The sequence below is a fragment of the Sphingomonas jeddahensis genome (assembly GCF_001981525.1).
Lineage (GTDB): Bacteria > Pseudomonadota > Alphaproteobacteria > Sphingomonadales > Sphingomonadaceae > Sphingomonas > Sphingomonas jeddahensis.
Window position 1 is genome coordinate 111,238 of sequence record NZ_MPSB01000007.1, and the last position, 41,126, is coordinate 152,363.

General features: G+C 63.7%; 40 protein-coding genes and 2 tRNA genes (1 of these 42 running past the window's edge). 26 read left to right on the plus strand and 16 right to left on the minus strand.

Annotation, left to right across the window (positions count from 1 at the left end):
- A protein-coding gene (locus SPHI_RS09410) for a tyrosine-type recombinase/integrase (RefSeq protein ID WP_076744667.1) crosses the window boundary here: on the plus strand, positions 1–1,578 show its 3' portion. It extends 210 nt beyond the left edge of the window; 1,578 of the gene's 1,788 nt are visible here — the last part of the coding sequence; the start codon falls outside the window, past its left edge; it ends in the stop codon at positions 1,576–1,578.
- An 856-nt stretch (positions 1,579–2,434) separates the two neighbouring features.
- Here SPHI_RS09410 and SPHI_RS15120 read toward each other — a convergent pair.
- Positions 2,435–2,629: a hypothetical protein gene (locus tag SPHI_RS15120; protein WP_233130835.1), complete on the minus strand. Its 195-nt coding sequence runs from the start codon at positions 2,627–2,629 to the stop codon at positions 2,435–2,437.
- Positions 2,630–2,648: 19 nt separating this feature from the next.
- On the opposite strand from SPHI_RS15120, the gene SPHI_RS09415 reads away from it, so the two are divergent.
- The 10 genes from SPHI_RS09415 (at position 2,649) to SPHI_RS09460 (ending at position 10,276) form a co-directional block, all read left to right on the plus strand.
- Complete coding sequence (locus tag SPHI_RS09415) at positions 2,649–4,142, plus strand: terminase large subunit domain-containing protein (protein WP_233130837.1); 1,494 nt, start codon at positions 2,649–2,651, stop codon at positions 4,140–4,142.
- Between the two features lie 75 nt (positions 4,143–4,217).
- Positions 4,218–5,507 (plus strand): hypothetical protein, encoded by a 1,290-nt coding sequence (locus SPHI_RS09420; protein ID WP_198927847.1) that lies wholly within the window; start codon positions 4,218–4,220, stop codon positions 5,505–5,507.
- An 8-nt stretch (positions 5,508–5,515) separates the two neighbouring features.
- A complete protein-coding gene (locus SPHI_RS09425) occupies positions 5,516–5,821 on the plus strand; it encodes a hypothetical protein (protein ID WP_076744669.1) in 306 nt (101 codons plus the stop codon).
- Between the two features lie 23 nt (positions 5,822–5,844).
- Positions 5,845–6,744 (plus strand): major capsid protein, encoded by a 900-nt coding sequence (locus tag SPHI_RS09430; protein ID WP_076744670.1) that lies wholly within the window; start codon positions 5,845–5,847, stop codon positions 6,742–6,744.
- A 208-nt stretch (positions 6,745–6,952) separates the two neighbouring features.
- Positions 6,953–7,273: a hypothetical protein gene (locus tag SPHI_RS09435; protein WP_076744671.1), complete on the plus strand. Its 321-nt coding sequence runs from the start codon at positions 6,953–6,955 to the stop codon at positions 7,271–7,273.
- On the plus strand, positions 7,270–7,752 hold the full coding sequence (locus SPHI_RS09440) for a DnaT-like ssDNA-binding protein (protein ID WP_076744672.1): 483 nt from the start codon (positions 7,270–7,272) through the stop codon (positions 7,750–7,752). Before SPHI_RS09435 ends, SPHI_RS09440 begins: the two co-directional genes overlap by 4 nt.
- Complete coding sequence (locus SPHI_RS09445; protein WP_076744673.1) at positions 7,749–8,732, plus strand: phage minor head protein; 984 nt, start codon at positions 7,749–7,751, stop codon at positions 8,730–8,732. Before SPHI_RS09440 ends, SPHI_RS09445 begins: the two co-directional genes overlap by 4 nt.
- Positions 8,729–9,172, plus strand: coding sequence for a LacI family DNA-binding transcriptional regulator (locus tag SPHI_RS15310; RefSeq protein WP_076744674.1), 444 nt, complete (start codon positions 8,729–8,731; stop codon positions 9,170–9,172). The genes SPHI_RS09445 and SPHI_RS15310 overlap by 4 nt, the downstream gene beginning before the upstream one ends.
- Before the next feature lie 16 nt (positions 9,173–9,188).
- Complete coding sequence (locus SPHI_RS09455; protein WP_198927848.1) at positions 9,189–9,542, plus strand: hypothetical protein; 354 nt, start codon at positions 9,189–9,191, stop codon at positions 9,540–9,542.
- Positions 9,539–10,276, plus strand: a complete 738-nt coding sequence (locus tag SPHI_RS09460; RefSeq protein ID WP_076744676.1) for a hypothetical protein — start codon at positions 9,539–9,541, stop codon at positions 10,274–10,276. The genes SPHI_RS09455 and SPHI_RS09460 overlap by 4 nt, the downstream gene beginning before the upstream one ends.
- A 28-nt stretch (positions 10,277–10,304) precedes the next feature.
- Here SPHI_RS09460 and SPHI_RS09465 read toward each other — a convergent pair whose 3' ends face one another.
- On the minus strand, positions 10,305–11,336 hold the full coding sequence (locus SPHI_RS09465; protein ID WP_144036177.1) for a DUF4062 domain-containing protein: 1,032 nt from the start codon (positions 11,334–11,336) through the stop codon (positions 10,305–10,307).
- A 256-nt stretch (positions 11,337–11,592) separates the two neighbouring features.
- On the opposite strand from SPHI_RS09465, the gene SPHI_RS09470 reads away from it, so the two are divergent.
- A complete protein-coding gene (locus tag SPHI_RS09470; RefSeq protein ID WP_076744678.1) occupies positions 11,593–12,288 on the plus strand; it encodes a recombinase family protein in 696 nt (231 codons plus the stop codon).
- 291 nt (positions 12,289–12,579) lie between these two features.
- Here the strand turns inward: SPHI_RS09470 and SPHI_RS14870 are convergent, their stop codons facing one another.
- From SPHI_RS14870 to SPHI_RS09495, 6 genes are all read right to left on the minus strand, one after another.
- Positions 12,580–13,146: a hypothetical protein gene (locus tag SPHI_RS14870; RefSeq protein WP_144036178.1), complete on the minus strand. Its 567-nt coding sequence runs from the start codon at positions 13,144–13,146 to the stop codon at positions 12,580–12,582.
- 19 nt (positions 13,147–13,165) lie between these two features.
- The gene (locus SPHI_RS09475) at positions 13,166–15,022 is read right to left on the minus strand and encodes an HsdM family class I SAM-dependent methyltransferase (RefSeq protein WP_076744679.1); all 1,857 of its coding nucleotides are present in this window, start codon (positions 15,020–15,022) and stop codon (positions 13,166–13,168) included.
- A gap of 239 nt (positions 15,023–15,261) precedes the next feature.
- Positions 15,262–15,338, minus strand: a tRNA-Pro gene (locus tag SPHI_RS09480).
- A gap of 53 nt (positions 15,339–15,391) precedes the next feature.
- Positions 15,392–15,465: transfer RNA gene (locus SPHI_RS09485), tRNA-Ile, on the minus strand.
- Positions 15,466–15,608: 143 nt separating this feature from the next.
- Positions 15,609–15,875, minus strand: coding sequence for a hypothetical protein (locus tag SPHI_RS09490; protein ID WP_076744680.1), 267 nt, complete (start codon positions 15,873–15,875; stop codon positions 15,609–15,611).
- Between the two features lie 129 nt (positions 15,876–16,004).
- Positions 16,005–17,393 (minus strand): M20/M25/M40 family metallo-hydrolase, encoded by a 1,389-nt coding sequence (locus SPHI_RS09495; RefSeq protein WP_076744719.1) that lies wholly within the window; start codon positions 17,391–17,393, stop codon positions 16,005–16,007.
- Positions 17,394–17,501: 108 nt separating this feature from the next.
- Between SPHI_RS09495 and ettA the strand changes: the two genes are divergently transcribed.
- Positions 17,502–19,181 carry an energy-dependent translational throttle protein EttA gene (gene ettA / locus SPHI_RS09500; RefSeq protein ID WP_076744681.1) on the plus strand — a complete coding sequence of 560 codons (1,680 nt, stop codon included), beginning with the start codon at positions 17,502–17,504 and terminating at the stop codon, positions 19,179–19,181.
- Positions 19,182–19,303: 122 nt separating this feature from the next.
- Here ettA and SPHI_RS09505 read toward each other — a convergent pair whose 3' ends face one another.
- The 6 genes from SPHI_RS09505 to SPHI_RS09530 form a co-directional block, all read right to left on the minus strand.
- The gene (locus tag SPHI_RS09505) at positions 19,304–19,873 is read right to left on the minus strand and encodes a Uma2 family endonuclease (protein WP_076744682.1); all 570 of its coding nucleotides are present in this window, start codon (positions 19,871–19,873) and stop codon (positions 19,304–19,306) included.
- 48 nt (positions 19,874–19,921) lie between these two features.
- Positions 19,922–21,544 carry a M28 family metallopeptidase gene (locus SPHI_RS09510; RefSeq protein WP_076744683.1) on the minus strand — a complete coding sequence of 541 codons (1,623 nt, stop codon included), beginning with the start codon at positions 21,542–21,544 and terminating at the stop codon, positions 19,922–19,924.
- On the minus strand, positions 21,544–22,341 hold the full coding sequence (locus tag SPHI_RS09515) for an NYN domain-containing protein (RefSeq protein ID WP_076744684.1): 798 nt from the start codon (positions 22,339–22,341) through the stop codon (positions 21,544–21,546). Before SPHI_RS09515 ends, SPHI_RS09510 begins: the two co-directional genes overlap by 1 nt.
- Positions 22,342–22,388: 47 nt before the next feature.
- Positions 22,389–22,628, minus strand: a complete 240-nt coding sequence (locus SPHI_RS09520) for a hypothetical protein (RefSeq protein ID WP_076744685.1) — start codon at positions 22,626–22,628, stop codon at positions 22,389–22,391.
- Between the two features lie 52 nt (positions 22,629–22,680).
- The gene (gene greB, locus SPHI_RS09525; protein WP_076744720.1) at positions 22,681–23,163 is read right to left on the minus strand and encodes a transcription elongation factor GreB; all 483 of its coding nucleotides are present in this window, start codon (positions 23,161–23,163) and stop codon (positions 22,681–22,683) included.
- Between the two features lie 110 nt (positions 23,164–23,273).
- Positions 23,274–25,289 (minus strand): lytic transglycosylase domain-containing protein, encoded by a 2,016-nt coding sequence (locus tag SPHI_RS09530; RefSeq protein ID WP_076744686.1) that lies wholly within the window; start codon positions 25,287–25,289, stop codon positions 23,274–23,276.
- Between the two features lie 76 nt (positions 25,290–25,365).
- On the opposite strand from SPHI_RS09530, the gene dapA reads away from it, so the two are divergent.
- The 13 genes from dapA (at position 25,366) to SPHI_RS09595 (ending at position 39,038) form a co-directional block, all read left to right on the plus strand.
- Entirely contained in the window at positions 25,366–26,241 is an 876-nt protein-coding gene (gene dapA, locus SPHI_RS09535) for a 4-hydroxy-tetrahydrodipicolinate synthase (protein ID WP_076744687.1), read from the plus strand.
- Between the two features lie 171 nt (positions 26,242–26,412).
- On the plus strand, positions 26,413–26,619 hold the full coding sequence (locus SPHI_RS09540) for a hypothetical protein (RefSeq protein WP_076744688.1): 207 nt from the start codon (positions 26,413–26,415) through the stop codon (positions 26,617–26,619).
- A gap of 47 nt (positions 26,620–26,666) precedes the next feature.
- Positions 26,667–27,149 (plus strand): SsrA-binding protein SmpB, encoded by a 483-nt coding sequence (smpB, locus tag SPHI_RS09545; protein ID WP_076744689.1) that lies wholly within the window; start codon positions 26,667–26,669, stop codon positions 27,147–27,149.
- Complete coding sequence (locus SPHI_RS09550; protein ID WP_076744690.1) at positions 27,149–27,733, plus strand: DUF2062 domain-containing protein; 585 nt, start codon at positions 27,149–27,151, stop codon at positions 27,731–27,733. Before smpB ends, SPHI_RS09550 begins: the two co-directional genes overlap by 1 nt.
- Before the next feature lie 45 nt (positions 27,734–27,778).
- Positions 27,779–29,860: a M13 family metallopeptidase gene (locus tag SPHI_RS09555; protein WP_076744691.1), complete on the plus strand. Its 2,082-nt coding sequence runs from the start codon at positions 27,779–27,781 to the stop codon at positions 29,858–29,860.
- Positions 29,861–29,932: 72 nt separating this feature from the next.
- Positions 29,933–32,326, plus strand: a complete 2,394-nt coding sequence (locus SPHI_RS09560; RefSeq protein WP_076744692.1) for a response regulator — start codon at positions 29,933–29,935, stop codon at positions 32,324–32,326.
- 108 nt (positions 32,327–32,434) lie between these two features.
- Positions 32,435–32,779 (plus strand): response regulator, encoded by a 345-nt coding sequence (locus SPHI_RS09565; protein WP_076744693.1) that lies wholly within the window; start codon positions 32,435–32,437, stop codon positions 32,777–32,779.
- Between the two features lie 87 nt (positions 32,780–32,866).
- Complete coding sequence (ilvD, locus tag SPHI_RS09570; RefSeq protein WP_076744694.1) at positions 32,867–34,588, plus strand: dihydroxy-acid dehydratase; 1,722 nt, start codon at positions 32,867–32,869, stop codon at positions 34,586–34,588.
- A gap of 7 nt (positions 34,589–34,595) precedes the next feature.
- A complete protein-coding gene (locus SPHI_RS09575) occupies positions 34,596–34,961 on the plus strand; it encodes a hypothetical protein (protein ID WP_233130839.1) in 366 nt (121 codons plus the stop codon).
- The gene (locus SPHI_RS09580) at positions 34,958–36,331 is read left to right on the plus strand and encodes a bifunctional ADP-dependent NAD(P)H-hydrate dehydratase/NAD(P)H-hydrate epimerase (RefSeq protein WP_076744696.1); all 1,374 of its coding nucleotides are present in this window, start codon (positions 34,958–34,960) and stop codon (positions 36,329–36,331) included. The genes SPHI_RS09575 and SPHI_RS09580 overlap by 4 nt, the downstream gene beginning before the upstream one ends.
- Positions 36,328–37,518: a class I SAM-dependent RNA methyltransferase gene (locus tag SPHI_RS09585; RefSeq protein WP_076744697.1), complete on the plus strand. Its 1,191-nt coding sequence runs from the start codon at positions 36,328–36,330 to the stop codon at positions 37,516–37,518. The genes SPHI_RS09580 and SPHI_RS09585 overlap by 4 nt, the downstream gene beginning before the upstream one ends.
- Before the next feature lie 307 nt (positions 37,519–37,825).
- The gene (gene cas5, locus SPHI_RS09590; protein ID WP_076744698.1) at positions 37,826–38,380 is read left to right on the plus strand and encodes a CRISPR-associated protein Cas5; all 555 of its coding nucleotides are present in this window, start codon (positions 37,826–37,828) and stop codon (positions 38,378–38,380) included.
- Between the two features lie 142 nt (positions 38,381–38,522).
- Entirely contained in the window at positions 38,523–39,038 is a 516-nt protein-coding gene (locus SPHI_RS09595) for a YciE/YciF ferroxidase family protein (protein WP_076744699.1), read from the plus strand.
- A gap of 40 nt (positions 39,039–39,078) precedes the next feature.
- Here the strand turns inward: SPHI_RS09595 and aguB are convergent, their stop codons facing one another.
- Both aguB and SPHI_RS09605 read right to left on the minus strand, forming a co-directional pair.
- A complete protein-coding gene (gene aguB, locus SPHI_RS09600) occupies positions 39,079–39,924 on the minus strand; it encodes an N-carbamoylputrescine amidase (protein WP_076744700.1) in 846 nt (281 codons plus the stop codon).
- A 183-nt stretch (positions 39,925–40,107) separates the two neighbouring features.
- On the minus strand, positions 40,108–40,893 hold the full coding sequence (locus SPHI_RS09605) for an SDR family NAD(P)-dependent oxidoreductase (RefSeq protein WP_076744701.1): 786 nt from the start codon (positions 40,891–40,893) through the stop codon (positions 40,108–40,110).
- Positions 40,894–41,126: the final 233 nt, after the last annotated feature.

Here is a 41,126-nt window from a genome sequence, read left to right on the forward strand (position 1 = left end):
CCGGCGGCTTCGGCGCTTCCAGTCGCACGAACCGTCACACCGGCGGACCACGAGCTAGACGAAGCCGCCGTTGTGCTTGGGTATGAGCTGCCCCTTTCTGCCGCCGACACAGGGCGGCGAACGCTGGCCGGCAAGGGTGGCAACATGTATCGCGCGCACGTCGCCTTCGTCCGTGCCGAGCTTGAGGAACAGGTGCGGGCTGCTGCCACTGGTGACGACGCGCTTGTGCGGGAACTTGCCGAAGAGGCAATGGAAGCGCTTGGCGTTGAGTTGGACCGCGACGGTGAGGCTTACCGGAAGCTGGTCGATCGCCTGAACGCTTCTCGGCTTGCGAACCTACAGGCGCAGCATCGGCGCAATGTGGGCGACCTAGAGGCAGTCGGTGAAAGCCCGGTGATCGCGCGCGTGCGCCAGCGTGAGCGCGAGACAGCGGCGGACGGTGAAACAATATTAGACCTGTATGACGCTTTCGCGGCGTGGCGCTGCCAGCCGGGGCGCAAGCGCCGTCGCCGCATCGAACTGTTTCAGAAAGACCGCGTTGCGGTCGAGCTGTTTTCGGAGTTCGTTGGCGCGAAGCGAGCGGTGGGATCAATCACGAAAGACGATGCGCGGGCGTTCCGCGACATGCTTGCGCAGTTCCCGGCGTCGAGGGGCAAGTTGGCGTCGATTGCGAGTGCATCAATTGCCGATTGCATCGCTATCGCTAAGCGGGACGGATTGAAGATAATGAGCCTGACAACGCAAGCGAAGTATCTGTCAATTATCGCGCCCCTGTTTGATTGGCTTATCAGCGATGGGCCGCGACACTTGGCGCTCGATAGCAACGTGTTTGATGGATTGCATCCCGCGCTCGATAAGGGTGAGAATCGCCGTCCATCATTCACGACAGCGCAGCTCAACGCCATCGTCGGCTCGCCGTTGTTCGCGAGGTGCGGCGGGGCTGGTAAAGAGCACGAAGTTGGTGAGGTCGCGGTGAGGGATCACCGCTACTGGATACCATTGCTATGCCTTTTTACCGGGTCGCGCGTTACAGAAATCGCGCAGCTGCACGTCGATGATGTTGCTATTAAAGATGCCGTGCCACTAATAATGCTGAAACACGATGAGGCGAGCGGGCGAAGAATCAAGAATAAACAGAGCCGTATTGCAGCGCTCCATGATCATCTAATCGCCGCAGGATTTCTAGATTATTGGCGCGAGCAGCTCGCGCGCAGCAAACATGATGGCAATCAGCAGCTATTCCCCGAGTTGAAGGTGCGCGCCCACGATCCGTTGGGGGCCGCGCCGGGGCGGTGGCTTGGTCGGTATCTAACACGTATTGGTGTGAAGGACGGGGCTGATGGCTTCGGGATGCACTCCTTCCGACATACGATGTCGGATGCCATGCGCGCTGCGGGGTTCATTGATGTTGAGTTCGGGCAGCTTGTGCTCGGGCATTCAAACAACACGATTACAAGCGTCTATGGCAACTTGCCGCAGGGTACTCCAGCGCGCTTGAAGGCGATGGTCGATGCGGCATTTAGGGCTGAACCGTTCAAGGGCGTTAACTTCGCGCACTTGATGCTGCCAAACGCTTGAAACTGGCGGTGTGGCTATTTTGCCCGGAAACGGCCATTGCAGCGTGACTAAGCTGTTCAGGCTGTCTGGCAGCGGAAGGCCCTGGAATCGCGCTGTAGCATGCGTTTGCGGCCAAAATAGAAGGCATGCACGCCAGAGGTTCTGGATTTCGGCTCGCCGGTGGGTTCCTGAACGGCCCCACAACCCCATTCCAGCGCAAGAGGGGCACACCGAGGTGCTTGAACACCGCTGGCTTCGCTGAATACCGCAGTCCCGGTTCTGTCTGAACCCGAATAGGTCAGCTATACTGTCTTTTGACAAAAAAGAGCGACGCGAAGGCGTCGCTCGGTATCCCGAACGAAGTGAGGGATACTATTTCATGAATCGAATCTGATTCTGAATCATGAATCTAATATATATTTAGTTATTTAGATTCTTATGGATGCGCCCCCGCGCGCTACCCGTGTAGTATTATACATACACACGCGCGCGCTAGGGGGTTCAAGGTTGAAACGAAACCACACCGGCGGGTAGCTTGCTGGGCCTCACGAGATCGCGCCCTGCATCGGTCGCGGCGAGCAATGGCTATCAACAAACCCTGTTCCAATCTCGTGCTAGTTCTGTTACAATCGTCGGCGTTCGTCATGGTGACGCTAAACCCCTCATCGGAGTGAGGATAACTCTCCCAGCTACCCGGCGAGCTATACCCCACGGCGTTTGAGGCGAACACGTTAGCGCGCTCACGATGAACACAGCGAGCCACTAGCCGCGAAGCGGCACTAGGCACCGAAACATTCAGGACCGCGTGCGGTCCATGCCCGGACAAGGGCCGCTCAAGCCGAGCGTCGTTTGGCTGATCCCGCGAACCACGCGGCGTTCAAATCAGCTCCGAGTTCGTCAGCTTGTCCACCACGTCTGCCACGTCCAGCCTCGCCGCGTCGATCGCCTCATGGCGTTCCGGCAGCGCGGGCTTTTTCAAGTTCTTGGATGACGTGCAGCCCCGCGTCCGGTCGAGCACCGGCGGTTTCACCCCGTTCGTTCCCGGTCCCCGTGAAAGCGCGGAAATCGCCAAGGCGCTGGACGGCGAAGAGGTGTCTGTCGCGGCGTTCTGCTGGCCGCGGCGACACGGCAAGTCTGTCACGTCAGCTATGATCATCGTCTGGCGGTTCCTCACTCGCCAGACCGAAACCGTCGCCGTTGTCGCGAACAGCGAGAAGCAGGTTGTGGATACGGCGTTTCGGTCGATCCGTGAGGCTTTCGAGCAAACCCCTTTGCTCAAGCGTCTGGTCGCGGCGGGCACCATCAACGTGCTTGGCGACCGTATCGAGTTCCCGACCGCCGGCTCTACCATTCAGGCCTTCAGCGCCAACCCTGCCGCGCTATGGGGCAAGAAGCTGTCGTGCGCCCAAGTATCGGAGCTTCACGCCGCACCGCGCGGCGATGAGGTGTTCGCGGCGCTCGCCGGCTCGCTGCTGGACACCGCCGGCTCGCTCATGCTGATCGACAGCACCGTCTCTCCCAAGTCGAACAAGCTATACGAGCTGTATCAGGCCGCGAACCATCCGACCGACCCTGACACGTCGATCGCGTTCAGCCATATCTCCTACGCCGACCTTGGCGACGCATGCCGTAACGCGCCGCCTTGGATTAGCGAAACCAAGCTCCGGTCGCTGTCGCGCCAGATGCTGCCGCATGAGTTCGCGCTGTATCACCTGAACCGCTGGGGCGATGCGACCAGCGCCTTGTTCCCCTCCGATGTGCTGGCAGCATGCACGCACGAATATCCACTAGACGTGAAGGCGCTCGCCGCTGGGTCCGCCTACATCGTCGGCGGTGGCTTGGACCGTGCGTTCGGCGGATCGCGGCACGGCGACCGCACCGTGACCGCCTGTGTCGCCAAGATCGTGCTGGACGATGAGGAGCACCTATTTGTGCTCGACGCCGACAGCGTGTTCCTTGGCCGGCTTGGCGGCATCAAGAGCCGGCTAGACGGTTACCATCGGGGTTACGGCATGAGCCGCGCCACGTTGGAGTCCTACGGGGCGCAGGACGTGGCGGATTGGGCCGCGACACAGCCGTTCAGCTCCGGCGTTGAGGTGGTCCACCCGTCGCGCAAGTCGAAGTATCAGGCGTTCATGAGGCTGTATCAGGCTGCGGCTGAACAGCGCCTCCACATCCATCCTGCTTTCAAAGACCTACTCGCCGAACTCGCCGTGTTCGAGGTGCATGCAGACGGCAAGGCGACCGATGGCGAAGCCGCCGTTCCCAAGTTCACGCATCCGCGCGGCGCTCACGACGACTTTGTGCATGCGCTGGCATGGGCTGCGCACTCTCTCCGGCACGTCTCTCTCAACCCGTATGAGCTTGAGGGCATCGCCTGTAACGGGCGCGGCGCTGCCATCGCGGCGTGCGTGCTGAACGGGGGAGGGCACGTTCCGCTGTGCGCGCGCGAGTGTCGCTCGATGCGCGAAGCTTCCCGCCTGTTCGATGCTTATCGCGCTCGCAAGCCTATTCAGCCGGTTGAGTTTGAAGTCTTCGCAACGACGAAGCTAAAAAATGTTGGCGCACATACGGTGCCACGATGAACAAACATCGTGACTCGCAAGCAGTATTAAGCTATACTGCTATCACTTTCGTCTGTTTGGAGCTTAGTACGTCAAGTGTTGTTCGCAACTGACACTGTTCGGATAGCATCTGCGTCGCGCGATCGCAAGGACGATTGTGCGCGTCGTCTTCGCTATTATTGCGACGAGCAGTCGCAAGAGACGCTCAAGCTCATCGCCCGTCGCTGGTCGCGACCTGAACAGTTCCGGCTTTTCAGCATCAATGTCGTGCGCGCGATCACCAATCGCCGCGCCAACACCTATCGCATCCAGCCCCGGCGCGTGTTCAGCGGCGTCGATCAAGCAACGATGGACGCGCTCTATCGTGCGATGAACGCCGACGCCGTGCTCAAGAAGGCTTCACGCTATGTGAAGCTATGCAAGACGGGGCTGCTGCAAGTCGGCTTCAACGATGCGACCGGCACGCCGACGCTGGCAGTCATCACGCCGAACGTGCTGGACGTGCTCTACACCGACCCGGAGAACCCGGAACGTGTCATCATCACGCACGGTGCGACCCGCGCCGAAGACGTGACGTATTCCGATTGGACTGCCACCGGCTTTCGGCACCTGAACTATCGCGGCGTGCCCCGCCGGATCGAAGGCAATCACGGCAACGTCAATCCCTACGGCGTGCTGCCGTTCGTGCCGTTGTTCGACCGCTTGCCCGACGTCCAGTTCTTTCTTCCCGGCGGTAACGACCTGATTGAAGCACAAGACGCCGTGAACGTCGCACTGGCGAACCTGTGGCGAAGTGTAGAATCGCAGGCGCACGGACAGGCATGGGCCACCGGCATCAGCGCCAACGAGGTTCTGCAATTCGGCCCCGATCGCGCAATCGCGCTTCCGCAGGGCGGGCAGTTCGGCTTCGCCAGCCCCAACTCCCCGATTGCGTCGATCCTGTCGGCAATCGAGTTCGTGTTGCGCCAGACCGCCGCCACGCACGGCGTTGGCAGCGACGTGTTCGACCTGTCCAAGGTCGCAGAGTCTGGCAGCGCCAAGCACGCGGGCCGCATCGAGCTTCGCGAGGAACGGCTAGACGACATTGCGCAATGGCGCATCGCCGAAGCTCGCCTGTTCGCGGTGCTCAAGGCTGTCGTGAACACGCATCGCCCCGGCACCATCCCCGACGACGCGACGATCGCCGTGGACTTCGCGGAGCTGCAAGACAGCCTCACCGAAGCCGAACAGCTCGCGAACACCCGCGACAAGATCGACTTGGGGCTTTGGAGCCCTGCCGACGCCCTCATGGCGCTGAACCCCGATGGCTTCCCCGACCGCGCTGCCGCGATGCGCGAACTCCAATCCCGCCGCGACGAGTCCGCCGCGCTGGCGCTGCCCCTGTAGGAACCGACATGGAAAACGAGAACTCGACGCCCGAGCCCGCCGTCGCGGAGCTTGCTGCCCTCAAGGCACAGCTCGCCGACACCGCCACCACCGTGCTTGCCGGCGTGCCGGAGCACCTTCGCGGCCTCATCCCTGCCAGCCTGTCGCCAGCCGACCAGCTCGCATGGTTTCACAACGCCAAGGCGACCGGCGTGTTCGATGCCAAGCCGGCGGTGCCCGCCACCGACAGCGGCAAGCCGGCAATCACGCCGGTTACCCCTGATCCTTCGTCCCTGCCGGTGTTTGCCCGCATGGCCGGTGGATACCGCAAGTAAAAACAATGAGAGGATACCTGTAAGTGCTTACGATCAACGAGTGGGCCAAGCTCAACCCGGACCCACTGACGAGCGGCATTGTCGAGATTTTCGCGACCGAGAACCCGGTGCTCGCCGCGCTGCCGTTCATCAACATCGCCGGCAACGCCTACACCTATAATCGCGAGTCCTCACTTCCCGGCGTGGCGTTCCGTGGCTTCAACGAAGGCTATGTGGAGTCCACCGGCGTCGTGAACCCGCTCACCGAAACGCTGACCATCCTTGGTGGCGACAGCGACTTCGACGTCGCGCAGATCGCCATGCAGACCGGCGACAACGATACCCGCGCTATTCACGATGGAATGAAGGCGAAGGCCGCGGCCCTGACTTGGTTGCGCACCTTCTTTGATGGCGACACGTCGGCGAACCCGAAGGAGTTCGATGGTTTGAACCGCCGCCTCACCGGCGAGCAAGTGCTGACTGCCGGCACCAACGGCAACGTGCTCACGCTGGAAATGCTGGACGAGCTGGTCGACGCGGTGCGGGGCACGCCCTCGCTGTTGCTCATGAACAAGACGGTTCGCCGGAAGGCGCGCCAGCTTGCCCGTTCGGTCAATGCGCTCACCATCAGCACCGACCAGCTTGGTCGCGAGCTGGACGGCTATGCCGGCGTGCCTTTCGGCCTGATCGAGGAAGACGAGACGGGCGCGGACATTCTCGCCTTTGACGAGGCGCAGGGGACCGCGAACGCGACCACCAGCATCTACGCCGTCCGCTTCGGCGCTGACACGCTCCACGGCATCCAGACGAAGCCGATCGAGGCGCGCGACCTTGGCGAGGTGGACGACAAGCCGGCGCTCCGCACGCGGACCGAATGGTACTCGGGCTTCGTCTGTAAGCACCCGAAGGCCGCTGCCCGCCTCAAGGGCATCAAGGCCGCATAAGCTCACCCCGGCGGCGATAGAAGCCTCCCCACACACTCCCGGCGGTGGAAAGGTTGCCCGCCGCGCGCTGGGAGGTGGGGAAGGGGCCGGTGCGATACCGGCGTGGGATAAGTCGGCGAGTGCCCGCGCATGCAAAACCCCGACAGCCAGCGGTGCCCTCTCTCCTGAAATGGGGCGCGCGGCTGGCACCCTCATTCCAAGGTGCCCGATGCTTGCCGACCTGTTGCCCCTCATGACCGATACTGTTCGCCAGCTCCACGCGGGCCAGCGCGACCTGTTCGGCAAGGTTCAGGCCGTGACATTCACGGATCACCGCGCGCGCGTGACCTACAGCCCCGGAAAAACGCTGGGGCAAGCGTCACGCGAAGCCATGCCCGACGCTGCCGCAACTGTGTGGCTGATCGACCACCCGCACCCCATCGTCATCGGCGACACTTTCGAGCTGCCCGACGCCGCCACCCTCAAGGTGGCGCGGCTTGAGCGCCGTAAGCTGCGCGACGGCGTGCTCCACAAGGTATATCTGACGTGACCGACCCTGTGCCCGCCTGGACGATCCGTGCCGGCGTGAACTCCTATATCAGCCTCGCCGAAGCCCAAGCCATCGCCGCAACTCGCCTGTTTGCCGCGGCATGGAACGGCGCGGCCGAAGCGACGCGATCGCAAGCTCTCATCACCGCTACGGCGTTGCTGGATCGTATGCGCTGGCAGGGTCGCCCGCTCGCTCCGACACAACCGCTCGCGTGGCCCCGCGTCTCTGATCGCGCGCCGCACGGCTATCCCGCGACCGCTGACACGCCGCCCGCGATCATCACGGCATGCGTCGAGTTGGCGGTTCATCTGCTGACACAGGGGCAGCATTCCGGCGCGCCCGTCATGCAGCGCATGCTTGGCGACAGCATGACCATGTATTTTCCGACCATCGCCGATGAGCTGCCGAAGCACGTCCGCCGGCTGATTGAGCCGCACTTGCGCGCATCGTCGGCCAACGTTGCGGAGGTGGTGCTTTGATCGACCCTATCGACCAGCTCACCGCGCGGCAGGAAGCGGGTTTGAAAGAAATGATCGATGCGGCGCTTGATGATGCAATCGCGCTGTTCGACTTGCTTGCTGTCGGCGCGCTCATGGCGAACGCCGATGAGGAAGGCCCCGACGCCCGCGACCACTACGCCGACCAGCTCACCACGTTCATCAGCACCGACGATCCCGAACAAGGGCAGCTCGCCGATGCGCTGGACGCCACCAGCGGCGTAGCTGCCCTCGCGACGTTCTTTGCCGCTGTGGTCGCGCTTGCTGCCGCACAAGCCCGCCATATCGCAAACACGAACGCTGCCGACGCTGTGACTGCGCGCGATAACGCGATCCGCTCATTTCGCGCCGCGTATCTCCACGAGAGCGCCAACGCGCTTCGCGACACCGCGCAACGCATGCTTGCCGCCTGTGAGAGCGCAGACAGCCGCGCGGCCCAGATCCGTCGCGTCCTCGGCCTGTCCGTCGCACAGGCTCGCTCACTCCACGTGATGCGCGAAGCCCTGATCGCCCATGCCGCCGATCCCAAGCGCGACGCGAAGTCTATCCTTGTCGCCACACGGGGGAGCATCACCGCCGCACAGCGCCAGATGCTCGCCAAGGCGATCCGAACGGGCACCAGCTCGGATCAGGCCGAAAAGTTGCTGGATCGCCATGCCAAGGCACTCCGGCACGCCCGCACGAAGGCTGTTGCCGGCAATGCCGCGCACCAGATCGCCGAAACGGCGAAGCTCACCGGCTGGCAGATCGCCCAATGCTTCGGCGCGCTGCCAGCCGATCAGCGCCGCTACTGGCAGACCGCTGGCGACGAACGCGTGCGCCTATCCCATGCACAGGTGCCCGGAATGAACCGCGACGGCGTGCCTCTCAATCAGCCGTTCGCAACGCCGCTGGGGCCTTGCCTCACACCGCCGCTCGAACACGGGTGCAGGTGCAAAGCACGGCTGGTGCGGAAGCCATGAACGCCGCCGGTATCAGTCCCGAGCAGCGGCTATTCGTCGGCGTGATCGTCAACGCCGCACAGGAAGCCGCGGGGGTGAGCCGCGTCGGAAGTGGACACCGCACCATTCGGCAATCGGCCCGCGCATGGTTTAGCAATGGTGGTGACGACTTCCGTACCGTGTGCGAACTGGCGGGGTTTGAACCCGGTGAGGTGCGCACGCGCGTGCTCGCCTACCTCAATCGAGTGGAGCACGATCCCGACGCGCTGATAAAGGTGAAGCGCACCAACATGCCCCCGCGCCACCATCGCGTGTCAATCCCAGATGTTGCCCGCGCCGCTGGCGTGTCGGCGACCACCGCTTCAAAAGTGATCCACGATCGCCCGAACGTTTCGCCAGCAACGCGTGCTCGCGTGCTCGCGGCGATCGAAGCCACGGGATACAGCCGTCATGTCCATTGAGCCGATCGCGTTCGACATGAGCATCGCCGGTCGCAAGATTGACGGGCGCACGATGGAAGCCAAGCGGTTTCGGTCGATCGGGCTGGAACTCGCCGACCAGCTAGGTCGCCACCCAACACCATCGGAGCGCCTGTTGCTCATGAACGCCGCCACGCTGGCGATGCTATGCGAACAAGCAACCGCCGACTTGTTGGAAGGCAAGCCGGTCGATCAAGAGAACTATCGACGCAACGTGACGCTGCTAGGCGCGAACCTCATCAAGCTAGGACTGGCGAAAAAGAGCCGCGACGTGTCCAAGCGGGATAGCGCCGGCATGGATGATTTTGGCGCGGCGCTGATAGAGGCGAACCGAGCCAGCGACCACCAGTGATTGCTCAACTATCGGCCTTCACGAAGGTCGGGCCTCAACTGCCGGGTTCCAACCCCGGAGCACAGTACGAGCGCCAAGGCGTTCGATACTACGTTAAGGGTTCTGCCGTTGGCTCGGAAGCAATCGGCATCGCACGCGCACAGAACGAGGTGCTTACCGCCAAGCTGTTGAAGGCTGCCGGCGCCGGCGTTGTAGATATGGACCTCGCCCAAGGCCTCCCACCTGAGTTAGGATCGCGCTGGGGCGTGGCGTCCCGCTTCATACACGGGAAGCCGTTGTTGCCAGCCACGGGACGTATTGTAGAAGCGGTGTGGCTGGACTTCGCCGCGCATGCGTGGCTCGCGAACCGTGACGTAATCGGGCACGACTTCTTGAACACGGTGATCGTGGATGGCGTTGCGATCAACACCGATCAGGGTGGCGGGCTTCTTTTCACAGGGCAGGGCCGGTTGAAATATCCCGAGCTGGCGTTCGGAGACATGCCGGCTGACGTGATGGAATGGTTCACGTTGCGAGATACCCGCATCAATCCCGCAGCGTGGTTCTATGACTCTATGTCTGACGTGGAACTTAGGGCAAGCGCTCGAAAGGTGCTCGCCGTTACGGACGCCACCATTATCCAGCTCGTTCACGCATATGGTCCCGGTGGTTCGGACTTGCGATCTAGATTAGCTAACAGCCTTATCGCTCGCCGCGAAGCGACCGGAAGGTTGATTGAGGCAAGCTCCCGGTAGCTTTCCGCGCTATCTTAGGTCACTAGCATTAAGAGGAAGCCGCCTTGGCGCGAACGGTAGAGAACTCAAGAAGAGTCTTCTTTCCGAACTCTGTTATAGTCAGAAACTCTGTTAGGCCACCTTGAGTCGCATTTGCTTGATGTGACGAAACGAGGCCGAGGGCCATAAGTTGACTCGCAATTATGTCAACGTCCGTCGAAAAAACCTTTGCGGAATAGCTCGCGTCTTTAATCTCTTTTAGATAGGTGGACAACGAGCTCGAAATAAACGCTCTGGTTCTAGGTTGCATGAAACTTGGTAGAACAGCTTGGGTAACCTCGCGCCACGTCAGCTTAGCGCTACCGTTCCTAATTTCAGAACCGAAGCGATCGTGATGAGTGTATTTGTAATTTACTTTGATAGACTCATCAAAGCCCGCAAGATTATCCACTTGAGGAGTCGCTGCCTTCTTGAGCTTAGATACCTCAATCCGCAGCGCTTCCTTCTCACCTCTCACCTGATTAAGCTGGACGAGAATATCTTCTGAAGCTGCCGCATCTCCGCGAATCCATCCGACCGCCGGAAAGTCTGCCATCGCGCGGACGAGCGATTTGACGACCATCGCCTCTAGCTGCTCACGAGACTTCCACTCTCGCACTAGCCTTCCAGTCATGACCTTGACTCGGAACTGTTCCAAGTTGTCGCGCATGCGATCGGCAGTCTCGCTCTTGCCGACCGGGATTGCGGCGAGGTCGCCATGTGGAAACGCAAGAACTACCTTGCCGGTCGATACGGCGTAGTCGTACTCTCGCTCTGTGTAGCTGACGCCGTGCTCATCAAGTGAGCCGTAACGGCCGCCCATGATGAGGACGTAATAGTCGCACTCATCGATTACTTTTTTGATGTAGGTGAGCTGTTCGGTGTCCGCCGCCGGGAACAGCTCCATGCCAGCGGGTATGTGCCCGAGGTCTAGAATGCTTCGTATCGCATCCTGCCGCTCATCTGCGAGGTCGCGGAAGGTGGATGATACGAACACCTGATACTTTTTCTGCATTCCTACCTCTGAACGCGCGTCGATCACGCTATGTTCTCGCCGTACTACTGGTCAAATGCAACCATGCCGCCCCATGCCTGCCGCTCTTGTCGCGCCCGCTGACCGCATCCTGCTAAAACAGGCTTGCTTCTTACCGCGGCTCTCAATGGATCGAACAGGCCGGTGAGGCTGACGATCGTCAGGAGTTCTGCGGCTTTCGCGCCGTTCGTAACTCACGCTTGCAAACCCTGCCAACGCCGTTAAGTTAGCTACAACGAACGATGTAGTAAACGGAACAGCGCTCATGGCGACCGGAAAGCACGTATCATACTACCGAGTTAGCACCGCGAAACAGGGGCGATCCGGGCTGGGTCTAGAGGCGCAGCAAGAGGCGGTGCGCAGCTACCTCAACGGCGGCTCATGGGAGCTGCTAGAAGAGTTCACGGAGGTGGAGTCTGGCAAGCGTGACACCAACCGTCCGAAGCTCCAAGAGGCCCTGCGCCTGTGCAAGCTCACCGGCGCTACGCTGATCGTCGCCAAGCTAGACCGGCTGTCCCGCGATGCCGCGTTCCTTCTCACCCTACAGAACTCCGGTGCGCGGTTCGTCGCTGCCGACATGCCCGACGCCAACAATCTCACGGTTGGCATCATGGCTCTTGTCGCACAGCAAGAGCGCGAGGCTATCTCGGCGCGCACGAAGGCAGCGCTGGCAGCGGCCAAGGGGAGGGGGGTGGTCCTTGGTGGATACAGGGGGCACCCCCTCCCGGCGGGGGATGCTGCGCGAGCAAGCGCGAAAGTAAGAAGCGCGAAAGCAGCAAATCGCGCAAACGACGTTTACAGCGCGATTGTCGAGGCTCGCGCATCTGGCGCTACATCGTTGCGCCAGATCGCCGCCGTTTTAAGCGAGAGACGGATTACAACACCACGCGGTGGCGGCTTCTGGCAGGCCTCACAAGTCAAAGCGGTGCTTGACCGGGTGGAAGGCGTCAAACCGGCGTAGGTCGCGCCAGCCGGGCTTTTGCGCCTGTGTGAGGTTGACCGAAAGTGCTCTCGCGTCCCTCCCAATTCAATGCTCACGCTGTGCAGCGATCGACACGTCCCGTACCGTGCGGCCGCATTGAATTAGGCCGCGACTACGATAATTCACGACATAGCGAGGTGAAGGTTTGTCAAGACGTCGGACCTCAACTTTTCGGTCAAACTGCCAAAGCGCGCCCACGCCTTCCGGTTCAACATACGCTCCCGCTTTGCATTTGTCGTGGCTTGAACTGCGAGCATGTGTCTCGGAACTCTATCCGACAACAGCCTGGCTCATGATATGCTGCTGAATCCGTCCACTTATACCAGAAATGCCAGACATCAGAGTGTCCCGCCTTTGATACAGCGCTGCGAGCCGATCTTGAACTTCTACAGAAGGAATGCTCACCGACCGTGATTTAAGCAAAGTCCTGGGAAAGTCTCCGATTCCATCCTCGGAAGTGCGTAGGCTTTGAAACTCTTCCGTGTAGTGCGCCGCAAACCACGCCAGATTTATACGATCGCGATACTCTGGTTTAGGAAGTATCGCATAGGCGTCTTCCTGAACAATAAATCGCGTATCGCTCACGACAAAGATCCGACCTGCATAGCCTTTTCGAGCTACGATCAGCGCTGGACCTTCGAGGATAGTAAGGCCTGTGGCTGATGCAACTTCGTAGTCCAGACGGCCGATTGGACGCCTGTTTGTTGCATAAACAGGTATCGGATCAGGTGTAGTCGGCTGATGTTGATAGAGGAACTCCTCTGTGAGCCCCCCATTGTTATCGAGGAAATCAAATAGCCTGTCCACCGTCCCGCTTAGAACGACTTGATCGGGCAATATATGAACCCTTGCTACCTCAAGCATGATCAAATGCACTTTCTAGAAAACGCTCACCAAAAACAAGGAGTTGCTCAAACTGAACTTCTGACATCTCAACAACTTCCTTTCTGCGGAGATAGGTCTCGGAGCTAAGTGAGAAGAAGTTTGCCTCGCACACCTCGTCTATCGGTACTAGTTTTGCCTTTCCATCAATCAAGAGTCTACCAAATTGACCATCTTCAAGGCTGGTCAGGTCATCTTGATTGATCGGGAAGCGCTTAGACCCAGCCTGGAAGCCGTCGTGATCGACAATATAATGCCAGATCGGTTGTTCTTGAAGGCGACCGCGATCACGTGGCATCTTCTTAGTAAAAAACAGGATGTACGTCTTTTCTCCAGTGTAGGGGAGAAAAGAAAAAGAGGGCAAAGATACGACCGCCTCGACTGTCACATCAAAGAGAAACCGCAGACGATAGCTATCGTTAGATGTGTTTTGTACCAGACCATCAGGCACGATAACCGCCGCTTTGCCTCCGGGCAGCAATGAAGTTACGATCTTCTCTAGGAACAATAGTTCATAGCGACGCTTATTGGTGTAGGCGAAGCTGCTGATGTCAGCGGCTCCAGCGTACTGTCCGTAAGGAACATTTGCGATAATGTAATCAAATTGATCTGATAGGTCTTCTGTTAAGCTGTCAGCTGTGGCCCGGACGTGGGCGCCACCATCACCTGCCATCATCATGTTAGTCCGGGCATACGGGATCGCATGCTGGCCGTTCGTGTCGAGGCCGACGAATGTTGAGTTCTTTAAACGCCGCGACACGTCGTCAGTTAAAGAGCCGCCTCGCCGGTAGGTCTCTTGGAGATAAAGAAAAGCTTCCACCAGGAAGCCCCCCGTACCGCAGGCAAGATCGCAAATACGTATCGGCCGCGGGGACGTTTCTAAAAAGAACAGGTTCCGCACCATGAAGCGCACAATGTGTCGAGGCGTGTAAAACTCGCCAAAGTCCTTCTTGATGTTTCGACTCGCATACGTTTCATAAACGATGCCAAAGAAGTCAAAGTCGCTACCGTAAAGATTAAACTGGCCAAGCTCATCAACAATCCTTGCCACGGCATCCGCATTCAAGCGGCCGTCGACCTCAAGGCTTCCACGCAGATGTTGAAACATAGCTACTTCTACGACGTCGTCTATGGTGTTGCGGACGTCTCGGTCGATCTGTCCGCGCCGCCAGTCGGACCAGAGTAAAACGGTGCTCGGCAGAACGGGATGAAGTCTTTGTCGCTCAGACAGGATGTGTAGAATGCAGAAAGTAAGCGTCGTCTTTATTATCGCCTCTTCGCTCCCGCGGCCCATGCCGCGCGATCGGAATACCTGTCTGAGGTTCCAGAGAGCGGAACGGAACCGGTTAGCATCTGGGACAACTTGCGCGAATGATCGAACCCTGACGGCGTTGTTCTCAGCGTTCACCTGCGCCTGAACCGCAATCAGCACTGGAACCGATGCGAAGTCCGCTATGACGCGCCCGTCGAGGGTGATCTCGGCTCCCGTGATGGCGTTATAGCACCGCGTAAGCCCGTCGGTGTTGGTGACGAAGAACGAGTGAAGCCCTTGTCGCGTCGCCTTCTCTCGGCCTTGGCGAATTGCGTCCAGCCAATCGCGGTCGCCAAGTTGGCACGAGCGATCTTTGCATTCGATCAAGGCGACAATCTGCGCCTCGAAGTTAGGCGAATCATGCGTCGTACGGCTTACCCAGATGTCCCCCCGTAACTGACCGCTACGAGCAGTAGCAGCGTTCCGCCTGGTCTGGACCCAAGGAATCCCAAGCTCGTCGAAGCGAGCGCGCATGTATTGATCGATATGCGTGTCTTCGAGACGGCGCGGGGGCTGCATCCAAGTTCCTCGGTCTTAAAGGGCTGCGATCGCGGCAAGGCGATGAGCTGACGCCGCAGGTCAGTGCCTGCCGGACTACGAGCAGGCAACTGAGATTTCGTAACAAATCGCGGGAGGCTCCGCCACATTCACCGGCGCGCGAGCGTCGAGACCGACTGAATGGCATGCTACAGCAACTATTCCATAAGTTGCTACAGCAGAATTGGCTAAGCGTTTGAAATTAGGCGGAAACGCTAAAATGGTCGGGGAGACAGGATTCGAACCTGCGACATCCTGCTCCCAAAGCAGGCGCGCTACCAGACTGCGCCACTCCCCGACGCGGATCAGCGCGTTAGGCCTTTGCCGCGCATTGCGCAAGCGATCACGCGGTGGGCCCGGCAGGACTTGAACCCGCAACCTAGCCGTTATGAGCGGCCAGCTCTAACCAATTGAGCTACAGGCCCTCCGCGTTGCGACTGACTAGAAGCTGTGGACGGCTGCGGCAATGGCATTGTCGCCACAAGATGACGAAAGAAAAGGGCGTCCCCGCATGGCGGGAACGCCCTGTTTCCTATCAGAAGACACGGGCTGTTACGCCCGCACCGCCTTACTGAACGTTGTCAGCGGCCTCTTCGCCAGCTTCACGAACGTTCGACGCAGCGTCTTCCATGTTGTCAGCAGCGTTCTCGAGGCCTTCAGCTGCAACCATGTTGGTCGAGTTTTCGGCGACGTCCTCGAGGTTGTCCGCCATCATTTCCATGTTGTCGGCCATCATGTCAGCGTTGTTCTCGACCGCGGCGGCCTCCGGCGACTTCGAGCAAGCAGCCACGGACATCAGGCCGGCGGCGGCAGCGATCAGAACGATCTTCTTCATTCGAATGCTCCCAAGCATATTTCATTTCGCGGCCGACCCGTTTGCCGTCGCGAGAGGCGGCAAATACCGCAGCAGATTGGTGGGTCAATGATGAAATTCATCTGAGAGCAAGGTTCGCGACGAACCGAACTAGCGTACGGCACGCACAACCGGGCCGATTTCCTCCGGCGCATCCGCCACGATCGCTAGCATTGCCGTCCACGCGGCGACATTCTGGCGCAGCTTTTCCGGATCCACTCGATCGAGCGTGTCGTCGGGTGTGTGGTGGACATCGAAATAGTCGAGGCCGGACTGGTTGAGATCCACGCCCGCTACGCCGCCGGCTATGATCGGTTCGATATCGGCGCCGTCACCGCCGCCCGCGGTGCCCCGAACGATGCCAAGCGGCGCCAAGGCGGTGGCGAGGCGATCGGCGACCGGCGTTGCGCTGTCCGGCAGCGTGCTTTCGAAGCGCCACACCTTGTCGGCGCCGAAATCGCTTTCCGCGGCGATGGCGTGGCGTTCCTTGCCGTGCTTCGCAGCGTAGTCGCGGCCGCCGAAGCCGCCGACCTCCTCCGCGCCGAACCAGACTACGCGGATAGTGCGGCGCGGCCGCTTGCCGCTGTCGAGAATGCGCTTGGCGGCCGCGGCGGTGATCGCCACGCCGCTGGCATCGTCAATCGCACCGGTGGCGAGATCCCAGCTATCGAGGTGACCGCCGATCAGAACAATGCCGGCGTTTGGATCGGTGCCGGGCACCTCAGCGATGACATTGCCCGATTCCTGCTCGCCGACCTGGCGAGGAGTGAGGAGAAGCTTCATCCGGATCGGCTTGCCGCGCTTCGCCATCGCCTCGATCAGCTTGGCGTCGGGAACGGATAGGGCGGCGGCGGGGATCGGCGCGACGCCGTTGCGGAAATAAGTGGTGCCGGTGTGGGGCAGGCGGTGCGTGTCGGTGCCGATCGACCGGATGACGATCGCCGCTGCGCCCTTGCGTGCCGCGAGCGCCGGGCCGGCGAAGCGAGCGACACCCGCCTGGCCATAGCTGGAGCCGTCCTGTGTCTTGGGCATGGTGTTGCCGACATAAGCGATCTTGCCGGCGAGGCTGCCGTCGGGCGCGGCGGCGAGATCCGCATATGTGGGGAAGATCACCATGTCGGCCTCGATGCCCTGCGCGGGCGTGGCGCCCGAATTGCCCAGCGCGGCGAGATGCAGCTTCTGGGGGAAGGGAGCGACGATCTCGGCGCGCTCCTCGCCGCGCTCCCAGACGGGCATGCGGTATGTTTCGATCCGCACGTTCTTGAAGCCGAGCGCCTTGAGCTTCGCCACGCTCCAGGTGCGGGCGCGCGCCTCCGCCTCCGTGCCGGCGAGGCGTTGGCCGACCTCCGTCGTCATGCCTTCGACGATGTCATAGGCGACGTCGTCGGTGAGAGCGGCGTCGCGCAGCTTCGCAACGCGCGGGTCGATCGGGCCGGAGGCCTGCGCCAGGGCGGGCGCGGCGCTGGCGAGCAGCAGGGCGGCGAGGGTGAGGCGCTTCATCATGACCCTCGCGTAAGTCGCCGCACGCGGTTTGCCAACGGCCCGGCGCAGCATTACATGCGCTGCAACACTTTCCAGCCATTCCAGTTACGGAGCAGCAGGCGACCCATGGCCGTCCAGTATACTTACGTCATGAAGGGTCTGACCAAGACCTTCCCGGGCGCCAACAAGCCGGTGCTCAACAACATCCATCTGCAGTTTATCCCTGGCGCGAAGATTGCGATCATCGGCCCGAACGGTTCGGGCAAGTCGACGCTGATGAAGATCATGGGCGGGATCGACACCGACTTCACGGGCGAGGCCTGGGCGGCCGAAGGCGTGAAGGTCGGCTATCTACCGCAGGAGCCACAACTCGATCCGGACAAGACGGTGATCGAGAACGTGCGCCTCGGTGCCGGGCCGATTGCGTCGATGGTCGATCGCTTCAACGCGATCTCGGCCGAGATGGGCGATCCCAAGGACGACACCGACTTCGACGCGCTGATGGAGGAAATGGGCGATCTTCAGGCCAAGATCGACGCGGCAGATGGCTGGAGCCTCGATTCGCAGCTGGAGCAAGCGATGGAGGCGATGCGCTGCCCACCGTCGGACTCGCCGGTGACGAACCTGTCGGGCGGCGAGAAGCGCCGCGTGGCTCTGGTGCGGCTGCTGCTGGAGAAGCCCGATATCCTGCTGCTCGACGAGCCGACCAACCACCTCGACGCGGAGAGCGTCAGCTGGCTGGAGAACTTCCTCAAGGAATATACCGGCAACGTCATCCTGGTGACGCACGACCGCTACTTCCTCGACAATGTCGTGAACTGGGTGCTCGAGCTCGATCGCGGGCGCTATTACACCTATGAGTCGAACTACTCCGGTTACCTGGAGAAGAAGGCCAAGCGGCTCGAGCAGGAAGAGCGCGAGGAGCAAGGCAAGCAGAAGGCGATCGCCGACGAGCTCGCCTGGATGCGCCAGACGCCTAAGGCCCGCCAGACCAAGTCCAAGGCGCGTATCCGCGCGTTCGACGAGTTGATGGAGAAGCAGGAAAGCCGCGTCGCCAGCAAGGCAGCGATCCTGATCCAGCTGCCCGAGCGGCTCGGCGGCAAGGTGATCGAGGCCAAGGGGCTGACCAAGTCCTATGGCGACAAATTGCTGTTCGAGAATCTCGACTTCACGCTGCCGCCCGGTGGCATCGTGGGCGTGATCGGGCCGAACGGCGCGGGTAAATCAACGCTGTTCAAGCTGATCACCGGACAGGAGCAGCCCGATGCCGGCACGATCGAGGTCGGATCGACGGTGAAGTTGGGCTATGTCGACCAGAGCCGCGACGAACTCGATCCGAACAAGAACGTTTGGCAGGAAATCTCCGACGAGCTGGAGGTCTTCCGCTTCGGCAAGCAGGAGATGGGGACGCGCGCCTACGTTGGCGCGTTCAACTTCCGCGGGCCCGACCAGCAGAAGAAGGTCGGCCAGCTATCGGGCGGTGAGCGCAACCGCGTTCACATGGCCAAGATGCTGAAGGAGGGCGGCAACGTCCTGCTGTTGGACGAACCGACCAACGATCTCGACGTCGAGACGCTGCGCGCGCTGGAAGAGGCGCTGGAGACGTTCGCGGGATGCGCGGTGGTGATCAGCCACGATCGCTTCTTCCTCGACCGCCTGTGCACGCACATCCTCGCGTTCGAGGGCGACAGCCATGTCGAGTGGTTCGAGGGGAACTTCGAGGCTTATGAAGAGGACAAGCGGCGTCGCCTCGGCGATGCGGCGGATCGTCCGACGCGGCTCGCGTACAAGAAGCTGACGCGATGATTGGAAGGGGCGAGCGGCAAAATGCCGTTCGCCCTGGCGTGTCGAAGGGTGTGTCACGGGTGACGGCTTTTGAGGCACGTGCTTCAACAGGCCCAGCACGAACGGAACGCGATCCGCAAAAGTTATAAGTTGTCAGTCACGATCGTCAGGTTGGGGATCGTGGCGGCTGACAGCGGTGCGCCGAAAGTAATCTCGCGGTTTTCCCCATAGCCGTCATTCGCGGGCGACCACATCTGGCGGATGAGACGGCCCTCTAGGTTGGCGACCCAATACTCCGGTATGCCGGCACGCGCATAAGCTTCCTGCTTTTCGCCCAGATCTTTGCGAAGTGTCGTGTCCGAGACCTCAACAATCAGGGCAACGCTCGCGCCTGGGATCAGGCCATCCCCGTCCGGCTCGCTAGTGAGCAGAAGATCGGGCTCCGGCGCATCTTTGCCGGACAGTGCGACGCTCGCCTCAATGAACAGGGTCAATGGAGATCCGGCGGGCAGTGCAGCCTTGATCGCTTCGTACAACGCCATCTTGAGGCGAACGTGCGGCCGGTGCTGCGCGTTCATGAAGAAGATCTCTCCATCGATCAGCTCGGTCTTTTGGTAATTGGCAAACGCGCCGCTGCCGTCGAGCAACAGATAATCGTCGAGCGTCAGCTTCACCGGCAGGTGGCTGGTGTTCATGGGGAGCAGCTCGGTCATCGCGGCGAGGCTATCATGGTGGTGTCCTCGCCGCCAAACGCCGCAGCCTTACTTCCGCTCCGCCGCGCTTTCCGCTCTGATGGCGCGGAACTCGGAGGCGGGGCGCCATTCCGGCCAGACGCCGGCCTTGGACAGACGCCGGCCCATGGCGTGGAACAAGTCGACGTCCTGTGCCGGGCCGGTGAAGTCCCAATCCGGTGTCCAGGCGTCGCAAGTCTTGTGATAGCAGGCCATATAGCCGTCGAGCCACTTCTGGCCCGCCGCGCGGCCGCCCTCGCGCATGTCGCTCGCGCCACCCAGCGCCATCAGCTGGAGCGCGGGCACGCCGCGGCGGACGACGGAGAAATGGTCCGCGCGGTAGAACAGGCCGCGTTCGCTGGCTTCCTCGGGCGTGATCGTGCGGCCCTGCTTGGCCGCGGCGTCGGTCAGCATGTCCTCCAGCGAGGACTGGCCGGCACCGACGAGGATCACGTCCTTGGCGAGACCTGCGGTCTGGAGGATGTCGAGCGTCAGATTGGCGGCGGTCTTCTCCAGCGGGCTGGTGGGACGCGTTGCATACCATTCGGAACCGAGCAGGCCGCGTTCCTCCGCGGTCCATAGTGCAAACACGAGCGTGCGCTCCGGGGCAGGGCCGGTCTTGAACAGGCGCGCGAGCTCCATCACGCCGGCGACGCCAAGTGCGTCGTCATTGGCGCCGGGCCGGATCGTCCGGCCCTGCGCATCCGGCGGGCCTTCGCCATAAGCGTCCCAGTGAGCGGCGAATTGCACCGTTTCGTCCGGCTTCACGCGACCGGGAATCTTGGCGAGGACGTTGGCGCTTTCGATCCGTTCGACGGTGACGGGGAGCTTGGCGGTGAACCGTGCCTTGAGCGGCACCGGTTTGAAGGCGGCGGAGCGGGCCTGGAAGCGAAGCGCGGTCAGGTCCATGCTCTCCGCGGCGAACAGCTTGGTAGCCGCTTCGCCCGACAGCCAGCCCTGAAGCGCAATGCGCTGATCCTCGGGCCCTCGGACGATGTCGTAATTCTCGCCGTTCGAGGCGTTGGCCGTGGACCAGGGGTAGCCGGCGCCGGCGGTGTCATGGACGATCAGCGCGCCGATCGCGCCACGACGGGCGGCTTCCTCATATTTGTACGTCCAGCGCCCGTAATAGGTCATGCGCTTGTCGCCGAAGCGCCCCTTGGCATCGACGCCCTCGGGTGCCTCGAAATCGGGATCGTTGACCAGGAAGACGGCGACCTTGCCTTTGAGGTCCAGGCCCTTGAAGTCGTCCCACTTCGCTTCCGGGGCCTCCACGCCATAGCCGACGAAGACGAGCGGCGCGTTCTCGATCGCGACTGTCGGATCAGGGCGCACGGTGGTGAGCGCGACATCGGTGCCCTGGCGCAGCTGAGTTCCGCCGAAACTGACCGGGCCATCGGCGAGGCGGGTGTGGATTAGCGGCACCTTCTGCGTCCAGCTGCCGTCCGGGCCGCCGGGCTGGAGGCCGAGCGCCTTGAAGCGCGCGATCGCCCAATCGATCGTCTTCTTTTCGCCCTCGGTGCCAGGCGCGCGGCCGCCGAACGGATCGGAGGAGAGTTCCTTGGTCATCGCCGACAGCTTTGCAGGGTCCGTCTTCGGCGGCTCGGTCGCGGCAATGGCAAGGAGGGGCAGAAAGTAGGCGATCTTCTTCATTAGCGGGTCCTACGAACGAACACGCGGCCGTCTTCTCGCCGCTCGGTCTGAAAATTGGAAACGGCCGCGATCAGGTCCGACAGGCGCTTGTAGCCGTAATTGCGCACGTCGAAGCTGGAGCGGTTGGCGGCGAGCTGCCCCATCGCGGACAGGCTGACGAAGCCGCGTTCGTCGCGCTTCACCGCGGAATAGGCGTCAATCAGCAATTTGACGAGTTCGTCATCGATCATGCCCGGCTTCTTGAAGACGACCGGCTCGGATGGAGTGGCCGCGGGGGTCACTGGCTCCGCCGCGGGTTCAGCAATGGCAGGTGCAGGCGCTGCCTGCGCTTTCCGGCTTTCCTCCTCGGCAGCAAGCAACTGGTCGACGTCAATGAAGCGGGTGCACGCGCGCTTGAAGCCTTCGGGCGTCTTCGCCTGGCCGAAGCCGTACACGGGCAAGCCATCCTGTCGAAGCCGAGTCGCAAGCGGCATGAAGTCTGAATCAGAGGACATGATGCCGAAGCCTTCGACGCGGCCGCGGAACAGAAGGTCCATCGCGTCGATGGTCATCTTCATGTCGGTGGCGTTCTTGCCCTTGGTGATGTCGAATTGCTGCTGCGGCTCGATGCCGTGCTTGATCATCATGTTGACCCAGCCGCTGAGCGCCGGCTTGGACCAGTTGCCGTAGCCGCGGCGGATGTTGACGGTGCCGAGCTCGGCCAGGACGGTGAGCACCGGATCGATCGCGTGCCAGCTGGCATTATCCGCGTCGATCAGCAGCGCGATGTTGCGGGTGGGGGTGTCGTCGCTCGCCATGCCCCAGCGCCATCGGCGCTGGGGGCGGGCAGGTCAACCGGGTGCGCTCAGTCGTTGCCGCGGCGGTCGCTTCGATACGCCTGGTCGGCGTCGATATCGTTCTGCTTCTGCGGGCGCGTGGTGCCGTCGGGATCGTCCACTTGCTTCAGGTCCGCCTGAGAGCCGATGTCGCGCTGGAGCGCGCCGCCGCTGGAGCCGGGAACGGCATCGCCGGCGGGGATCATGCCTTCGATCACGTCCTTGTCGTCATGGTCGCGGGCAGTGGTGGTGCGGGGATTCTCGGCCATTTTCCGTTCTCCTTGTGCGGGGAAGAACGGACCAGCGCCGTCGGCGGTTTCGTCAGGCGAGCGGATAAGCGACGGCGATCACCTCATATTCCTTTTCGCCGGCGGGCAGCGACACACGGCGCAGATCGCCGATGGCGGCGCCGCGCAGCGCGCGGGCGAGCGGGGCGTTCCAGCCGACCCGCCCCTGCGCGGCGTCCGCTTCGTCGTCGCCGACCAGAGTGAGGGTACGATGGTTGTCGTCTTCGTCGGCAATCGTGACGGTGGCGCCGAAATAAACGCGGCTACGGTCGGGGGCTTGCGACGGATCGACAACTTTGGCCGCCTTCATTCGTTTCGACAGGAAGCCGAGGCGGCGGTCGATCTCGCGCAGGCGCTTGCGGCCGTAGATATAGTCGCCGTTTTCAGAGCGATCGCCGTTGCCCGCGGCCCAGGCGATCGTTTCGACCAGGGCGGGGCGCTCGGTGGCGAAGAGCTGCTCGTATTCGGTGCGCAGCGTCGCATAGCCGGCGGGGGTGATGTAATTCGGGCGGTCCATCGTGCTTTCGTCATGCCGGGCTGGCTGCGGCATCCACTGTGCCGGCTTTGCTCCGTCCGATGAGTATGCGGGCCGGTGGATGCCGGGACAAGCCCGGCATGACGGCGCGATCACCCCGCCCGGTTACGTCCGAGATACCAGCTGAGGTTCGCCGGGCCGCGGCTCTTGGCGCGAGGCGGGTTCATGAGATCATAAACGACCGCATTCTCCAGCACGCGCTGCACATAGTTGCGGGTTTCGAGATAGGGGATTGCCTCGATCCACTCGACCATGTCGACGCCGCCGGTACGCGGGTCGCCGTTGGCACGCAGCCATTTGTTCACGTTGCCCGGTCCGGCATTATAAGCGGCGATCGCGAGCGGATAGCTGCCGTAAATCCCGAAGATCCGCTGGAAATAGCTGGAGCCGAGCTGCGTGTTGTAGCTGGTGTCGGTGGTCAGGCGGCCGGGCTCGTACGGCAGCCCCATCTTGCCCGCCTGCTCGCGCGCGGTGCCGGGCATCAGCTGCATCAGCCCGCGTGCGCCGGCATGCGACACGGCGGCGCGATCGAACTGGCTTTCCTGCCGCGCGATGGCGTGAATCATCGTCCACTGGCTTTCGTAGCCGGATGGCACGGTGACGGTCGGGAAGGCGATGGCGCTATATTCGGTCTGATCGTTCTGCATCGCCTTGCGACCGACGATCACGCCCAGGTCCGGCCGGCGCAGCGAGCGCGACAGTTCGTCGGCCAGGAAGTGGTCGGCGTCGCTTTCCACGTCGGCGGCGATGACCCGGATAAAGGCGGTCTGGTCTTGATACTGGCCGATCGATCCCAGGAACTGCGCCGCGCGCACCGTTTCGCGCTGGAAGAAGGCCTGGCGGGTCGCGGGATCGATCGCCGGTGGTGCGACCTCGGGCGGCGCAGTGAGCGGCCGGCGCATGTGTTCGAGCGAGAGCTGACCGTAGAATTGGTCGCGGTAGCCGGCAGCCCGGGTAAAGAAGGCGGTCGCGTCGGCGGTGCGGCCGGCGGCTTCGGCGGCGCGGCCGGCCCAGTAGAAGCCCTTGGCGCGGGTCTGCGGCGATTGGCTGCCACGGCCGTAGCGATCGAACATCGTCATCGCGTCCGCTGGGCGGCGCAACTGCTTCAGCGCCGTCTGCCCGGCGAGCCAGACGAGGCTCGTATAATCGTCGCGCTCGCCATAAGGTTGTTTTGACACGTCGGTGCCGGGCGGAAACGCATCATCGACCTGGCGAGCGATGTCATAGGCGAGCTGGTGCTGGTTGTCCGACGCGGCGGCCCGCGCATTGGTCAGCAGCACCTCGTAGAATTCTTCAGCATCGCCTGGCACGCGCATGCCGGCGGGGCGGCTGCGCGCCAGCCACGAACGCGCGCTGGCAGAGGCGCCGCTGTTGCGCAGCCAGGTCGCCTTGTCGGCAATATAGCCGGCATCCGATGCGCCAGCGGCATCATTGGCAGCGGCGAGCGACGACGCGCGCTCCGCATCGGTGCGAAACGCCAACCGCGCCTCGAACAGCGCGCGCCGGGCAGGGGAAGTATAGCCAATCTGGCGCGCGGCGGCGCTGGTGGAGCCTTGCCAGAGGAGCATGTCCATCCGCGCGTCATGATCCTCCGGCCGGAAGGCGCCGGCAAAGCTCGTCAACAGCGTGGATTCATCGGTCGGCGACAGAGCACCGCGGCGCCATGCGTCGCGCGCGGCCTCATACGCCTGCGTGGTGGCGCCGGTCGCCTGCAACGCCTTGGCATAGGCCACCGCGCCGGCGGCAGTCAGCGGCGGATAGCGGCGGAAGAAGGCGACAGTGTTGGCGGGCGTGGCATAGCCGGTGCCGGCCTGCCGTTCGGCCGTGCGGCGGTTTGCAGCCTCGTTGGGCCAGCCCGGATGGGCAAGCAGGAAACCGGCATAGCTGTCGAACGGCAGTGAATCGGTCTGCTGCAGGGCGCGCCATTGCGCCAGCGCGACGGTGAGATTGCCGCTCGGCTGCGGGGTCGCTGCCAACGGCTGCCCCTGCGTCATCAGATTGGCCGCGCGGGTGCGCGCCGATTCGTCCTGATCCTGCGCGACGAGCAACGCCGCCCCGACCCCTAATGCCAGTGTGATCAATGCCCCTGCCTTCAATCCGGTCACCATTGTGGACAGAATAGCCGGGTAACCCGTATCTGTCCTGAACGACCCAACGCGCTTCCCCCGATTTCAGGAGCAAAGAATGTTTTCCGGTTCGATTCCGGCGCTCGTCACGCCGTTCGACGCCTACGGCCGCTTTGTCGAAGCCGCCTATCGCGATCTTATCGAATGGCAGATCGCAGAGGGGTCCTCGGCGCTGGTGCCGTGCGGCACGACGGGCGAGGCGGCGACGCTGACCAAGGACGAACAATTCGCGATCGTGAAGGTGTGCGTCGATCAGGCGAAGGGCCGCGTCCCGGTGATCGCCGGCGCGGGATCGAACGACACGCGCGTCGCGGCGGCCAACATCGCGGCGGCGAAGGAAGCTGGCGCGGATGCGGCGCTGATGGTCCCGCCATATTACAACCGTCCGTCGCAGGAGGGCATCTACGAACATTTCGCCGCGCTGGCACCGGAATCGCCGCTGCCGATCGTGCTGTACAACGTGCCGTCCCGCACGGTCACCGACATCTTGCCCGAGACGCTGATCCGCATCGTGGCGGCGTTCCCGAAGGTGTTCGTGGCGGTGAAGGATGCATCGGGCGTGCTCCAGCGCGTATCGCAGCACCGCGCGGCACTGGGTGGGGGCTTTTGCCAGCTGTCGGGGAATGACGATCTGGCGCTGGCCTATAATGCCGTGGGCGGCGTGGGCTGCATCTCGGTGACCGCCAACGTCGCGCCGCGGCTGTGCGCCGAGTTCCAGGCCGCCGGCACAGGGGAAGCGGCACTGGCGCTGCACGACCGACTCTTCGCACTACATGCCGCGCTGTTCACCGATGCCTCGCCGGGCCCGGTCAAGTACGCGATGACCAAGGTACGGCCGGGCTTCCCGGCCGGGCTGCGCCTGCCCATGACATTGCCAAGCGAGGCGAGCCGGACGGCGGTGGATGACGGTTTGCAGCAAGCGGGGCTGGTTTAACACACCCTCACAATCCCGCCGCAATCCTCCCGCACGCTCCGGCGAACATCGTCGGAGTCGCCATGCCGGGTTGGTGGATGCTCGCGTTGCAGGTCGCCGGTCCGCCCCTTCGCGGCCAAGCCGGCGCCCGAGCGGCCATGTCCCGCCGCGCGTCCCGGCGAGGAGATCGTCGTGTGCGCGCGACCGAACGACCGTTTCCGCTTGAAGCCGCTGCCCGAACGCTTTGTCGCCGAGCGCGCGCCACCCAAGGCCGAAGCGGCGATCCCGGGAGTCGGCACTGTCGCGGCGGAGGTGGATCAGGGTGCCGATGCGCAGGGAGGCTCGATCAATCGTGCGATGATCCGGTTGCGTATCCCTCTGGGTGCCAAGAAACGCTGACGGCCCCGCTTCCCACGACCGGTGCGACGCCTTACATCGCGCGGTCCATGTCACGTCCCAAGCCCGCCACCTTCGACAAGAAGAAGATCGTCGCCGAGAACCGCCGCGCGCGGTTCGATTACGAGATCGACACCAAATACGAGGCCGGCATTGTCCTGACCGGCACGGAGGTGAAGAGCCTGCGCTTCGGCGAAGGGTCGATCGCGGAGAGCTACGCCGAGGTCACCGAGGGCGGGGTGTGGTTGATCAATTCCAACATTCCGGAATTCAGCCACGGCAACCGCTTCAACCACGAACCCAAGCGGCCCCGTAAACTGCTGCTTCATGAGCGCGAGGTAAACAAGCTCCACGGCGCGGTGGCGCGCGATGGCATGACCCTGGTTCCGCTGATGGTCTATTTCAACGGGCAGGGGCGCGCGAAAGTGGAGTTGGCGTTGGCAAAGGGCAGAAAGGCGCACGACAAGCGCGAGCATATCAAGGAGCGCGACTGGAAGCGTGAAGCCGGCCGTATCATGCGCGATCGCGGTTGATGGCCACGCGCGTGCCGAACCTCTGGCAGCGCTTCGCCGGCTGGTGCCATCGCAACCTGCCGACCCGCGAATCGATGGAGCAGAGCCGTTTGCTCCGCCCTGTCGCGCATCGCGTATTGGCGCCGGAATTGTGGCGGTTCACGCGGCGGTCGGTGCCGCGGGGTGTTGCTTTGGGAATGGTGACGGGAATCCTGTTTCCGGTGGCGCAAATTCCGTTTTCTGCACTGCTGGCTCTGCCATGTCGCGCCAATATTCCGGCCGCCGCGCTGACCACCTTCATCACCAATCCGGTGACGACGCCGCCCTTGTGGGTGCTGGCCTATTGGATCGGCAAATGGGCGCTGCATCTCGATGAGGCGTTGCCGGGCGATCCGGTGAGCCGGGCCGCGCATGACGCGGCGAATTCCGGGTGGATGCAATGGCTTATGTCCGATGCGGCACCCGCCACCGCGCTCGGCCTGCTGATCGTGACGGGGGTGCTGTCGCTGGCCGGCTATGGCTTGTCGGCGCTCGGCTGGCGGGTGTGGATCGCGCGCAAGTGGCGGCATCGTCACAATCGCAACCACGTTGACGAGGCGTCTTAAGCGGATAGAACACGTGCCTTCTACAGTCTGAAGGCCAGTTTCTCCATGCGTCCATCGCTCCTTATCGCCGCCATCCTGTCCACCACCGCTGCGGTCACCATCGCCCAAACGCCGGGCCAGAAGACGACCGCCGCGGGCAAGAACGGCAAGATTGCGCCCGCCAAGACGGCTCCGGCGGGCAATGACGGGCCGCAGCTTGGCACCTTTGGCTTCGACATGGCTGGCCGCGACACAAGCGTGCCGCCGGGCAACGACTTTTATGATTACGCCAACGGCACGTGGGACAAGACGACCGAGATCCCGGCCGACCGTTCCACCTACGGCATGTTCCACCGGCTGCAGGATCTGTCGCGCGAGCAGACGCGCACGATCCTGGAGGAACAGGCGAAGCAGCCGGGCAGCAAGTCGGGCGATTTCTACACCAGCTTCCTCGACGAGGCGGCGGTGAACGCCAAGGGCGTGACGCCGGTGAAGCCGTGGATCGCTGCGATCAAGGATGCAGCCAGCAAGGAGGCGCTCGCCGCCGAAGCCGGCCGCATGCAGCGCCGCGGCGCGGGCACGCTGTTCGGCATGTACGTCAACCAGGACGACAAGAACCCCGACACCTATGCGGTCGTGATGGGTCAGTCGGGCCTCGGGCTGCCGGATCGCGATTATTACCTGAAGGACGACGCCAAGCTCGCCGCCAACCGCACCGCCTATCAGGCGTATCTCGCCAAGATGCTAACGCTGGCCGGCGAGCCGAACGCCGATGCGCGCGCCGCAGCCGTGGTGGCGATGGAGAAGGCGATCGCCGCGGCGCATTGGACGCGCGTTGAAAGCCGCGATGCCGACAAGACCTACAACAAGCTGACATTCGAGGAGCTGACCACCCGCGCCCCGGGCTACGACTGGGCGGCGCACTTCAAGGCGGCGGGCATTCCGACCAATGGGCCGCTGCTGGTCGCGCAGCCGAGCGCCTTCACCGGCGAGGCGAAGGTGTGGGCGGATACGCCGCTGCCGGTGTTGAAGGATCATCAGCTACTGCGCATGCTGTCGAGCTATGCGCGTTATCTCTCGAAGGACTTCGACGACACGCGCTTCGCCTTTTATGGCACCGAATTGTCCGGCACGCCGCAGCAGCAGGCGCGCTGGAAGCGCGGCGTTGACCTCGTCAGCGAGCATCTCGGCGAGGATCTCGGCAGGGTCTATGTCGCGCGTTACTTCCCGCCGGAATCGAAGGCGGCGGCCGACGATCTGGTCAAGAACGTCATCACCGCGATGGGCGAGCGGCTGAAGAAGCTGGAGTGGATGGCGCCTGAGACCAAGCAGAAGGCGCTGACCAAGCTCGCCGCCTTCACGCCCAAGATCGGCTATCCCGACACCTGGCGCGATTACACCGCGCTGGAGATCAAGCGTGACGACCTGGTCGGCAATGTCGCGCGCGGCAACGAGTTCGAGTTCCAGCGCAACCTCGACAAGCTCGGCAAGCCGATCGATCGCGGCGAGTGGTTCATGACACCGATGACGATCAACGCTTATGCCAATCCGACGATGAACGAGATCGTCTTCCCGGCGGCGATCCTGCAGCCGCCGTTCTTCGATCCCAAGGCCGATCCGGCGGTGAATTACGGCGGCATCGGCGCGGTGATCGGGCATGAGATCAGCCACCATTTCGACGATCAGGGCCGGAAATACGATCCGACCGGCAAGCTGGCGGATTGGTGGACCGAGAAGGACGTTACTCAGTTCAAGGCCTTCACCGACCGGCTGGTGGCGCAGTACGACGCCTATGAGCCGCTGCCGGGGCAGCATGTGCAGGGCGCGTTGACGCTGGGCGAGAATATCGCCGATCTCGCTGGCCTTACCGTGTCGCTCGATGCCTATCGCCTGTCGCTGGGCGGCAAGAAGGCGCCGGTGATCGATGGGACGACGGGTGAGCAGCGGTTTTATCTCGGCTGGGCGCAGGTGTGGCGGACCAAGTATCGCGACCAGACGCTGCGCCAGCTGCTGCTGACCGACCCGCATTCGCCGGGGCCGGAGCGCGCGAACGTCGTCCGCAACCTCGATCCTTGGTACAGCGCCTTTGGCGCCCGTCCAGGGCAGAAGCTGTTCCTGACCGACGAGCAGCGCATCCGCATCTGGTGATCGCATCGGCGCCGCATCCCTGCTTGACCTCATCGTCTTGACGGGGATGCGGCGCGGATCGAAGGGCAGGAAATGGCGACACTTCCTCCCTTTCGCGCGCAGCGGCTGACCTCCGAAGGCGCGCTGGGGATCGCGATCGCCGCCGGGGTGATCGCGGCGCTGCTGATCCTGTGGCTGATCGGCGACCCGGTGGTGGCGATCGGCTTTGCCAGCGCCGGCATCGTGCTGGGCGGGGTGGCGGTCGCCTGGCGATCGCTCGCGCCAGTTGCGCCGCCCCTGGCGCCGGAAATCGACTGGCAGTTGGTACGCGCGCTTGCTGAAGAAAGCCCGGATGCGATCGCGATCACCGATCGTGCCGGGCGGCTGGTGTGCGCGAACGACGGCTTCGGGGAGATGTTTGCCGGCCTGCCGACGCCCCCGGGGCTCCCGATCGGTGAGGCCGGCGTGGGGGCGCTGGCCGAGGCGGGCCGCGCCGCGTGGCGCGACGGACGCGCCAAGGTGGACCGCGCGGAAGTCGCCGGGCGCCCGATCTCTATCGAGGTGCTGCGGACAGGGCATCAGCACGATCTGCTGGTGTGGCGCGCTGTATCCGCGATGGAATCGGATAATAGCCGTGCGCTGGCCGAGGCGCTTTCGGGCGCGCTGGGCAAGCGACTGGCGGAATCAGGCATCATGGCCGCGCTGCTCACCACGGACGGACGCGTGCTGGCTGCCGATCCGGTGCTGCGCGTGCGGGCGATGGGCCGCTCCGAGGCGCCGATCGAGGGCGCGGATTTTGCGCGCTTCCTTGTCACCGACACGCGTGGCCTGATCCGGTTTCAGCGCGAGGGGGGCGAAGGCAACCCGCTTCGGTTGGTGCAGGTGCCGTTCGCCGATTTTGACGGCTCGCCGATCCTGGTGGCGCTGCTCGACGAGGAGGAAGCGCCGGTCAGCTATGGCAATGGCGCGGCGGCGCATATCCGCACATTGGTGCAACTGATGCCGGTAGGGATCGCGCTGGTCGATCGCGACGGACGTTTCCTTGAGATGAATGACGCTTTCGTTCGCGCGGCATGCGTCGATCGGGCGGCGCCGCCGCTGTACCCCGGTGATCTGGTGGTGCGCGAAGACAAGGCTGCGGTCGCGGACGCAGTGCGGCGCTTTGCCGGCGGCGGTGCGGCGCATAATGCCGACATGGCGGTGCGGCTGCGCGACGTGCCGGACGAACCGGTGGTGCTGTCAATCGCCGGCGCACGCGGGCTGGGCGACGCGGCGGTGGTGCTGAGCCTCAAGGATAATGGCGAGGAAACGCGGCTGAAGCGTGAAGTGGCGCAGGCGACCAAGATGCAGGCGGTGGGGCAGCTTGCCGGCGGGGTGGCGCATGATTTCAACAACATCCTGACCGCGATCATCGGCCATTGCGACCTGATGCTGATGCGCCATTCGCCCGGCGACAGCGATTATGACGACATCCAGCAGGTGCGGAACAACTCGAATCGCGCGGCGGCGTTGACGCGCCAGTTGCTCGCCTTTTCGCGCCAGCAGACCTTGCGGCCGCAGATATTGCAGTTGCCCGACGTAGTTTCGGAAGTGTCAAATCTGCTCAAGCGCTTGCTGGGCGAAACGGTGACACTGGAGGTTCGTCACGGTCGCAATCTGGGGCCTGTGCGCGCCGATCCGGGCCAGCTGGAACAGGTGGTGGTCAACCTGGCGGTGAATGCGCGCGACGCGATGACCGCCAAGCATCCACACGGCGGTGGCAAGCTGACGATCCAGACGAGGTCGGCGACGCTCGGCGAGATCCGCCGGCGCGGGCCGGATATCATGCCGGTGGGCGAATATACTGCGTTGGAAATTTCGGACACCGGATCGGGCATCCCGCCAGACGTGCTGCCCAAGATCTTCGAGCCGTTCTTCACCACCAAGGAGGTGGGCAAGGGTACGGGGCTCGGCCTTTCCACCGTTTACGGGATCGTGAAGCAATCGGGCGGCTATATCTTCGCCGACTCCAAGCCGGAACAAGGGGCGACCTTCACCATCTATCTGCCTGTCCATGCCAGCGGGGAGCCGGTGGCGCCGCGCAAACCTGCGGCCAAGCCAAAGCCGGCGGAGGTATGGGGCACCGGCACGGTGCTGCTGGTCGAAGACGAGGACATGGTGCGCGCGGTTGCGGAACGGGCGCTGACCCGGCAAGGCTATACCGTGCTGACGGCGGAGAATGGGGAAGTGGCGCTTGAGCTGATCGACCAGCATCCGCGCCCCGATCTGCTGGTGAGCGACGTGGTGATGCCGGCGATGGACGGACCGACCATGGCACGTAAGATTCGCCAGCGTTATCCCGACCTGCCGATCCTGTTCATGTCTGGCTATGCTGAAGAGCAACTGCGCCGATCGATCGACATCGAGCAAGTGGCGTTCATTCCCAAGCCATTCTCGGTGCAGCAGTTGGCGGAAGCAGCGCGCGATGCGCTGGCGCAGGGTAGATAAGGGGCGCGTTTTGGCGACTTGCCGGTGCGGATGTGGCCAAAACGCATCGCTACGTCCTTGTTATGCGGGGACATTGCGGGACCGTTTCGATCGCTCTAAGGGCAGGGCATGACCAGCCGTGTCCTGCTCGTCGAGGATGAGCCGCTTATCGCCATGATGCTCGAGGATTTCCTCGATGCGCTAGACCGTCAGTGCGCCGGGACGGCGGATTGCGTCGCCACTGCGCTTCCGCTGGTGGAGGCTGGCGGTTTTGATTGCGCCATCCTCGACGTCAATCTGCGCGCTGGCGAGAAGAGTTGGCCAGTCGCTGCGGCGTTGGCGGAGCGGAACATCCCCTTTGTATTCGCCACTGGTGGTGCGGACGACATGATCGCGGAGGAATTTCGCGGACGGCCGATCCTGCAGAAGCCGTTCACGCTCGACGGCGTCGAAAAGGCGCTGACCGCGCTCTGACGCGCTTCGCTGTCATTTTTGATCATCTGTAGCGGCGGAGACTATCCTTTACTTGCGTATCGTGCCGCTGACGCATAGCGGGCGCGCATGACGCATCAATTCGACAAGTCCCGCCTGCCGAGCCGCCACGTATCGGTCGGCCCGGAGCGCGCGCCGCATCGCAGCTATTATTATGCCATGGGTCTCTCCGAGGAGCAGATCGCGCGCCCGTTCGTGGCGCTGGCGAGCGCGGGCAACGATAGCGCGCCTTGCAACACGACGCTGGACGCGCAGGCAGATGCGGCACGCCGCGGGGTGGAGCAGGGCGGCGGCATGCCGCGGCGCTTCAACACGATCACGGTCACTGACGGGATCGCGATGGGGCACCAGGGGATGAAGGCCAGCCTCGTCAGCCGCGAGGTGATCGCCGATTCAGTCGAGCTATCTGTTCGCGGGCATTGCTATGATGCGCTGGTGGGGTTCGCGGGGTGCGACAAGTCGCTGCCGGGCATGATGATGTCGATGCTTCGGCTGAACATTCCGTCGATCTTCGTCTATGGCGGGTCGATCCTGCCGGGTCGGTTCCAGGATCGCGACGTGACGGTGGTGGACGTTTTCGAGGTGGTCGGGCGCTATGCAGCCGGCACCTGCCCGATCGAGGAGGTCCATGCGCTCGAGAAGGTCGCGTGCCCGGGCCATGGTGCGTGCGGCGGGCAGTACACCGCCAACACCATGGCGTGCGTCGGTGAGGCAATCGGTTTGTCCTTGCCGAACAGCAACATGGTTCCGGCTCCTTATACCACGCGCGAGCAGATCGCGGTGGCCGCCGGGGCGCAGGTGATGGAGCTGCTCGCGCGCAACATCCGCCCGCGCGACATCTGCACCCGCGAGGCGTTCGAGAATGCGGCGCGGATCGTCGCGGCGACTGGCGGATCGACCAACGGCGCGCTCCACCTGCCGGCGATGGCGCATGAGGCAGGAATCGAGTTCGATCTGTTCGACGTCGCCGAAATCTTCAAGTCGACGCCCTATTGCGCGGACTTGAAGCCAGGCGGCCAATATGTCGCCAAGGACATGTACGAGGCTGGCGGTGCCTACATGCTGATGAAGTCGTTGCTGGCCGAGGGGCTGCTGCATGGCGACTGCATGACGGTCACCGGCAAGACGTTGGGCGAGAATATCGATGAGGTTACCTGGAACCCGAACCAGAAGGTAATCTACGACGCGAAGACCCCGATCACGCCGACCGGCGGCGTCGTCGGTTTGCGCGGCAGCCTCGCGCCCGATGGCGCGATCGTGAAGGTCGCCGGCATGCACCGCCTGCAGTTCGAAGGGCCGGCGCGCTGCTTCGATTGCGAGGAGGATGCGTTCCAGGCGGTCGAGCACCGGCAAATTCAGGAAGGCGAGGTGGTCATCATCCGCTACGAAGGGCCCAAGGGCGGGCCGGGGATGCGCGAGATGCTATCCACCACCGCCGCGCTTTACGGGCTGGGCATGGGCGAGAAGGTGGCGTTGATCACCGACGGGCGCTTCTCGGGCGCGACGCGTGGCTTCTGCATCGGGCATGTTGGCCCGGAAGCCGCCGAAGGCGGGCCGATCGCGCTCGTCGAGGACGGCGACACGATCCGCATCGATGCCGAGGCAGGGACCATCGATCTGCTCGTCGCGGAGGACGTGCTGGCGGCGCGGCGCGCGGCGTGGCAGCCGCGAGTGTCCGATTACGGGTCAGGCGCGTTGTGGCGCTATGCGCAGAACGTCGGGCCAGCGTACAAGGGAGCGGTTACCCACCCCGGAGCTGCTGCCGAAACTCATGTGTACGCGGATATCTAGCGCATTGTTGCTTGCTCTTGCCGGGTGCGGCCAGGCGCAGACCGACACGGAGGTGCTGGCGCAGGTCGAAGCCAATCAGGCGGTCGAGGCCGCCGAGGACGGGCGCGTGCAATGCGCGCCCGGCGGTGCGGAGGCGTTTGCGCGCGTGTGCGAAATTGAGCGGGCCGAGAGCGCGCGGGGCATGGTGCTGACGGTGCGGCATCCCGACGGCGGGTTTCGCCGGCTGCTGGTGACCAGCGACGGGCGCGGGGTGATCGCCGCGGACGGCGCCGAGCCCGCCGAGGTGACGCTGGTCGGACGGGACGAGATCGAGGTGGCGATCGGCGACGATCATTATCGGCTCCCGGCAACGACGCGCAGGGCGGCGCAGTGATCCGTTTGGATGGACTGCCAATCGTAACGACTGAGCAGATGCGCGCGGCAGAGGCTCAGGCGATCGCCGCCGGGGCGACGGTCGACGGTTTGATGGCGCGCGCCGGCGAGGCAGTGGCCGAGCAGGTCCGGCGGCTAGCAGCGGGCGCCGAGGTGCTGGTGGTGTGCGGGCCGGGCAACAATGGGGGCGACGGCTATGTCGCGGCGGCGGCACTGAAGCGTGCCGGCCATTCGGTGCGCGTCGCCTGCTTCAGCGAGCCCCGCACGGCGGCGGCGGGCGCAGCGCGCGCGCGCTGGACGGGGGCGATCGAGCCATTGTCCGAAGCGATGCTGGCGCCGGTGCTGCTCGATGCGATGTTCGGCGTGGGGCTGACGCGTGAGCTGGACAAGGGCGTGACGGGATCGCTGCGCCGGCTGATCGAGGGGGCGCGCCTGTCGATCGCGGTGGATGTGCCGAGCGGCGTATCCAGCGATGATGGTGCAAGCCTTGCGGATCTGCCGCCGGTCGACGTCACGCTTGCTCTGGGTGCGCCCAAGCCGGCGCACGTGCTTCAGCCGGCGGCGCAGCGCTGCGGCGCGGTGCGCGTGCTCGACATTCGCGTGGCAGTGGAAGGATCGGTGCGGGTGGCCGCGGCGCCGCGGCTCACCCGGCCGGTGCCCGAGGCGCACAAATATTCACGTGGGTTGGTCGCCGTCGTGGGTGGCGCGATGCCCGGAGCAGCGGCGTTGACCGCGACGGCAGCGGCGAGGAGTGGCGCCGGCTATGTCCTGCTGCTCGGCAGCGCGACGGATCGGCTACCGCATGCGATCGTGCGGCGACGCTTTTCGGCCGAGGCGCTGGGCGACGAACGCGTCGGGGCGGTGGTGATCGGACCTGGTCTGGGGCGTGAGGACCAGGCCAAGGGGCGGCTGGATGCGGCGCTTGCCTGCGGGCGACCGCTGGTGATTGATGGCGATGCGCTCCATCTGCTTGACGGGCGCAAGGTGGATGGGCCGATGATCGTCACGCCGCATGCCGGCGAATTCACGGCGATGTTTGGCGAAATTGGAGGAAGCAAGATCGAACAGGCGCATGAGGCGGCGCGGCGCTCGGGAGCAATCGTGGTTTTCAAGGGCGCGGATACGGTGATTGCGGCGCCGGATGGGCGCGTGGTGGTTCAACCGGACGGCCCCGCCTGGCTGTCGACCGCGGGCACGGGCGATGTGCTTGCCGGAGTGATCGGCGCACGGCTGGCTGCAGGGGGCGATCCGTTCGAAGCGGCGGCCGACGGCGCGTGGCTGCACGCCGAGGCGGCGCGGCTCGCCGGCCCGGCGTTCATGGCCGATGACCTCGCGGCGCATCTGCCCGTCGCGATTGGACGTTGCCTGTGAGCGACGCGGCCGAGATCGTGCGCGTCGCGGCGCGCGGTGAGGGCGTCACCGCTGATGGCCGGCATGTTCCCTTTGCGGCCCCGGGCGATCGGCTGCATGGTGACGGCGCGATCGAGCGCGGGCCGCACCACCAGCTGCCGCCGTGCCGCCACTTTCCGGAATGTGGCGGGTGCCAGCTCCAGCATCTCGACGAGGCGGCGTGGAGCGGGTTCATCGTCGATCGAATCGCCGGGGCGCTCGCGGCGCAGGGGCTTTCGACCGACATTCGCCCGCCGGCGTTATCTCCGCCGCGCACGCGCCGTCGCGCGAGGCTGCATGCCGAAGCGTCGGGCCGGATCGGCTTCGCCATGGAAAAAAGCCACGCGATTATCGATCTTGCAGAATGCCATGTGCTGGCGCCCGAGCTGTTCGCGCTGGTCGCGCCGCTGCGGCGGCTGATCCATGTGCTTCGGCCCAAGCGGCGGCTGGACGTGCACCTGACGCTCGCGGATCAAGGCGTCGACCTGCTCATCAATGGCATCATGCCGGAAGGGCTCGCGGCGGCGGAAGCTGTGACGGCTTTTGCGCAGTCGCAGAGCCTGGCGCGCATGGCGTTTGACGAGGGTTTTGGCCCGGAGGTGCGGTGGGAACCAGATGCAGTGACGGTGACGCTTGGCGGCGTGGCCGTTCCCATGCCGCCAGCTTCCTTCCTTCAGGCGACGCGGGAAGGCGAGGCCGCGCTGGTGGCGGCAATGCGGGAGGCAGTTGGCGATGCGGCGGTCGTAGCAGACCTGTTCGCGGGCTTGGGCACCTTCGCACTCGCGCTGCCGGGGCGGGTGTATGCGGCTGAAGCGGGGCGTGAGGCAATCATGGCGCTGAAGGTCGGCGCGGCGCGGGCGCAACGGACCGTGTTCACCGAGCATCGCGACCTGTTCCGCCGGCCGCTCACCCCGGCGGAGCTCGACCGATTCGGTGCGATCGTGATCGATCCGCCACGCGCCGGTGCGAAGGAGCAGGCGCAGGCGCTGGCGGCCGCAAGGGTTCCGCGGATAGCCTATATCTCCTGCAATCCCAGCAGCTTCGCCCGCGACGTGAAGACGATGGTCGAGGGTGGGTGGCGGCTGGACTGGCTCCAGCCAGTCGGCCAGTTCCGATGGTCCACGCATGTGGAGCTGGCGGCAAGCCTCAGTCGCGGACCGAGCAGGTGATCGCCGCCAGCCTATGCGGATGAGTCAGGTGTGTGGCGTGCGAGTCTTTGCGCGCGATGTAGCGCGTCCGGCGCGGGCGCGGCCGAGCCCGCTAGGTGGGCTTTCGCTTGGCAACTTGAGCTGAACAGACACGATCGTTCCGCGGCTGGTAAAGCGGGACGTGAAGATGATGGTCATGAGGCAAGTCCTCCGAGGCGCCATCGCCCGTCACTGACATACGTCCGATCCTCCCGACGCAGCCGCGGAAAAAGTCCGATCTGGAGCGAACAGTTCACGGTGCAAGGTGAGAACAAGCTAAGAACGTGCCGTGAACAATGGCGCAGCATCCGGCTTCAGGCTTTTGGTCGAGGGCGACGTTGCATGTTTTCGCCGGCCGGAGTTCGCGTCCGATCTGGTCACCTATGACGTGATGCCGCCCACGGTCGCGAACCGCTTGATCAGTTCCAGCCTACCTGGCTTGGGAGCGAGCGCGACGCGTATTCAGGTCCTGAACCCGATCTTGCGACGCTGGCAGACCATGCGGACGGCCCGAGGAACCAAGCGCTGCCACGTTTTGGATAATGTCGCCTATGTGGTGGAGGGCGAAGCTGCGACAAGCGCCGCACGCAGCTTGTCCGACTTGAGAGCTTTCGTGGCGAGGGCGGAGGTTCACCTTGGCTTGTCAGATTTCCCGGCGCGCGTGTCTTTGCTCGACGGTGATGCGTCGCGATCTGCGCTGGATGGTAGCGGAACGATCGACCTCGGCTGGATGGTCTATGATCTGAAAAGCGGCGGCCGTTCGGCGCCACGCTTCTTCCGAGCGGTAATGCAGGATGGCGTCATGGCTATTCCGCCGCAAGAGTTGGCTGATCTGGCGACATAGCCTGGGCGTCCGACCCGGGCGCCACCTTCATGCCCGAGGCGCTGCGCCATGGAACCAGCAGTCGCCTGACTCGTCATGGCATTGAGCTTCCGTGCCAAGGGGATGCGCGGGCGCGCCTGACACACAGCCGAAGGATCATGTGATGGGATTGTTCACCAAGGACATTGCGACGCTCGACGACCTGTTCGTGCACACCCTGCAGGACATTTACTATGCCGAGCACCAGATCACCAAAGCGTTGCCGAAGATGATCGAGAAGGCGACTGCGCCGGACCTGCGCAAAGGATTCGAGAAGCACCTGAAGGAGACCGAGGGTCAGATCGCGCGGCTGGAAAAGGTGTTCGAGATGCACGGGGAGAAGCCAAAGGCGGTGACCTGCCCCGCGATCGACGGCATCATCAAGGAAGCCAATGAAGTTGCGGGCGATATCGCCGACAAGCGCGTGCTTGATGCGGCACTGATCGCGTCGGCACAAGCGGTCGAGCATTATGAGATTACCCGCTACGGCACGCTGATCGCCTGGGCGGAGGAACTGGGCCGCAGCGATTGCGCCAAGGTGCTCGCTGAGACGTTGGCGGAGGAACGGGCCACTGATGAGGTGCTCACCAAAATGGCGACGAGCAAGGTGAACGCGAAGGCGGAAGCTGTCAGCGCGTGAGGTTTGAGGCCCCTCCCCATCAGTGGAGGGGCGAAGATGGTCAGATGTCGGCGGTGAGGCGGCCGTATAGTTCCGGGCGGCGGTCGCGGAAGAAGCCGAAGGCGGCGCGGTGGCGTTTGACTCGGTCGAGATCGAGCGTGGCGGTGATCACGCCTTCTTCCTCACGGTTGAGCTCGGCCAGGACGTCGCCGCGCTCGTCGGTGATGAAGCTGGTGCCGTAGAAGGTCTGGCCGTGCTCGACGCCGACGCGGTTCGCGGCCACGACCGGGACGACGTTCGATACCGCGTGACCAACCATCGCGCGGCGCCACAGCCGGGCAGTGTCGAGCGAGGTGTCGTGCGGTTCGCTGCCGATCGCGGTGGGGTAGAACAGCACTTCGGCACCCATCAGCATCAATGCGCGGGCCGTTTCGGGATACCATTGATCCCAGCAGATGCCGACGCCGAGCTTGGCTGGGCCGTCCCAGACCTTGAAGCCGGTGTTGCCGGGGCGGAAGTAGAATTTCTCTTCATAGCCGGGGCCGTCGGGGATGTGGCTCTTGCGGTAAACGCCCTGGATCTTGCCGTCGGGGCCGATCATGGCGAGGCTGTTATAGTGGTGCGGGCCGTCGGCTTCGAAGAAGCTGGTGGGGATCGATACCTTGAGATCGGCGGCGAGCGCTTGCATGGCGAGGACCGCCTTGTGCTCCGCCGTTGGCTTGGCGTTGGAGAACAGGCCTTCGTCCTCAACGCGGCAGAAATATTCGCCCTCGAAGAGTTCGGGGGGGAGGATCACCTGCGCGCCCTTCGCGGCGGCCTCCCGCACCAGGCGGGAGACGTTGGCGATGTTCGCGTCGATGTCGGCGGAGAAGGCCAGCTGCAGCGCGGCGACGGTGATCTCGGTCATGCGCGCGCATGTAGGGTAACACACACACGCTCGCTACCCTCTTCCCTGCTCGCCTCCAGCTTGTCGAAGGGCGTGCCGCAAGCGCTGCCGTTTGGGGGCACGTGCTTCGACAGGCTCAGCACGAACGGGGAAGGGTGGCGAAGAAGGGCAGCCCTTCGACAAGATCCGGGCGAACGGACGGCGTCAAAAGATCGTGTAGCCGCCGTCGATGGTGAAATTGTCGCCGGTGTGGAAGCGGGAGGCGTCGGAGGCCAGGTAGACCGCGATGCCGCCGAAATCCTCGGGCTCGCCCCAGCGGCGCATCGGCACGCGGGTGGCGATCACCTTGTCGTTGAAGCGATCATTGCCTTGCGCCCGCGCGGTCATGTCCGTCGCGATCCAGCCGGGGAGGATGGCGTTGGCGCGGATGCCGTGGCGGGCATATTCGACCGCGATCCCGCGCATCATCGGCAGCAATGCGCCCTTGGTGGCGGCATAGGCCTGGTTCTTCGGCGCGCCGTGGATCGCTGAGGTGGAGGAGGTGGCGAGCAGCGAGCCGCCAGCGTCGCCTTGCTTTGCCCGCGCGACCATGTGGCGGGCGGCGGCGCGCAGCGTCCAGAACACGCCGTCGAGGTTCACCGCCAGCACGCGGCGCCACAGGTCGGTGCTCATCGTGTCGAAGCTTTCGGCGCCTTCGCCCATGCCGGCATTGGCGGCGACAAAATCGAGGCGGCCCATCGTCTCGGCGGCGCGATCGATGGCGGCGTCCACCGCGGCTTCGTCCGCCACGTCGACGCGCTCGACCAGCACGCGGGTGCCGTGAGCGGATAGGCGTTTCTCGGCGGCGGCGTTCTTGGCGGGGTTGTTGCCCCAGATCACCACGTCCGCGCCGGCCTGCGCCAGGGCATCCGCCATGCCGATGCCGATCCCGCCGTTGCCGCCAGTGATCAGCGCTACCTTTCCGCTGAGATCGAAGGGTGAATAGGGCATTTTTTCCTCTCCTGTTGTTTTTTGGTCAGCCTGTTTGGGATGGCGATTGCAGGGAATGCAATCGAATGTTGAGGAAGTTGAGGCTCTGGCGCGGTTTTTGCCGACCGGATTCAACATCGGCGCGAGTCGGGGCGGGGGCGTGGGAGTAGGCGCAGGCGTGGGCCATGGTGGGAGTGTGACATGGCGGCGGGGTGTAGGACAGCCCTACTCCTCCCCGGCACGGGGAGGAGTAG

Coding starts and splice junctions, on each gene's coding strand:
- SPHI_RS09425 (WP_076744669.1), top strand. CDS start 5,516: ATGGAAAACGAGAACTCGACGCCCGAGCCCGCCGTCGCGGAGCTTGCT.
- SPHI_RS09435 (WP_076744671.1), top strand. CDS start 6,953: ATGCTTGCCGACCTGTTGCCCCTCATGACCGATACTGTTCGCCAGCTC.
- SPHI_RS15310 (WP_076744674.1), top strand. CDS start 8,729: ATGAACGCCGCCGGTATCAGTCCCGAGCAGCGGCTATTCGTCGGCGTG.
- SPHI_RS09455 (WP_198927848.1), top strand. CDS start 9,189: ATGAGCATCGCCGGTCGCAAGATTGACGGGCGCACGATGGAAGCCAAG.
- SPHI_RS09470 (WP_076744678.1), top strand. CDS start 11,593: ATGGCGACCGGAAAGCACGTATCATACTACCGAGTTAGCACCGCGAAA.
- SPHI_RS09475 (WP_076744679.1), bottom strand. CDS start 15,022: ATGCAGCCCCCGCGCCGTCTCGAAGACACGCATATCGATCAATACATG.
- SPHI_RS09490 (WP_076744680.1), bottom strand. CDS start 15,875: ATGAAGAAGATCGTTCTGATCGCTGCCGCCGCCGGCCTGATGTCCGTG.
- SPHI_RS09495 (WP_076744719.1), bottom strand. CDS start 17,393: ATGAAGCGCCTCACCCTCGCCGCCCTGCTGCTCGCCAGCGCCGCGCCC.
- ettA (WP_076744681.1), top strand. CDS start 17,502: ATGGCCGTCCAGTATACTTACGTCATGAAGGGTCTGACCAAGACCTTC.
- SPHI_RS09505 (WP_076744682.1), bottom strand. CDS start 19,873: ATGACCGAGCTGCTCCCCATGAACACCAGCCACCTGCCGGTGAAGCTG.
- SPHI_RS09510 (WP_076744683.1), bottom strand. CDS start 21,544: ATGAAGAAGATCGCCTACTTTCTGCCCCTCCTTGCCATTGCCGCGACC.
- SPHI_RS09515 (WP_076744684.1), bottom strand. CDS start 22,341: ATGGCGAGCGACGACACCCCCACCCGCAACATCGCGCTGCTGATCGAC.
- SPHI_RS09520 (WP_076744685.1), bottom strand. CDS start 22,628: ATGGCCGAGAATCCCCGCACCACCACTGCCCGCGACCATGACGACAAG.
- greB (WP_076744720.1), bottom strand. CDS start 23,163: ATGGACCGCCCGAATTACATCACCCCCGCCGGCTATGCGACGCTGCGC.
- SPHI_RS09530 (WP_076744686.1), bottom strand. CDS start 25,289: ATGGTGACCGGATTGAAGGCAGGGGCATTGATCACACTGGCATTAGGG.
- dapA (WP_076744687.1), top strand. CDS start 25,366: ATGTTTTCCGGTTCGATTCCGGCGCTCGTCACGCCGTTCGACGCCTAC.
- smpB (WP_076744689.1), top strand. CDS start 26,667: ATGTCACGTCCCAAGCCCGCCACCTTCGACAAGAAGAAGATCGTCGCC.
- SPHI_RS09550 (WP_076744690.1), top strand. CDS start 27,149: ATGGCCACGCGCGTGCCGAACCTCTGGCAGCGCTTCGCCGGCTGGTGC.
- SPHI_RS09555 (WP_076744691.1), top strand. CDS start 27,779: ATGCGTCCATCGCTCCTTATCGCCGCCATCCTGTCCACCACCGCTGCG.
- SPHI_RS09560 (WP_076744692.1), top strand. CDS start 29,933: ATGGCGACACTTCCTCCCTTTCGCGCGCAGCGGCTGACCTCCGAAGGC.
- SPHI_RS09565 (WP_076744693.1), top strand. CDS start 32,435: ATGACCAGCCGTGTCCTGCTCGTCGAGGATGAGCCGCTTATCGCCATG.
- ilvD (WP_076744694.1), top strand. CDS start 32,867: ATGACGCATCAATTCGACAAGTCCCGCCTGCCGAGCCGCCACGTATCG.
- SPHI_RS09595 (WP_076744699.1), top strand. CDS start 38,523: ATGGGATTGTTCACCAAGGACATTGCGACGCTCGACGACCTGTTCGTG.
- aguB (WP_076744700.1), bottom strand. CDS start 39,924: ATGACCGAGATCACCGTCGCCGCGCTGCAGCTGGCCTTCTCCGCCGAC.
- SPHI_RS09605 (WP_076744701.1), bottom strand. CDS start 40,893: ATGCCCTATTCACCCTTCGATCTCAGCGGAAAGGTAGCGCTGATCACT.